Origin of the sequence: Streptomyces sp. NPDC057854 (assembly GCF_042797055.1) — a bacterium.
Classification (GTDB): Bacteria; Actinomycetota; Actinomycetes; order Streptomycetales; family Streptomycetaceae; genus Streptomyces.
Genome location: NZ_JBHVMF010000021.1, coordinates 53,271 through 108,126 on the forward strand (window position 1 = coordinate 53,271; position 54,856 = coordinate 108,126).

Consider the following 54,856-nt stretch of genomic DNA (forward strand, 5'->3'; position numbering starts at 1 on the left):
GGTGCGGACCGATCCCGCCTGTGCAGGATGACGGCCGACCTCTACCAGCTCGTCGGCGAGCTCTTCTTCGACGCGAACCGGTACACCGACGCCGCGCAGTGCTACACCCTGGCCGCCCACGCGGCCCACGCCGGTGGCGACCACGACCTGTGGGCCTGCGCCATGACCCGCCACGCGTACGTCGAGCTGTACGCGCGCCGCGCGCACGCCGCCCAGCCCCTGCTCGCGGCAGCTTTCCGCATCGCCCGGAGGGGTGACGGCGCCCTCTCCACCCGTCACTGGGTCGCGGCCGTCCAGGCGCAGGCGTACGCAGCTGTTGGCGACCTCGACGCGTGCAACCGGGCTCTGGACGAAGCCGAGAAGGTGCACGCTCTCGACGGCGCCCCTTCCCACAACGGCGGCTGGCTCCGCTTCGACGGCTCCCGCCTGGCGGAGGAGAGAGGGGCCTGCTACCTCCAGCTGGGCCGCCCCGATCTCGCCGAGGAAGCCCTCACCGAGGCCCTGGCCCGGCCTCTGTCCCTGCGTCGCCGCGCCGCCGTCCTGAGCGACCTCGCCGTGCTCGGTGCGCACCGGCGGGACGTCGACCAGGTCGTGCACTACGCGGAACAGGCACTCGGACTGGCCGACCGGTCGCACTCGGGATTCATCGGCAAGAAGCTGGACGGGCTGCGGGGGCGTCTTGCCCCGCTCATGGCAGATGACCGAGTCTCGGCTCTTGATCACCGAATCGCGGCGCTTCCGCGCACCGCATGACGAGAGGGACACGCGCATGAACGACGGCCGGATCTTCCGCGAGGCGTGGATCGACGGTGTGAACAAGCACTATCCCGGAGAGCCCAAGCCCAGCTACGTCACGCCGTGGGACGAGACGCCCGAGTGGGAGCGCGAAGCAGCCACCGCCGTGTACGGGCAGGTGCGCGACTTCATCGAGGTCAGCGGCGGGCACGCGGCCAGGCTCACCCGCGAGCAGAAGGGCCGGTTCGTCGCCATCTGCTGGACCGCCCAGATGTTCCGGCACTTCGACGACCCGAAGCCCGGTTACGTCGCCGACTGGTCCGACCTGCCGCTCTGGCAGCGGGAGACGGACGCGGACATCTTCGAGCGCATCGAGCAGACCGTCTGACCCGGGAGCGCCGCGCGGTCCCGCGTGACCGCTCCAACCAAGGGCCCCTCACGGGGCCCTTCGTCGTGTGGCGGGGAGCGCCGGCGTCAGGACAGGAGCTCCAGGGTCCAGTGGGGGGTGCGGTCGTCGGTGCGGGTGACGATGGGGCGGGGGGTGGGGGTGGGGGGTTCGAAGAGGTCGCGGCCGAGGGGGAAGCCGTGCTGGGTGATCACGTAGGTGCCGGTGCGGAGGGCGGCGGCCGTGGTGATCGTGGTGACGCCCTCCGGGGTGACGCGCTGGAGGCGCCAGACCGACGCCGGGCCGGTGTCCGGGCGGACCAGGACCGGGGCGCGGTCGGTGCCGGCTGCGGTGACGGTGTCTTCGGTGCCCTTGACGGTGAGGCGGAAGCCGCCGTCCGTCTCGCCGACCGCCCACTCCGCGGTGCGGTGGTCGTCGGCGGGGAAGCCGACCAGCCTTCCCTCGTGGACCCCGACCGGGGCCCCCTTCGCGTACAGCCTGACGATCCGGTCCTGCTCCGACATCGCGTTCCTCCAGCGGGGACGGGGGGATGGGCCCCTCGATACTGCCCGCGACCGCCGCCGCGCCCCGGGAGGCTGCCGCGGGGCTCGCCCGACTGGCCCACGCGCGGGCGGGCGCGCGCCGCCGTCGCGCGACCGCGCCCTGGACACGGCCCTCGTGTGGCTGGAGAACCACGGCCACTCCCGCAAGCTGCACCGCACCCTGCGGTCGCTGCTCACCATGGCGGGCTTGAGCGAGGAGCAGACCGGGCGCCAGCTTCGTCCTGGAGCCCCGGCTGGTCCGCGCGAACGTGCCGCTGGCGCAGCGCGCCCGGACGATCTCGTGGTCGCTGGCGTGGCTGGACCACCACATGCCGGCCTGGCGCGCCCGCTTCCTGCTGCGGTCGCTGCTGGCGGCGCCGGGCCTGTCGGCGGCGGAGGCGCGGCGCGTCGTGGAGTGGTCGCTGCGGTGGCTGGAACAGCACGGCGACGGCACCGCCGAGACCTTCGCGCTGCACGGCGCCGACGCGGTCCTCGGCCCGCTCCGCGCCCACCCGCTGGACGAGGAGCAGCGGCGCCGGCTCGACGCCGTGCTGCCGCCGGAGGCGGGCGCGCCGGCCGCCGCGGTGCCGCCGGCCCGGACGCCGGACGCCCGGGCGGCGGTGCGGCCCGCGCCCTGACCCGCCGCCCGGCGGCCGTCAGCCGCGGCCGATGTAGGGCATCGCGGTGGCCATGACGGTGGCGAACTGCACGTTCGCCTCCAGCGGCAGGGACGCCATGTGGACGACGGTCGCGGCGACGTCCGCGGCGTCCATCACCGGTTCCGGCGCCAGCTCGCCGTTGGCCTGGAGGATGCCGTCCCGCATGCGGGCCGTCATGTCGGTGGCGGCGTTGCCGATGTCGATCTGCCCGCAGGCGATCCGGTACGGGCGGCCGTCCAGCGACAGCGACTTGGTGAGGCCCGTCACGGCGTGCTTGGTGGCCGTGTACGCGATCGAGTGCGGGCGCGGCACGTGCGCGGAGATCGAGCCGTTGTTGATGATCCGGCCGCCCTGCGGGGACTGCTCCTTCATCGCCCGGAACGCCGCCTGGGCGCAGAGGAAGGCGCCCGTCAGATTGACGTCGACGACCGCGCGCCAGGTGTCGTGCGCCAGGTCCTCGACGGGGGTGCCGCCGCCGGCGAACGTCCCCGCGTTGTTGAAGAGCAGGTCGACGCGGCCGAAGCGGTCGCGCACCGCCGCGAAGAGGTCCGCCACCTCCTCCGGCGACGTCACGTCCGTCGGGGCGAGGAGCGTCCGCGCCCCGTCCAGGCCGGCGGCCGTCTCCTCCAGGGGGCCGGGCCGCCGGCCCGCCAGGGCCACCGACCAGCCCGCCGCCGCGAGCGCCCGGGCCACCTCCCGGCCGATGCCCGAACCCGCTCCCGTCACCACCGCGACGCCCATGCCGAACCGCCTTTCCGCCTCGTGTCGCTCCCGGCCGGGCAGCGTACGCGAGACGCGTGCCCCATGAACTCATCCGTCCGACACGTGGATGACCTGTTCCCGACAAGGGAATGTCGCCCCGCCCCCCTCGAATACCTGCGGACACCACACGTCAGGGGAGGGGCACATGACACCCGTACCGCAGCACAGCGGGGAACTCCGCGCCGCCGCACGCCACTTCGGCCGCCGCCGGTTCCTCACCGCGACCGGAGCCGCCGCCGCGCTGGCCTTCGCCACCCAGCTCCCGGCCGCCGGCACGGCCGCCGCCGCCGAACTGGACGGCCGCCGCATCACCGAGGAGCCGTTCACCCTGGGCGTGGCCTCCGGCGACCCGCAGCCCGGCTCCGTGCTGCTGTGGACCCGGCTCGCGCCGCGCCCCTTCGAGCCCGGCGGCGGCCTGCCCGCCGAACGCGTCTCCGTCCACTGGGAGCTCGCCCGCGACGAGCGCTTCGCCCGGCCCGTGCGGCGCGGACGGGCCACCGCCCACCCGGAGTTCAGCCACACCGTGCACGTGGAGGTCGAGCACCTGGAGCCCGGCCGGGAGTACTTCTACCGGTTCCGCGCCGGGCAGTGGACCAGCCCGGTCGGCCGGACCAGGACCGCGCCCGCGCCCTGGGCGCGGCCGGCGGAGCTGCGGCTCGGCGCCGTCTCCTGCCAGGCGTACCACGACGGCTACTTCACCGCGTACCGCCACCTCGCCGACGAGGACCTGGACGTCGTGTTCCACCTCGGCGACTACCTGTACGAGTACGCCGTCAACGCCACCGGCGGCGCCCGCGCCTACACCGACCGCACCCTCCCGGCCGTCTTCAACCGCGAGACGGTCACCCTGGAGGACTACCGGCTGCGCTACGGCCTCTACAAGACGGACCCGGACCTGCGGGCCGCGCACGCCGCGCACCCCTTCGTCGTCACCTGGGACGACCACGAGACCGAGAACAACTACGCGGGCGGCGTCCCCGAGAACTCCGTCCCGCCGGAGGAGTTCCTGCTCCGCCGCGCCGCCGCCTACCGCGCCTACTGGGAGCACCAGCCGCTGCGCGCGCCCCAGCTGCCCGAGGGCCCGGACATGCGGCTGTACCGGCGGCTGACCTTCGGCCGGCTCGCCCAGTTCGACATCCTCGACACCCGCCAGTACCGCTCCGACCAAGCGTACGGCGACGGCTGGCAGGTCCCGGGCCCGCTGTCCGAGGACCCGGCCCGCACCATGACCGGCGCCGCCCAGGAGCGCTGGCTCCTGGACGGCTGGCGCGCCTCGCGCGCCCGCTGGAACGTGCTGCCGCAGCAGGTCGTCTTCGCCGAGCGGCGGGACCGGCCCACCGCCGACTTCAAGCTGTCCATGGACTCCTGGGACGGCTACCCGGCGTCCCGCGCGCGGATCCTCGCGGGCGCCGAGTCCGCCGGGGTGGAGAACCTGATGGTGCTCACCGGCGACGTGCACGTCGGCTACGGCTTCGACCTCAAGGCCGACTACCGCGACCCCGGCTCCCGGACCGTCGGCACCGAGATCGTCGCGACCTCGATCGCCAGCGGCAAGGACGGCGCCGACCGCCCGTCGAACTACGACCGGCTGACGCAGGCCAACCCGCACCTGAGGTTCTTCAACGGGCGGCGCGGCTACGTCACGGTGACGCTCGCGGAGGAGCGCGCCCGCGCCGACTTCCGCACGGTCCCGTACGTGACGACGCCGGGCGCGCCGGTCACCACCGCCGGCTCCTTCGTGACGGAGGCGGGCAACCCCGGTCTCACACCGGCGTAGCGGCCAGTTCGGAGGGGTAGCGGACGCCGACGCGGTCGCGCACCGCGTCGAGCGTCCGCATCACGGCGAGGGTGCCGTCCAGCGGCACCAGCGGCGACTCCGTCGCGCCGGCGCGCAGGCAGCGGGTCACCTCGGCGGCCTCGTGCCGCAGCGAGTGCGGGTCGTCGGTGTGGGTGAACTCCTCCGGCTCGGCGCCGTTCCGGGTGAGGGTGAACCGCTCCGGGGCGAAGAAGCCGCGCGGCACGTCGATCCGGCCCTCGGTGCCGGTCACCGTGGCGGTCAGCGGGGTGTCGGCCTCGATCGAGCAGGACAGCAGCGCGGTGGCGCCCCGGTCCGACCAGCCGAGCAGCATGCCGGTGCTGAGGTCGACGCCCTCCGGCGAGAGCCGCGCGTGCGCCTGCACCGAGTCCGGCTCGCCGAGCAGCAGCTGCGCGAACGCCACCGGGTAGACGCCGAGGTCCAGCAGGGCGCCGCCGCCGACGGCCGGGTCGCGCAGCCGGTGGCCGGCGTCGAAGGGGCCCGCGAGGCCGAAGTCGGCCTGCACGGTCCGCACCTCGCCGACCGCGCCGTCCCGGACCAGCTCGGCGAGCCGCCGGATCAGCGGGTTGCAGTACATCCACATGGCCTCCATGAGGAAGAGGCCGCGGTCCCGGGCGAGGCCGACCAGCTCCGCGGCCTCCTGGGCGTTCAGCGTGAACGCCTTCTCGCAGAGGACCGCCTTGCCCGCCTCCAGGGCCCGGCCCGCGGCCTCCCGGTGCGCGTGGTGCGGGGTCGCCACGTACACCACGTCCACCTCGGGGTCGGCGAAGAGGCCGTCCCAGCCGCCGTACGCCCGCGCGATCCCGAACCGGTCCGCGAAGGCCCGCGCCGACGCCTCCGAACGGGACGCCACCGCCACCGCCTCGGCGCCGTCCACCCCCGCCAGGTCCGTCACGAAACGCTCGGCTATCCCGCCCGTCGCGAGAACGCCCCACCGCACCACGTCGCCCATATGCCCGTCCACCCCAAGGGTCTCGATCCGATCGCCCCGCCGAGCTGAGAGCATAGGCAAGGATTCAACGAAACGGAGCAGTGATGCCGGAGAGCGGCCAGACCACCACCCCAGGACACATAACCGGAACGGCGCCCGCCGTGCCCGCCGCCCGGCGGGCCGGACTCCTCGTCACCCTCGTGCTCGGCGGCCTCACCGCCCTCCCGCCGCTGTCCATGGACATGTACCTGCCGGCGCTGCCGGAGGTCACCCGCTCGCTGACCGCCCCCGCCGCCACCGTCCAGCTGACCCTCACCGCCTGCCTCGCCGGCATGGCCCTCGGCCAGCTCGTCGTCGGCCCCATGAGCGACAGGTGGGGCCGCCGCCGGCCGCTCCTCGCCGGCATGGTCGTCTACGTCCTCGCCACCGCGGTCTGCGCCTTCGCGCCCACCGCCGAACTCCTCATCGCCTTCCGGCTCCTCCAGGGGCTCGCCGGAGCGGCCGGCATCGTCATCGCCCGGGCCGTCGTCCGCGACCTGTACGACGGCGTCGAGATGGCCCGGTTCTTCTCCACCCTGATGCTGATCTCCGGCGTCGCGCCGGTCATCGCGCCGCTCATCGGCGGGCAGATCCTGCGGATCACCGACTGGCGGGGCGTCTTCCACGTCCTCGCCGTCATCGGCGTCCTCCTCACCGTCGTCGTCTGGCGCTTCCTGCACGAGACGCTGCCGCCGGAGCGGCGCCACGAGGGCGGCGTCGGGGACGCCCTGCGCACCATGCGCGGACTGCTCGCCGACCGCGTCTTCACCGGCTACATGCTGGCCGGCGGCCTCGCCTTCGCGGCGCTCTTCGCCTACATCTCGGCGTCGCCGTTCGTCGTCCAGGAGATCTACGGCGCCTCCCCGCAGACCTTCAGCCTCCTCTTCGGGCTCAACTCCATCGGCCTCGTCGCCGTCGGCCAGATCAACGGCAAGCTGCTCGTCGGACGCGTCAGCCTCGACAAGGCCCTCGGCTGGGGCCTCACCGTCATCCTGCTCGCCTCGGTGGCGCTGCTGCTGATGACGTCCGGCGTCTTCGGGGAGGTCGGCCTCGTGCCGGTCGCGGCGGGCCTGTTCGTCCTCATGTCCGCGATGGGCCTCGCGATGCCGAACACCAACGCGCAGGCGCTGATGCGGACGCCGCACGCGGCGGGGTCGGCGTCCGCGCTGCTCGGGACCTCGTCGTTCCTGATCGGGGCGGTGGCCTCGCCGCTGGTCGGCATCGCGGGCGAGCGGACGGCCGTCCCGATGGCCGTCGTCCAGCTGGTCTGCGCCGCCGCCGCGCTCGCCTGCCACCTCCTCCTCTGCCGCCCCCGGCGCACGGCCGCCTGAACCCGGCCGCGGCCCGCCTAGACTGGCTCGGTGGAGAGAAACGCCGCTTCTGCCGAATCCCTGCGCGCCGCCCTCGCCGGGCGGCTCGACGGACTGCCCGCCGCGCAGGCGGCCAAGGCCGTGGAGCGGCTGATCGCGCACTACCGGGGCACGACCCCGACCGACGCGCCCGTGCTGCGGGACCGCTCCGACGTGGTCGCGTACGCGGCGTACCGGATGCCCGCGACCTTCGAGGCCGCCCGGGGCGCGCTGGCGGCGCTGCGGGACGCCGCCCCGGCATGGGTGCCGGAGCGCCACACGGACATCGGCGGCGGGACCGGCGCCGCGACCTGGGCGGTCGCCGAGGCGTGGGACGGGGCCCCGCCGCGCACCACCGTCCTGGACTGGGCCGAGCCCGCGCTCGCCCTCGGCCGCGAGCTGGCCGCCGGGGTGCTGGACGCCGAGTGGCGGCGCGAGCGCGTCGGCACCGCGCTGCGGCTCGACGAGACGGACCTGGTCACCGTCTCGTACGTGCTGAAGGAGCTGACCGAGGCCGACCGGGCGGCGCTCGTCGCCGAGGCGGCCCGGGCCGCCCGCGGCGCCGTCGTGATCGTCGAGCCGGGTACGCCGGACGGCTACGAGCGGATCATCGCCGCCCGGTCCGTGCTGGTCGAGGCCGGTTTCACGGTCGCCGCGCCCTGCCCGCACAGCGGCGCCTGCCCGATCGTGCCGGGCACCGACTGGTGCCACTTCGCGGCCCGGGTCAGCCGCTCCTCGCTGCACCGCAAGGTGAAGGGCGGCTCGCTGCCGTACGAGGACGAGAAGTACGCGTACGTGGCCGCCGTCCGGTTCCCGGTGACCCCGGCGCCCGCCCGCGTCACCCGCAGGCCGCAGATCCGCAAGGGCCTGGTGCTGCTGGACCTCTGCGCCCCCGCGGGCCTGGAGCGGGCGACCGTCACCAAGCGCCACGGACCCCTGTACAAGCGGGCCCGTGACGTCGAGTGGGGCGACTCCTGGCCCCCGGCCGACGAGACCCCCGGCGAGGGCTAGGGGCGCAGCTCCTGGGTGCAGCACTTCACGCTGCCGCCGCCCTTGAGGAGTTCGCCGAGGTCCATCCCGATCGGCTCGAAGCCGCGCTCGCGGAGCGGGCCGAAGAGGCCGGTGGCGGTCTGCGGCAGCAGGACGTGCCGGCCGTCGCTGACCGCGTTCAGCCCGAGCGCCGCCGCGTCCTCTGCGGTCGCCCTCAGCGCGCCGGGGAAGAGCCGGGCGAGGACGGCCCGGCTGCCGGGGGAGAAGGCGTCGGGGAAGTACATGATCTCGTCGGCCGCGTCGTCGAGGACGCACAGCGCCGTGTCCAGGTGGTAGTAGCGCGGGTCCACCAGCTCCAGTCCGATCACCGGCCGGCCGAAGAACTCCTGCGCCTCGCCCTGCGCGAGCGGGCTGGAGCGGAAGCCGCTGCCGGCCAGGATCCAGGAGGCGGTGACGGCGAAGTCGCCCTCGCCCTCGTTGACGTGCCGCGGCACGCACAGGTCCTCCTCTGCCCAGCCGTTGCGGCGGAACCAGTCGAGGTGCGCGTCGGCCTCCGCGGCCCGCTCGGGGTAGGCGAAGCGGGCGCCGAGGACCCGCCCGCCGACGACGGTCGCGCCGTTCGCGGCGAACACCATGTCGGGCAGGACCGGATCGGGGGTGAGGAGTTCCACGGTGTGCCCGAGGGCCCGGTAGCGGTCCCGGAGGTCCTCCCACTGGGCGACGGCGAGCGGCAGGTCGACGGGCTTCGCCGGGTCCATCCACGGGTTGATGGAGTACGTCACCGAGAAGTGCGCGGGTGGGCACATCAGGTAGCGGCGGGGCGAGGACTCGCGCGGAGTGGGGCGCAATGGGGCCTCCTCACGGACGGCGGCCCGCGGGGCGGGCCGTGGATCGGTGGAGCCATGGTCCGCTCTCGGCGGCCCGCGCGCAGTGGACCGTTCGGGTGGTTCGTCCCCCGCACACCCGGTCGAGTCCCGGCGCCGGAGGAGGCGAGACGGGGCGTCTCGCGCGGTGGTAGCGTAGCCGCCATGCCCGAGTCCAAGGCCCCCGACGCCTCCCGCCGCAGCGAGCGCTCCCGCCGCGCCATCTTCGACGCCGCCCTCGCCCTCGTCACCGAGCACGGCTACGCGAAGACCACCATCGAGGGCATCGCCGCCCGCGCCGGCGTCGGCAAGCAGACCATCTACCGCTGGTGGCCGTCGAAGGCGGCCGTCCTCCTCGACGCCCACCTCGACCTCGCCGCCCGCGCCGCCGAGGCCGCCGGCGCCGAACCCGGACAGACGGAGCTCCCCGACACCGGCGACCTCGCCGCCGACCTCCGGCTCGTCCTGCGCGCCACCGTCGACGAGCTGAACGACCCCCGCTACGACGCCCCCACCCGCGCGCTCGCCGCCGAGGGCTCCACCGACCCCGAGCTCGGCGCCCGCCTCACCGCCGCCCTGCTCGAACCCCAGCTCGCCGTCTTCGCCCGCCGCGTCGAGGCCGCCCAGGCCGCCGGCCAGGCGGACCCGGCCGTCGACCCGCGGCTCGCCACCGAACTGCTCGTCGGCCCGCTCCACCACCGCTGGCTGCACCGCACCGGCCCCCTCACCCACGCCTACGCCGACGCCCTCGTCGACGCCGCCCTCCGCGGCCTCGCCCCCCGCCCCCGGGAAGCGTGAGCGTCGTCACCGACCCCGGGTTCCCCACTCCGGTCACCCGGGGAGCAGGATGGTGGGACCATGGGCAGAGCCGACCGGGCGAGCATGAGGTGTGAGGGGATAGATGGGCGACGGGATCGGCCGCTACCGCGGCACGGAGGGCAAACTCGCACAGTGGCTGCGCAGGCGTCCGAAACGGACCGCGGCCGACGACGGCAACACCCGCGAGACCCTGCTCCTGGCCGTCGCCGCCGCCGGACTGCCCCTGGCCCCCGCCGCGTACCCCGTCGGCTACAGCTGCTCCTGTGAGCGGATCGGCTGTCCCACCCCGGGCCGGCACCCGGTCTCCTTCGCCTGGCAGACCCAGTCGACCACCGACCGCGCGCAGATCGAGCGCTGGGCGCGGAACGAGCCCCGGGCCAACTTCGTCACCGCCACCGGCATGGTCCACGACGTCCTCGACGTGCCGCTGGCCGCCGGCCGCGCCGCCCTGGAGCGGCTGCTCGCCGAGGGCGTCGACGTCGGACCGGTCGCCGAGTCCCCGGACAGCACCGGCGACGGCGGCCGGATGCTCTTCTTCACCGCCACCCGCGGCACCCCCGAGGACGAGGACGAGTGGTGGCCCTGCGAGCTGGACTGCCATCCCGAGACCATGGACGAGCATCCCGGCCTGCGCTGGCACTGCCGCGGCAGCTACGTCCTCGTCCCGCCCGCCCGGCTCCCCGGTGACGAGGACGACCACCCCGTCGTCGGCTGGGTCCGCGGCCCCGAACACGCCCTGCCCGACCCGCTGAACCTGCTGGAAGCCCTCACCGACGCCTGCGCCCGGCACGCCGCCGAGCGGGACGGCGGGGACGGGCACGGGGCCCACGAGATCGCCTGGCCCCTCACCCGCTGACCCGCCGCCCGGGGGTCACGAGCCCTCGACGGCCACCACGCCCTGGAGCCGGCCCGCGAAGGTGACCGCGTCGCGTTCCGCGCCCGCCGGCTTCACCAGGACGACCTGGCTGGACACCCACTCCTTGGTCACCGTGTTCACGATCTCGCCCTTCATCAGGGCCCGCAGATCCGGGCCCAGCTTGGGCCGGTAGCCGGGCGAGGTGGTCTGCCGCTCGAAGTGGCGGCTGGCGAAGAAGACCAGCGCCCCGCCGTCCTGGGTGCCGAGCGCCAGCGGCGTGAAGTCGCCCCCGTCGGCGGCCCGGTCGAGGAACTGGGTCGCCAGCCCCGGCCGCCGGGCGGTACGGGCCCGCTCCTCGCGCCACCCGGTGGTGTGCGCGCCGGCCGCGAACGGGCTCTCGCCGCCGTCCTTCAGATACGCGGCGTACCGCTCGCTCAGCTCGCCGGGGGCGACCGCCAGCGCGTCCGAGCCGGTGTCCACCGCCACCAGGCCGCCGTCCGCCTCGGCGAACTCGGGCACCTCGTCCCGGCCGAGGATCACCAGATGGGCGGCCTTCCAGTCCTGGTCCGGGCCGTTGCGGACGAAGGCGACCAGCCAGCGGTTGTCCGCCCCGTGCGTGCCGTCGTCCCGGTTGGAGTCGGTGTCGGCGACGAACCAGCGCGGCCAGCCCGCCTTCCGGGGGACCAGGAAGCGGGGGTCGCGCAGCTCCAGCGGCGTGTGGTCCGGATTGCCCTCCGGCTGGGTCACCGACTTCGACTTCAGCCCGGCCTGGTTGATCGCCCCGAGCGGGCCGGTCACCTGCGCGGCGTCCAGCTTCGGGTCGTTGGCCTTGTCGGCCCGGTTGAACGCGGTGACGAAACCGGCCAGCGCCGCCGACGCCTCCTCGGCGGTCGCGCCCGGCACCACCGCCGTCTCGCCGTGGACGGTCACACAGCCGCTCGCCGTCAGCGCCAGCACGGTCGCCGCGGCGGCGGACGCCAGGGCCCCCGCGGGCCGCCGCCCCCGCCGTACCCCGGACCGCCGGGTCTGCCGCTCCAGCCTCAGCCTTCTCATCGGTCGCCTTCTGCTTCTCCACGCGCACGGACGGACCCGACCCTATCGGGGCGGGCGGGACGGCGGGCGCCGGGACCGGATACAGCGCCCACACCGTGACCTGAGGGACCGTCGGGCCGCGGCGTACGGGCCGGGGCGAGGGCCGGCCGGGACGCGGCGGACAGGTCAGGCGGGGGTCTCGGGGCCGGGTCCCGCGGGTGCGGCGTCCCGGCGCGGGACGACCTGCGGGACGCCGGTCCGCGGGTGCGGGAAGACCTCCACCGGCTGCCGGTAGACCCGGCTCAGCAGCTCCTCGCCGAACACCTCGGCGGGCGGCCCTTCGGCGGCCACCCCGCCCCCGTGCACGATCCCCACCCGGTCCGCGTGCGCCGCCGCGAGCCCCAGGTCGTGCAGGACGACCACCACCGCGTCCCCGGCCGCCGCCCGCTCCCGGCAGACCCGCAGCACCAGTTGCTGGTGGCGCAGGTCGAGCGCGGCCGTCGGCTCGTCGAGCAGCAGCAGCCCGGTCCGCTGGGCGAGCACCCGGGCGAGCGCCACCCGGGCCCGCTCCCCGCCGGAGAGCGCGGAGAACGGGCGGGCGGCGAACTCCGTCACCTCGGTCGCGGCCATCGCCTCCGCGACCGCCGCGCCGTCCTCCGCCTCCCGCGCGGTCCCCGCCCACGGGGCCCGGCCCATCCGGACCACCTCCGCCACCGGGAACGGGAAGGACAGCTCGGCCGTCTGCGGCAGGACCGCCCGGCGCAGCGCCAGTTCGGGCGCGGTCCACTCGGCGGCGGTCCGGCCCCCGATCCGTACCGTCCCCGCCGCGGGCGCCAGGTCGCCGGCGAGCACGGACAGCAGGGTCGACTTCCCGGCCCCGTTGGGCCCCACCAGGGCCAGCACCTCGCCGGCGCGCACCCCGATCCGGGCCCCGTCGAGGACGGCCCACCGCCCCCGCGCCACCGTCACGCCGTCGGCCTCGGCGGCGAGCCCGCCGGGCGCCACGGGCGCGGGCAGCGCGCGCGGACGCCTCCGGAACACACCGGTCACCCCGCTCATGCCCAACCACCTTGCCTGCGACGGGTCCTGCGCAGCAGCCAGAAGAAGAACGGGCTGCCGACGAGGGCGGTGAGGACGCCCAGGGGGAGTTCGGCGGGTGCCGCGACGGTGCGGGCCGCCAGGTCGCCGGCAGTGAGCGCGACCGCCCCGCCGAGCGCGCTGCCGGGGACGAGGAAGCGGTGTCCGGGGCCGTTCGCCATCCGCAGCACGTGCGGGACGACCAGGCCGACGAAGGCCACGATGCCGGAGACCGCGACCGCCGCCGCCGTCAGCAGCGCCACCACGAGGATGAGCGCGATCCGCAGCCGCTCCACGTCCACGCCCAGGTGCCGGGCGGGCCGCTCGCCGAGCGCGAGCAGGTCGAGCCGGCGGGCGTACAGCGGGGCGACGGCCAGGCCGAGCAGCGCGCACGGCAGCACGGCGAGCACCTTCGGCCAGGTGGCCTGCGCCAGCGAGCCCAGCTGCCAGAAGGTGATCTGGCTGATCTGGGCGTTGTCCGCGAAGAAGACGAGGAGCCCGATGAGGGCGCCCGCGAAGGCGGTGACCGCGATGCCGGTGAGGATCAGGGTGACGACCTCGGTCCGGCCGCCCGAGCGGGACATCGCGTACACGAGCACCACGGTGACGAGCCCGCCCGCGAAGGCGAAGACGCTGACCGTCCAGGTGCCGAGGAAGCCGGCGCCGAGCACGATGGCGCCGACCGCGCCGACGGCGGCGCCGGACGAGACGCCGATGACGCCGGGTTCGGCCAGCGGGTTGCCGAAGACGCCCTGCATCAGGGCGCCCGCGCAGCCGAGGGACGCGCCGACGAGGACGGCGAGCACCACCCGGGGCAGCCGGATGTTCCAGAGCACGCTCTCGGCGGTCCGGTCGAGCGCGTGCCCGCCGAGGCCGAGCCGGTGCTGGACGGAGGCGAGGACGTCGCCGAGCGGGATGCCGTACGCGCCGACGCCGGCCGACAGCAGGGCGAGCAGCAGGAGCGCGGCGAGCAGCCCGCCGGTGAGCAGCGCGGCCCGGCCCCGGCGGGGGGCGGCGGCCCGAGGGTCCGGGAGGACGGCCCGTTCCTGGAGCGCCGTCACCGGCCGGTCCCGTACAGCTGGGCGACGAGCGAGGCGAGCACCTGGTCGGTGCGGGGCCCGTAGGTGAGCAGCACGCCGTCGTCGACGGAGACGATCCGGCGGTCGGCGCCGGCCGGGGTCTCGGCGACGCCGGGGATCTTCACCAGTCCGTCGACGCCGCCGACCGACTGGAGCCCTTTGGTCATGACGAGGAGGGCGTCCGGCGCCGCCGCGGCGAGCGCCTCGCTGGTGACGGGGGTGAAGTCCTTCGTCAGACCGGACTCCTTGCCCGCGTCGACGGCCCCGGCGGCCTCCAGGAGCGAACTCGCCCCGGACGCGGCGCCGCCGAGCAGGTAGACGGCGGCGGAGCCGCGCAGGTAGAGGAAGGCGACGCGCGGCCGGTCCGCGTGGGCCGGGATCTTCTTCCGTACGGCGTCGAGCCTCCGGTCGGTCCGCTCGCGCAGTTCGGTGCCGGCGGCGGGCACGCCGAGCGCGGCGGCGACGTCGTCGATGCGGGGGCCGATGTCGCCGAGGTCCTGCGCGGGCGGGACGACGACCAGCGGGACGCCCGCGTCGCGGATCTGGGCGACGGCCTCGGCGGGGCCGGTGGTCGACTCGGCGAGCACGAGGGTGGGCCGCAGGGAGAGGACGCTCTCGGCGGAGACGTCGTGGGCGCGGGTCACCACCGGGAGGTCCGCGGCCTGTTCGAAGGTGGCGGTGACGTCGCGGGCCACCACGCGGTCGCCGAGGCCGAGGGTGAAGACGATCTCGCTGAGCGAGCCGCTGAGCGGCACGATCCGGTCGGCGGAGCCGACGGTGACCTTGCGGCCGTCGGCGGAGGCCACGGTGACGGGGAGCCGGGGGGAGGCGGGGGAGGGGAGCGGTTCGACCCGGTCGGCCGGCGCGGCGGCCGTGGTGCCGGCCGCGGGGGCGGACCGGGCGCCGGAGGTGCTCGCGCCTCCGCACCCGGTCGCCGTGAGGGCGAGGGCGATCACTGCTGTCAGCGCTCCCGCGAGGCGAGTTCTGCGCACCGGACACCGTCCTGTCGTTCCGCTTCGAGGGTCGTCGCCCGGTGTCCGGCGGGAAGGGTTCCGCCCCGGGCTGGATGTAGCTTAGGTTAGCCTTACCTAAGTCGCCAGCCCTCGGAGGGGTGCTCCATGCCGCTGTCCCGACCCTGCCGCGCACGGGTCCCGGCCCTCGTCGCCACGCTCCTCGCCGCGCTGCTCGCCGCCCTTGTGCCGGCCGTCGCCGCGCAGGCGGAGAGCAGCCCGGTGCGCGGCGGCCGGCTCGACTGGGGCATCAAGTCCTCCTTCCAGAGCTACGTCACCGGGCCCATCGCCCAGGGCAGCTGGAACCTCACCGGCGGCGCCGCCACGGTCGGCGCCCAGTACCGCTTCCACTCCGCCCAGGGCGCGTACGACCCCGCCACCGGCGCCTTCGAGGCCGCCTTCGGCGGCGGCGTCCGCTTCACCGGACACCGCAAGGCCGACGGCACGAACGAACTCGACCTCACCCTCGGCAGCCCCCGCGTCCGCGTCCGGAACGGCACCGGCACCCTCTACGCCGACATGACGAGCAAGGCCAAGGGCACCGGACGCACGACCGTCCGGACCCAGGTGCCGCTCGCCACCCTGGACCTCGGCGGCCTCGACATGCGCGGCGGCACCGGCTCCGTCTCCCTCGCGAACGTCCCCGCCACCCTCACCGCCCAGGGCGCCGCCGCCTTCGCCGGCTACTACCCGGCCGGCACCGCGCTCGACCCGATCAGCCTCACCGTCGACGTACCGGCCGCACCCACCGCCAAGTCGCCCTCCACCACCCCCGGTTCGCGGCCAAAGCCCAAGGCGTTCGCCACCGCCGCCCCCGCCCTGAGGACCGCCGCCGTCGACTGGGGCGTCCGCCGCACCTTCCGCGAGTACGTCACCGGCACCGTCGCCCGGGGGAAGTGGACGCTCTCCGGCGGCGCCCAGGACGGCGGAGCGCTCTTCCGCTTCCCGTCCGGCACCGGCGCGTACGACCCCCGGACCGGCACCCTCGACGCCGCCTTCACCGGGAGCGTCCGCTTCACCGGCAGCCACCTGGACCTCACCCTCGCCGGCGTCACCGTGAAGGTGGCCGGCGGCACGGGCACCCTCGTCGCCGACGTCACCAGCGCCGGGAGGACCGAACGGGACGTGCCCCTCGTGACCTTCGCCGCGCGCGGCCTCGTCCCGGAGAACGGACTCGCCGCCGTCACCGAGGCGCCCGCCGTCCTCACCGAGCAAGGCGCCCGCGCCTTCGGCGGGATGTACCGGGCGGGCACCGCGATGGACCCGGTCTCCCTCGCCGTCTCTGTCGACCCGGCCGCCGCGCTCCCCGCCCTCCCCGACCTCGGCAGCGCCCCCACCGCCGCGCCCACCCCGTCCGCGCCCGCCACCCCGCCGGCCTCCGCCGCGCCCGTGGCGGCGCCCGCGGACTCCGGCACGTCCGCCGGCGTCTACGCCGCCGCCGGCGCGGGCCTCCTGGCCGCCGCCGTCGCCGCGTACGCCCTCCTGCGCCGCCGCCGCGCCGCCCGCGCGGCCGGCCCCACCGACTGATCACCCGACCGGTCCTTCCGGCCGGTCACCCCGACCGGTCCGTCCGACGGACCCACCGCAAGTGCCCCTGCGCCACCCCCCGTTCCCGCCGAGGAGAGACCCCCGACATGGCCATCCGCATGCGCCGCCCCGTCACGCTGGCCGCCGCCGTCACCACGGCCGCCGCCCTGGGCGCCGGCGCCCTGACCCTCGCGCTGCCCGCAGCCGCCGCCGACACCCCCGCCCCGCCGGTCCCGCTCGTGGACGGCACCCTGGACTGGGGCGTCAAGCAGTCCTTCCGCTCGTACCTCGCGCAGCCCTTCGCCAAGGGGAGGACCACCCTGGAGGGCGGCGCGACCCAGGCCCCCGGCAACGGCGTCTTCACCTTCCCCGGCGGCACCGGCAGTTACGACACGGCGACCCACGCCACCGCCACCGCCTTCCAGGGCGGCGTCCGCTTCGAGGCCCACGACGGCGCGCTCGACATCCGGATCTCCGACGTGCGGCTCCGCACCGCCGGCTCCGCCGCGCCCACCGGCGAGATCACCGCCGACGTCGTCACCAAGGAGAAGGACGGCTCCGTCACCACCCGCGACGACGTCTCCTTCGCCGCGCTCGACATGACCGGCGTCCGCCCCGGCCAGGGCGCGGGCGGCGCGATGGTCTTCAAGGACATACCGGCCCGGCTCACCGAGGACGGCGCCGCCGCCTTCGCCGGCTTCTACAAGAAGGGCGACGCCCTCGACCCCGCCACCCTCACCGTGAAGGCCGGCGCCCGTCCGACCACTCCGCCCACGACCCCGCCGACCACACCCCCGACCACCCCGCCCACGACCCCTCCCACCACGGCGCCCACGACCGCACCCACCACCGCACCCACGACCCCCGCGCCGACCACCACCGCCCCGTCCCCGACCACCACCGCCACCACGGCCCCGACCACCGCGCCTCCCGCCACGGCCCCCGCGACCGCCCCCGCCGAGGACCCGGCCGGCGTCGTCGCCGGGCGGCTGACCTGGGGCGTCCTGGAGCGCTGGCGGGAGTACGTGGACGAGCGCTGCGGCGGCACCGTCACCCCGGCCGCCGGAGCGACGGCCGCCGGCTCCGCGTACGCCTTCCCGGTGGACGAGGCCGTGCTCGACGCCGACGCCCGCACCCTCACCGCCTCCTTCACCGGCCGCGTCGACTTCGTCTGCGCCGCGCACGGCATCGACTGGCGGATCAGCGGCCTGAAGCTCACCGCCGACGGCACCGCCGGCACCCTCACCGCCGACGTCACCACCGCCTCCGGCACGCGGAAGGGCGTGCGGTTCGCCGCGCTCGACCTGGCGAAGGCCGACTGGACCGCGAAGGACGAGGTCGTCACCCTCGCCGCCCTCCCGGCGAAGCTGACGGCCGAGGGCGCCGCCCTCTTCTCCGCCCCCGGCGGCGCCTCGTACTACGACGCGGGCCTCGCCCTCGACCCGGTGACCGTCTCCCTCGCCCTCGCCCTCGGCGCGGACGCCACCCTCCCGCCGGCCACCCCCGGTACGGCCGCGTCCGCCGGCACCGGCGCGACCGGCACCGGCACGACGGGCTCCGGCACCACGGGCGGCTCGGACGGCGCGGGCACGGGCTCGACCGGTGCCGGCACCGTCGGAGGCGCGGGCGCGGTCAGCGGGGCCGGGAGCGTCGGCGGCGGGGCAGGCGCGCTCGCCGCCACTGGCTCCTCCGCCCCGACCGGCGTGCTCGCGGGCGCCGCCGCGCTGATCGTCGCCGCCGGAGGTGCCGTCGTCGTCGCGGCCCGCCGCCGTACCGGAGCCGCAGAGAGCTGACCCGCGGCGCCGGCCGCCCCCACGGACCGCCACCCCCCACCCCGACAGGGCCGCACCCCCGGAAACGGAGGCGCGGCCCTGTCGCCTGCCCCCGGATGGTTCAATTCCGCCATGAACACGACTGGCGCGACCGGCACCGAGATCGACGTCCTGCGGGTCTTCTGCGCGGGCGACGGCCGCCACGGCAACGCCCTCGGGGTCGTGCGCGACGGGCGCACCCACCCGGACGAGGCGTCCCGGCAGGCGCTCGCGAAGGAACTCGGCTTCAGCGAGACCGTGTTCGTCGACGACCCGGAGCGCGGCGTCGTCGACATCTACACGCCCGGAGTGCGCCTGCCCTTCGCCGGGCACCCGCTCGTCGGCGCCGCCTGGCTGCTCGACCTGGAGGTCGTCCACCCGCCCGCCGGCGAGGTGTGGGTGCGCGGCGACGGCGAGTTCACCTGGATCGAGGCCCGCGCCGAATGGGCGCCGCCGCGCACCCTGCGCCAGTACGGCTCCGCCGCCGAGGTGGAGGCGCTGGAGGTGCCGCCGCCGGGGGAGTGGGTCTACGCGTGGGCGTGGGAGGAGGAGGCGGCCGGGCGGATCCGGGCGCGCGCCTTCCCCGGCCGGGGCGACGGCATCGACGAGGACGAGGCCACCGGCGCGGCGGCGCTGCTGCTGACGGCCGGACTGGGCCGGGCCCTGAACATCACGCAGGGCCGGGGGTCGCAGCTGCTGACCGCCCCCGGCCCCGGTGGCATCGTGGAGCTGGGCGGACGGGTCCGCCTGGAAGGGACGCTGCTGCGCTGAGCGGCGGCCCCGAGAAGGATCAGGTGACCGGAGCCTCCGGCGGGGTCACGCGCTGAGCGGGAACTCGCCGCCCAGCTCGCGGAAGACGGCCGTGTTGAAGGCGAAGGCCCGCTTGCACTCGTCGACGATCCGCTGCTTCTCCAGGTCGTCCGCGTTCACCCCGTCGAGGAGTTCGCGGTAGGCCCGCTTGAACGCGGCCGGGTTGCCGATCGCGTCGAAGACGTAGAACCGCACGCCGTCGCCCTTGCGGGCGAAGCCCCAGGTCCGCTCGGCCTTGTCGCGGATGATCTGACCGCCCGACAGGTCGCCCAGGTAGCGGGTGTAGTGGTGGGCGACGTACCCGGCGGGCCAGTCGCGGGCGCACTCGGCGACCCGCGCCGCGTACGCCTCGGTGGCCGGCAGCGCCGTCGCGCCGGCGCGCCACTCCGGGCCGCGCAGATGGGCGAGGTCCGCCTCCAGGGCGGCCGTGCGGAAGAGCTCGGGCCGGATGAACGGCCCGGCGACCGGGTCCTCGCGCAGCGCCTCCGCACCGTCCTCCAGTGCCCGGTACACGAACCACAGCTGCTCGGTGTAGCGGGCGTACGCGTCGACGCCGAGCCGCCCGCCGAGGAGGTCGCTCATGAAGGACGAGGTCTCCGCCTCCGTGTGCTGCTCGTGCGAGGCCGTGCGGATGACGGTGGAGAAGGGGGTGTCCAAGGCGTGCCTCCGGGACCGATGGGGCGGGAACCAGCAGACCGATCGTGCCAAGTTAGGCTTACCTAAGTCAACTGGTTCCCGACGACCTGTCGGTAAAGATGTACCCCCTGGACCGTCGGCGGAACGTAAGCCCGGCGAGGTCCGGGAAACGCCGGGGAGGCGTCAGGGAGGCGTCAGGGAAGCGTGAGGATGTCCGCCCCCGTCTCGGTCACCACCAGCGTGTGCTCGAACTGCGCGGTCCGCTTGCGGTCCTTCGTCACCACGGTCCAGCCGTCCTCCCACATGTCGTACTCGTGGGTGCCCAGCGTCAGCATCGGCTCGATCGTGAAGGTCATGCCGGGCTGGATGACGGTGGTGTGGTGGGGCGAGTCGTAGTGCGGCACGATCAGGCCGGAGTGGAACGACGTGTTGATGCCGTGCCCGGTGAAGTCCCGCACGACGCCGTACCCGAAGCGCTTGGCGTACGACTCGATGACCCGGCCGATGATGTTGATCTGCCGGCCCGGCTTCACCGCCTTGATCGCCCGGTTCAACGCCTCCCGGGTGCGCTCCACGAGCAGCCGCGACTCCTCGTCGACGTCGCCGCACAGGTAGGTGGCGTTGTTGTCGCCGTGGACGCCGCCGATGTACGCCGTCACGTCCAGGTTCACGATGTCGCCGTCGCGCAGGACGGTCGAGTCCGGGATGCCGTGGCAGATGACCTCGTTGACCGAGGCGCACAGGGACTTCGGGAAGCCGCGGTAGCCCAGCGTGGACGGATAGGCGCCGTGGTCGCACATGAACTCGTGCGCGACCCGGTCGAGCTGGTCGGTGGTGACACCCGGGGCGATGTGCTTGGCGGCCTCCTCCATCGCCTGCGCGGCGATGCGGCCGGCGATCCGCATCCGTTCGATCGTGTCGGAATCCTGCACCTCCGGCCCCGTGTACGGGGCGGGTGCGGGCTTCCCGACGTACTCGGGGCGGCGGATCGAGCCGGGGACGGAGCGGGCGGGGGAGAGCTCCCCCGGAACGAGAAGCGACTGGCCAGACATGCCAGCGAGTCTAACGACCGCGTCTGGGGCAGCATGGTCCCGAAGGAAGGAGCCGACGACCATGGCCCTGTTCAAGAAGCGCCCGGCCGCCAAGGCGGGGGAGTGGTACTACTGCCTGGAGCACAAGAAGGTCGAGGAAGGGCCGGAATGCCCGGCGAAGAACCGATTCGGCCCCTACGCCACCCGTGAGGAGGCGGCCCACGCCATGGAGACCGCCCGGGAGCGCAACCTGGAGTGGGAGACCGACCCCCGCTGGCACGACGCGCCCCGCCCGGAGGACGGCAGGGACTGACGGCCGGCACCACCCCGCGCGGCCGGGACCGCTCAGGCGCTCCCGGCCGCCGCCGCCTCCTGCTGCGCCTTGCGGCGCAGCGCGTCCTCGTCCGTGGCGGAGTCGTACCGCAGCAGCTTCGGCAGCGCCACGCACAGCAGCCCCACCGACGCCACACAGGCCGCGCCGCCCGCCCACACGGCGGTGCGGGTCCCCGTCCAGCCGGCCATCACCCCGGCCCGCACCTGCCCCAGCTGCGGCCCCACGCTGTAAGACAGCACCTCGATGCCCGCCAGCCGGCCCCGCAGCTCCTCCGGGATCGTCTGGTTCCAGATCGTCGCGCGCCCCAGCCCGCTCAGCATGTCGCCCGCGCCCGCCACCGCCAGGCACAGCAGCACCAGCCACACGTTCCCGGACCAGCCCGCGCCCGCGATCGCCAGGCCCCAGCCCGCCGCGCCGCCCGCCACCAGCAGCCCGTGCCGCCGCACCCGCGACGTCCAGCCGCTGGTCAGCCCCAGCACCAGCGACCCCACCGAACCCGCCGCGTACATCAGCCCCAGCGACCACTCCGCGTCCAGCTCGTCCGCCAGGAACGGGAACACCGCGTTCGGGAACGCGAAGAACATCGCCGCCAGATCGACCGCGTACGTGCCCAGCAGCACCGGCCGAGACCACGCGTACCGCGCGCCCTGCGCGATCGACCGCAGCGACGGCTTCTCCGCGTCGCGCGCCGGCGGCGCCGGCGACAGCCGCCGGCACATCAGCACCGACACCGCGAACCCGGCCAGCGTCAGCGCGTACGCCGGGCCGTGCCCCGCGTACGCCACCACCAGACCGCCCACCGCCGGACCGGCGATCGACCCCAGCTGCCAGCGCAGCGAGTTCAGCGCCGCCGCCGCGGTCTGCTGCGCGTGCGGCACGATCCGGGCCAGCAGCGAGTCCAGCGCCGGCCGCTGGAGCCCCGCCAGCGCCGACACCCCCGCCGCGACCACGTACAGCGGCCACAGCAGCGGCTCGTCGAGCAGCGCGTTCACCAGCAGCAGCAGCGCCAGCAGACCCAGCCCCGCCTCCGTCGCGACGATCACCCGCCGCCGGTCCACCGCGTCCGCCAGCGCCCCGCCGTACAGCCCGAAGACCACCAGCGGCACCAGCTCCACCGCGCCCATCGCGCCCACCGCGAGCGGCGAGTCCGTCAGCTCCTTGATCTGGAGCGGCAGCGCCACCATCGCCATGGCGCTCGCGAAGTACGTCACCAGCCCCTGCCCCCACAGCAGCCGGAAGTCCCGCGAGGAGCGCCACGGAGCGGTGTCGGGAAGCACGGCCGCGAGCCGCGCGCGCCAGGAGGAGGAAGCCACGAGGCCCCATGCTCCGCACGCCCCCGCCGCCCGGCAACCGAATTCCGCGCCGCCCGCCCGGCGCTACCAGCGGGCCGGCGGCGGCGACGTCAGCCGGTCCGCCAGCACCGACAGCCGGTCCCGGAACCGGCGGCCCCGCGGCTCCGGCAGCCGGTTCTCCCCCGCCGCCGCGCTCACCAGGTGCTGGACCGTGTCGAGGTCCACCCCCGCCTCCGCCGCCACCGACAGCGTCTCGTGCGCCAGCCCCCGCACCTCCGCGTCACCCGCGTCCAGCGACAGCACCGTCGCCCCCGCCCGCCGCGCGTCGTGCACCCGCTGGAGCACCCCCGCCTCCGGCCGCTCCGGCGCGACCACGAGCAGCGTCGCCCCCCGCCCCGCCGCCTCCAGCCGCCCCAGACCCACCGCCAGGTGCGCCGGATCGCCCGGCCGCACCCGGTGCCGCACCAGCGTCGGCGCCAGCTCCGGCAGCCCCGACCAGGCCGCCTCGTCCACCAGGTGCGCCGCCAGGTGCCAGGGCTCGTACGCCTCCGTGCCCACCAGCAGCAGCCCGCCCCGGCGCGGCACCACCGACGCCCGCAGCGTCCCGGCGAAGCGGCGGGCGGCCGCCGGCCACTCCGTCCCGGCGAGCACTTCCCGCAGCAGCGCGACCCGTACGGCATCCATGGCGCCGCATTCTGCCCCAGCCGGCGCCCGCCCGGAGGCCGCTCGCCGCGGATCCACCCGAACGGGGCCGCACCGGTGGGTAGGGTCGGGCCCATGACTTCCTCGACTCCCGCCACCGGACCCGCCGAACCGCCCAAGAAGGCCCCCAAGGACCCCTGGGACCTCCCCGACGTCTCCGGGCTCGTCGTCGGCGTCCTCGGCGGCACCGGCGACCAGGGCCGCGGCCTCGCCTACCGCCTCGCCGCCGCCGGCCAGCAGGTGATCATCGGCTCCCGCGCCGCCGACCGCGCCGAGGCCGTCGCCGCCGAGATCGGCCACGGCGTCCGCGGCGCCGACAACGCCGCGTGCGCCCGCGACAGCGACATCGTCATCGTCGCCGTCCCCTGGGACGGCCACGCCAAGACCCTGGAGTCGCTGCGCGAGGAACTGGCCGGCAAGCTCGTCGTCGACTGCGTCAACCCGCTCGGCTTCGACAAGAAGGGCGCCTACGCCCTCAAGCCCGAGGAGGGCTCCGCCGCCGAGCAGGCCGCCGCGCTGCTCCCGGACTCCCGGGTCACCGCCGCCTTCCACCACCTCTCCGCCGTCCTCCTCAAGGACACCTCGATCGCCGAGATCGACACCGACGTCATGGTGCTCGGCGAGGAGCGCGCCGACGTCGAGATCGTCCAGGCGCTGGCCGGCCGCATCCCCGGCATGCGCGGCGTCTTCGCCGGCCGGCTCCGCAACGCCCACCAGGTCGAGTCCCTGGTCGCCAACCTGATCTCGGTGAACCGCCGCTACAAGGCCCACGCCGGCCTGCGCGTCACCGACGTCTGACCGCCCCCGCCGCCCGCCGGGGCGGAGCCGGAGAACGGACGCTTCGGGGCATGGGGGACACTGGTCGGGCACCGCAAGCCGTACCCGACAGGAGCCGACCCCCATGCCCCGTCTCGCCCTCTACGCCCTCGTGGTCTGCGCCCTGGCCGTCGCCGCGGCCGTGATCTCCTTCGTGAACGGCAGCTTCGTCGGCATCGTCTGGGTCCTCCTCGCCGGCCTCTCCTCCAACATGGCCTGGTACTACGTCCGCCGCGCCAGGGCCGAGAAGGAAGCCGCCGCCTCCGCGTAGCCTCCCCTGCCGTCGTCCCGGCCGTCCCCGCCGGCCCGCCGTCGCCCCCCGCCGCCCGGCGCGCGCCGGTCCCTCGCGGAGAATGGGGCCGTGCGCTACTGCCTCCTGGGACCGACCCGAGTGCTGACCGCCGACGGCGACGAACTGCCCGTCGGCGGCCCGCGCGTCCGCGCCCTGCTCACCACGCTCGCCCTGCGGCCCGGCCGGACGCTGCCCGCGACCGTGCTCGCCGACGAGGTCTGGGCCGGCGACGAGCCGCCCGCCGACGCCGCGGGCGCCCTCCAGGCCCTGGTCGGACGGCTCCGCAAGGCGCTCGGCCGGGACCAAGTCCACTCCGCCGACGGCGGCTACCGGCTGGTCGCGGACCGCGAGGACGTCGACCTGTACCGGTTCGAGCGGCTGGTCGCGGAAGGGTCGGCGGCGCTGGTCGCGGGGGACGCGGGGCGGGCGGTGGTGCTGCTGGAGGAGGCGCTGGGGCTGTGGACGGGGCCGGTGCTGGCGGACCTTCCCGACCGGCAAGCGGAGGCGGCGCGGTGGGAGGCACGGCGGCTGGAGGCGCGGCGGTGGCGGCTGGACGCGCTGCTGGGGCTGGGCCGGGCGGGTGAGGTGCTGGCGGAGGCGGCGGCGCTGTGCGCGGACCGGCCGCTGGACGAGCCGTTGCAGGTGCTGCGGATCCGGGCGCTGCGGGACTCGGGGCGGACGGCGGAGGCGCTGGCCGCGTACGAGGAGGTGCGCCGGATGCTCGCCGACGCCCTCGGCACCGACCCCGGACCCGCACTCCGCACCCTCCACGAGCGGCTGCTCGCCCCGGACACGCCCCCCGCGCCGGCCCCGGCCCCCGCGCCCGGCAACCTGCGGGCCCGGCTGACCTCCTTCGTCGGCCGCGAGGACGACATCGCCGCCCTGCTCCAGGACCTGGAGGCCGCCCGGCTCGTGACCCTCCTCGGACCCGGCGGCGCCGGCAAGACCCGGCTCTCCCAGGAAGCCGCCGAACGGGCCGCGCCCGCCTGGCCGCACGGCGTCTGGGTCGCCGAACTCGCCCCCGTCCGCGACCCGGAAGCCGTCCCCGAGGCCGTCCTCGCCGCCCTCGGCGCCCGCGAGACCGTGCTCCGCGGCGCCGGCGCCGAGGAACTGCGCACGGCCGCCGACCCCCTGACCCGCCTGGTGGAGCACTGCGCCGGGCGGCGGATGCTGCTGCTCCTGGACAACTGTGAGCATGTGGTGGGGGCGGTGGCGCGGCTGGCGGAGGTGGTGCTGGCGCGGTGTGCGGGGGTGCGGGTGCTGGCGACGAGCCGGGAGCCTCTGGGGGTGCCGGGGGAGCGGTTGCGGCCGGTGGGGCCGTTGCCGGAGGGGATGGCGCTGCGGTTGCTGGGGGAGCGGGGTGCGGCGGCGCGGCCGGGGTTCGTGGTGGAGGAGGATGCGGGGGCGGCGCGGGAGGTGGTGCGGCGGCTGGACGGGCTGCCGCTGGCGATCGAGCTGGCGGCGGCGCGGTTGCGGGTGTTGTCGGTGGGGCAGGTGGCGGCGCGGCTGGACGATCGTTTCCGGTTGTTGTCGTCGGGGGCGCGGACGGTGCTGCCGCGGCAGCAGACGCTGCGGGCGGTGGTGGACTGGTCGTGGGAGCTGCTGGAGGGGCCGGAGCGGGCGGTGCTGCGGCGGCTGGCGGTGTTCACGGGCGGGTGTGATCTGGAGGCGGCGGAGGCGGTGTGCGCGGGGCCGGAGGGGCTGGATGTCCTGGGGGTGCTGGGTGCGCTGGTGGACAAGTCGCTGGTGGTGGCGGCGCCGGAGGAGCGGGGGATGCGGTTCCGGCTGCTGGAGACGGTGGCGGAGTACGCGGCGGAACGGCTGGACGAGGCCGGTGAGCGGGCGGCGGCGGAACGGGCCCACCTCACGTACTACCGCGAACTCGCCCGCACCACCGACCCCGAGCTCCGCGGCTCCGGGCAGCTCGCCGCCATGGTCCGGCTCGACGCCGAGTACGGCAACGTCCGCACCGCGCTCGCCCGGGCCGTCGCCGGCCGCGACGAGGACGAGGCGCTGGTCCTCGTGCACGCCCTGCTCTGGTACTGGCAGCTGCGCGACCTGCGCTCCGACGCCCTCCAGTCGGTCCGGGCCGTCGCCGCGCTGGGCCCCGACCCGTTCACCCCGCCGGCCGCGCCGGTCGTCCCGCTGCACGAGCCGTGCACGGCCGCCCCGCCGCCGCTGCCGGAGGAGCAGCGCTGGGAGGCCCGGCGCGGGGTGCGGCTCGTCGAGCTGATCAACATGGACCACGAGACGGCCCGCTGGACCAGCCCCGAGGGCCAGGACCGGCTCCGCGAGATCACCGCCGTCTACCGGCCCGGGCTGCCGCAGACCTGCCGGCTCCCCGGATCCTTCGCGGTCTTCGCGGTGCTCATCATGGGCGAGCCGGAGCGGCTGCACGAACTCCTCGACGTCACCGTGGAGGCGTGCCGCCGGCACGGCTACGACTGGGAGCTCGCCCACATCCTGCAGATGCGGGCCAACATGCGGGCCAACCGCGGCGCGTGGGCCGACCTGGCGATCGCGGACGCCGACGAGAGCCTGGCCCTGTTCGAACGGCTCGGGGACGCCTGGGGCGCCGCCGAGGCGCTGTCCGCCCGCGGCGAGGCGCACGAGCGGCAGCTCGCGTACGACGCGGCCTCCCGCGACTTCGCCGCCGCCATCGGCTACGCGGAGAAGATCGGGGCGCCGTCGCAGCAGGAGCTGCTGCGGGCCCGGTACGCCGACACCCTCATCGAGGCGGGCCGGTTCGAGGAGGGCGAGGCGATCCTGCGGAAGATCCTGGCCGACCACGCCACCGGCCACGAAGCGCAGCTCGGCGCCCGCCTGTTCCTGGCGATCGCCCTGGGCAGGACCGGCCGGACCGCCGAGGCCCGGGAGCACCTGACCGTCCTCATGGAGGAGTTCAGCAGCGAGACCCTGTCCGTCTTCGAGGGCTTCACGCTCGGCGTCCTGGCCTGGCTCGACGTCCTGGAGGAGCGGTACGCGGACGCGCTCGTCCGGGTCTCCCAGGCGTACGACCGCTCCCTGGGGCCGCTGTCGCTGATGGTGGTGCCGCAGATGCCGGGGGTCCACCTGGTCGTCGGCGCGTGGGCGCTCGCCGGGCTCGGCGGGGCGTCGGCCCGGACGGCGGCCCTGCTCCTCGGCGCGCGCGACGCCCTCGTGCCGGACGGGCACCGGGAGCCCGGCATGGAGCGGGAGAACCTGGAGCGGGCGACGGAACTGGCCCGGGCGGCGCTCGGCCCGGACGCCTTCGCCGCCGCGCACGCCGAGGGCGGCGGCCTCTCCGCTGAGGAGGCCGCCGCCCTGCTCGGCCGCGCCGCCGACGCGATCAGTGAGCGCGCCGAGTCCTGACCCCGCGCGTCAGGTCTTCTTGCGGAACTTGGAGACGGCGAGCGGCGCCGTGACGACGGTGATGACCACCGACCAGCCCAGCGTCATCCACACGGAATGGGCGACCGCGCCGCCGTTGATCAGGTTCCGGGCCGCGTCGGCGAGGTTGGACAGCGGGTTGTAGTCCGTGAAGGTCTCCAGCCAGCCGGGCATCGTCGTCGTCGGCGCGAAGATCGAGGAGCCGAACTGGAGCGGCATCAGGACCAGCATCGCCATGCCCTGGACCGCCTGCGCGGTCTTCATCGTCAGACCGAGCAGGATGAAGATCCACATCAGCGAGGCGCCGAAGACCATCGACAGGCCGATGGCGGCGAGCAGGTGGAGCATCGAGGTGTGGATCGACAGACCGAGCAGGAAGCTCATGCCGAGCAGGATCGCGGTGGCGATGAGCATCCGGCCGATCTCGACGACGATCTTGGCGATGAGGACCGAGGAGCGGGCGATCGGCATCGTCCGGAAGCGGTCCATCACCCCCTTCTTGAAGTCGTCGTTGATGCCGACGCCGACGGCCATCGCGATGTTCATGCCCATCATCGCCATCAGGCCGGGCGCCACGTAGTTCACGTAGGCGTCGTTGTTGCCCTTGCCGGCGATGGCGCCGCCGAAGACGTACACGAAGAGCAGGATGAAGATGATCGGCATGAGCACGGCGTCGAACATCGACTCCGGGTCCTGCTTGATCTGGAGCGCGTTGCGCCGGGCCAGCGCGCCGATGTGCCGCAGGTTGGCGCGCAGGCCGATGCGGCCCTCGGCGGCGGCGCGGACCGGCCGCGCGGGCGCCGGACCCGCGGTGCCGGCGGGGGACTTGGTGACCGTGGTCGTGCTCACGCGGCGACCTCCTCGGTGATCTCGTCGGACCCGGCGGTCTTCTGGCCGGTGATGGCCAGGAACACCTCGTCCAGGCTGGGCAGATGGGTGCCGATGTGGGCGATGCCGAAGCCGCGCGCGCCGAGCAGCGAGACGACGGCGGTCAGCTGCTGGTCGGTGAGGATCGGCACGTACAGCGCGCCCTCGTCGGGCACCACGGTCGCGCCGGCGACGCCGTCGAGACCGGTCTCGCGGAGCGCGGCGGCCATCGCGGGGAGCTGGTCCGGGTCGACCGGGCGGACCTTGAGGGTCCGGCCGCCGACCTTCGCCTTGAGCTCGTCGACCTCGCCGCGGGCGATGACCCGGCCCCGGTCGACGACGGTCAGCTCGCTCGCCAGTTGCTCCGCCTCCTCCATGTACTGGGTGGTGAGGAGGACGGTGACGCCCTCGGACACCATCCGCTTCACCTCGTCCCACACCTCGTTGCGGGTGCGGGGGTCGAGGCCGGTGGTCGGCTCGTCCAGGTAGAGCACGGCGGGCTGCCCGATCATCGAGGCGGCCAGGTCGAGGCGGCGCCGCATGCCGCCGGAGTAGTTCATCGCGGGGCGCTTGGCGGCCTCGGTGAGCGAGAAGCGCTCCAGCATCTCGTCGGCGCGGCGGCGGGCGTCCGCACGGGACAGGTCGAGCAGCCGGCCGATCATGTACAGGTTCTCGAAGCCGGACAGCTTCTCGTCGACGGAGGCGTACTGGCCGGTGAGGCCGATGGTGCGGCGCAGCTGGCGGGGCTGGCGCACCACGTCGTAGCCGGCGACGACGGCGGTCCCGGCGTCCGGGACGAGCAGGGTGGACAGGCAGCGGACGAGGGTGGTCTTCCCGGCGCCGTTGGGCCCGAGGACCCCGAGGACGGTGCCCTCGCGGACGTCCAGGTCGACCCCGTCGAGCGCCCTGGTCTCGCCGAAGTGCTTCACGAGGCCCCGGACCTCGACGGCGTTGGTCTGTGATCGCGTCATGCCCCCATGGAACAGGCCGCCACCGACAGCCCGCCGACAGACGGCCGACAGCCCGCCGACGGGACTGTCGGCGGGCTGTCGGTGGGGTGCGCGAGGGGGCGGGCGCGCCTAGGCCGTCTCTTCCGGATCATGCCGGGCTCGCGACGCCTGGCACGCGCGCTCGCCGCGTTGTCGTCGGTCGCCGATGCTCCGCATGGACTCCCTCCTCCGCCTTGCGATCGCACGCACCAGACGCCGCTCCCTGATCCGGCCTGATCCGAAAGAAACGGCCTAGTGGAAGGTGTGCTCCTCGGCGGGGAAGGCCCCGCCGGCCACGTCCTCGGCGAAGGCGCGGGCGGCGTCGCCGAGCGTCTCGCGGAGGTTCGCGTACTGCTTGCTGAAGCGCGGCACCTTGCCGCCGGTCAGGCCGGCCATGTCGGTCCAGACGAGGACCTGGGCGTCGGTGTCCGGGCCGGCGCCGATGCCGATGACGGGGATGTGCAGCGAGCGGGTGACCTCGGCCGCCAGCTCGGCCGGGACCAGCTCCAGGACGAGCGCGAAGGCGCCCGCGTCCTGGGCGGCCTTGGCGTCGCGCAGCAGCTTGTGCGCGGCCTCGTCGGACCGGCCCTGCACCCGGTAGCCCAGGGTGTGCACGGACTGCGGGGTGAGGCCGAGGTGCGACATGACGGGGATGCCGGCCTGGACCAGCATCTCGGTCTGCGGCAGCGACCGCTCGCCGCCCTCCAGCTTGACCGCCTGCACACCGGCCTCCTTGACGAGGCGGGTCGCGCTGCGCAGGGCCTGGACGGGCCCCTCCTGGTACGAGCCGAAGGGCAGGTCGCCGACGACGAGGGCGCGCCGGGTGCCGCGGACGACGGCCGCCGAGAGGATGGCCATCTCGTCCAGGGTGACGGGCACGGTGGTCTCGTAGCCGAGGTGGCAGTTGCCCATGGAGTCGCCCACGAGGATCACCGGGATGCCGGCCTCGTCGAAGACGGACGCGGTCATGGCGTCGTAGGCGGTGAGCATGGGCCACTTCTCGCCGCGGAGCTTGGCGGCGGCGATGTCGTGGACGGTGAGGCGGCGCGAGCCCTTGCCGCCGTACAGCGTCTTCGTGCCGTCGGCGGGCTGTTTCGAGGCAGCCTGAAGCGTCATGGTGGAACGGCTCCTTCGTCATCTCGAGGCGCCCTGACGGCGTCCCCGGACCACGTCCATGGTGGCACTTCGCCGGGCGGGCGGGGAAGTGGGGCGGCGTGGCGCTCTTCACAGACGTCGGCATCGAGGTCCTCCGGCGCGGCGTCGCCGAGGGCGAGGTGCGGGCCGATCTGGACCTGGAGCTGGTCAACGACCTCTTCGTCGGCCCGCTCCTGCTCCGTACCGTCCTCCAGCCCGACGCCGACCTGTCGCCCGACTTCCCGGCCCGCGTCGCCGACACCGTCCTCGACGGCGTACGGCCCCGGGACTGACCGCGGGGCGACTCGGGACGACCCGGCCGCCCCGGGACGGGCCCCGGGGGCCCGCCCCGCCGGGATCCGTACGAATGTGCGTGTTCTGTCACAGCCGGCCCGTTCCGGCCCGTAACCGGAACCCCGTCACACGCCGCGTCCGTCCTTGGGGGAGTGCGCGGGCCCCGGCATCGCCTAGGGTCGGGTCCGGGTCTCGGAGCACGGACGGCACGACGGCACGGCAAGGCGAGCGAGGGCAGCGATGACGCGGGTGGACATGACGGGAACGGAGCACGGCGGAACGGGAGGCGGGCGTCCCGGACCCTCCGGCCGTTCCGGTGCCGCGCCCGGCCGTCTCGGTCGCCTCGCCCGCCTCCGCCGCGACCCCGGCATCTGGCGGCGCGGCATCCTGCTGGCCGTCTGCGCGGTCGCCCTCACCCTCCTCATGGCCCTCCACGCGCAGATCCCCAACCGGGTCGGCAACCTCGGCAGCCTCACCGAGACCTTCCTGCCCTGGCTCGGCCTTTTCGTCCCGGTCCTGCTGCTCCTCGCGCTGCTGCGCCGCTCCGCCACCGCGCTCATCGCGCTGCTGCTCCCGGCGGTGGTCTGGCTCAACCTCTTCGGCGGGCTCGTCGCCGACAAGTCGTCCGGCGGCGGCGACCTCACCGTCGCCACCCACAACGTCAACGCCGACAACCCCGACCCGGCCGGCACCGCCCGGCAGCTCGCCGGCTCCGGCGCCGACGTCCTCGCGCTGGAGGAGCTGAAGGCCGACATGGTGCCGGTCTACGAGCGGGAGCTCGCCGAGCGGTACCCGTACCACTCCGTCCAGGGCACCGTCGGCCTGTGGAGCCGGCTGCCGCTGCGGGACCCGCGCCCGGTCGACATCCACATGGGCTGGACCCGCGCCATGCAGGCCACCGTCGTCGCCCCCCAGGGCGAGCTGCGGGTGTACGTCGCCCACCTGCCGTCCGTGCGGGTCAACCTCGACGCCGGCTTCACCGCCAGCCAGCGCGACACCAGCGCCGACGCGCTCGGCGCGGCCATCGCGAACGACCGGGCCCAGCGGATCGTCCTCCTCGGCGACCTCAACGGCACCATGAACGACCGCTCCCTCAACGCCGTCACCGCCCAGCTGCGCTCCACCCAGGGCGCGGCCGGCGACGGCTTCGGCTTCTCCTGGCCGGCGTCCTTCCCGATGGCCCGGATCGACCAGATCCTGGTCCGCGGCGTGGAGCCGGTCGCGTCCTGGGCGCTGCCGGAGACGCGCAGCGACCACCTGCCGCTTGCCGCCCGCGTCGCGTTCTGACCCTCCGAAGGACAGGCGAAACCTGTTCTTCATCCCCCCGAAGCCAGGAATACCCGGCCGTCTGCGAGAATTTGTTTTGTAAGGAAACAATCCTCGGATCCGGAAGGGTCTCCCACCCATGCCCGTGGCCCTGCTCGCCCTGGCCATCTCCGCCTTCGGCATCGGCACCACCGAGTTCGTCATGATGGGCCTGCTGCCCAACGTCGCCGGCGACCTCGGCACCACCGTCCCCACCGCGGGCCACCTCGTCTCCGCCTACGCCCTCGGCGTGGTCGCGGGCGCCCCGCTGCTCACCGCCCTCGGCTCGCGCGTCCCCCGCAAGCGGATGCTGCTCCTGCTGATGGCCCTCTTCACCGTCGGCAACCTCGCCTCCGCGCTCGCCCCCGGCTACGGCTGGCTGCTCGCCGGGCGAGTCCTCGCCGGGCTCCCGCACGGCGCCTTCTTCGGCGTCGGCGCCGTCGTCGCCGCCCGGCTGGTCCGTCCGGACCGGCAGGCCCGCGCGGTCGCCACCATGTTCCTGGGCCTGACCGTCGCCAACATCCTCGGCGTGCCCGCGGCCACCCTCCTCGGCCAGCACCTCGGCTGGCGGGCCACCTTCCTGGTGGTCGCCGTCATCGGCCTCGCCTCGCTCGCCGCCCTCGCCCGGCTGGTCCCCGACCTCCCCGTCGACGGACGCCAGGGCCTCGGCCGCGAGCTCCGCGCGCTGGGCCGCCCGCAGGTGCTGCTCGGCCTGCTGACCGCCGTCTTCGGCTTCGCCGGCGTCTTCGCCGTCTACTCGTACCTGGCCTCGATGACCACCGAGGTGATGGGCTTCGGCGAGTCCACCGTCACGGTCGTCCTCGCCCTCTTCGGCATCGGCATGACGGCCGGCGCGCTCGCCGCGGGACCGCTCACCGACCGCGCTCCGCGCCCCACCCTGTACGGCTCGCTCGCCGCGCTCGCCGTCACCCTGGTCGCCTTCCGCTTCACCGTCCACGTGCCCTGGCTCGCCCTGGTCACCGTGGTGGTGCTGGGCGCCGTCGGCTTCATGACGACCACCCCGCTCCAGATGCTCGTCATGGAGAAGGCGAAGGACGCCCCCACCCTCGCCTCCGCCTCCAACCACTCCGCCTTCAACCTCGCCAACGCGGGCGGCGCCTGGGCCGGCGGCGCCGCCATCGCGGCCGGCTGGGGCTGGACCTCCCCGGCCCTGGTCGGCGCCGCCCTCGCCGCCGCCGGCCTGGCGATCGCCGCCGCAGCCGGCCTCCTCGACCGCCGGGAGGACCGTACGGGGAACGCGACGGGGACCTCGCACGTCGTCGCGCGAGGCCCCCGGGCCGGCCGGGAGCCGGTCACGGCGCCGGCGTCTCCCGCCAGCGGTTCGTGATCGGCAGGCGGCGGTCCTTGCCGAAGCCCTTCGCCGAGATCTTGGTGCCCGGCGGGTACTGGCGCCGCTTGTACTCCGCCGCGTCCACCATCCGCAGCGTCCGGGCCACCAGCTCCGGGTCGAAGCCGGCCGCCACGATCGCGTCCGTGCCCTCGTCCCCGTCGACGTACAGGGCGAGGATCCGGTCCAGCACCTCGTAGTCCGGCAGCGAGTCGGTGTCCACCTGGCCCGGGCGCAGCTCGGCGCTGGGCGGCTTGGCGATCGAGTTCTCCGGGATCGGCGGGGTCTGGCCGCGCTCCTCGGCGGCCCGGTTGCGCCAGCGCGCCAGCCGGAAGACGTCCGACTTGTAGACGTCCTTGATCGGCCCGTAGGCGCCGACGGAGTCGCCGTAGAGGGTCGAGTAGCCCACCGCCAGCTCCGACTTGTTGCCGGGGGCGAGGACGAGGTGGCCCTCCTGGTTGGAGATCGCCATCAGGGTGGTGCCGCGCAGCCGGGACTGGAGGTTCTCCTCCGCGAGCCCGGTGAGCGGGAGCGCGGCCATGTACGCGTCGAACATCGGCCCGATCGGCACCGTGCGGTAGTGCAGCCCGGTCCTGCGGGCCAGCTCCGCCGCGTCGTCCTTCGAGTGCTCCGAGGAGTACTTCGACGGCATCGACACCCCGTGCACCCGGTCGGCGCCCAGCGCGTCGCAGGCGATCGCGGCGACCAGGGCCGAGTCGATGCCGCCGGAGAGGCCGACCACCACCGAGCGGAAACCGTTCTTCGCGACGTACGCGCGCAGCCCGATGACGAGCGCCGAGTAGACCTCCTCGTCGTCGTCGAGCCGCTGCGCGTACCCGCCCGTCAGCTCCGCCTCGTACGGCTCCACCGGCTCGCCGGCCTCCCCGGCGAGCACCGCCCGGTCGATCCGCAGCCCGTCGTCCACCACCGTCCCCGGCGCCGGGGCGTCCGGGTCGGCGGCCGGCAGGTCCAGGTCGAGGATCACGCTGCCCTCGGTGAACTGCGGGGCCCGCGCGATCACCTCGCCCGCGGCGTCCACCACGATCGAGTCCCCGTCGAAGACCAGCTCGTCCTGGCCGCCGGTCGACGCCAGGTACGCGGTCGTGCAGCCGGCCTCCTGGGCCCGCTTGCGGACCAGCTCCAGCCGGGTGTCGTCCTTGTTCCGCTCGTACGGCGAGGCGTTCACCGACAGCAGCAGCCCGGCCCGGGCGCTGCGCGCCGCCGGCACCCGGCCGCCCTCCTGCCACAGGTCCTCGCAGATCGCGAGCGCCACGTCGATCCCGCGCACCCGCAGCACCGGCAGGGTGTCGCCCTGCACGAAGTAGCGGAACTCGTCGAAGACGCCGTAGTTCGGCAGGTGGTGCTTGGCGAAGCGGAGCACGGCCCGGCCCCGGTGCAGCACCGCCGCCGCGTTCTCCGGCGAGCCGGCCGGGCGGCCGAGCCGGGGCACCGCGCGCTCGGTGCGGTCCAGGTAGCCGACGACCACCGGCACCTCGCCGAGCCCCTCGTCGGCGAGCCGCCGCGCGAGCGCGGACAGTGCCGCCCGGGAGGCCTCGACGAAGGACGGCCGCAGGGCCAGGTCCTCGACGGGATAGCCGGTCAGCGCCATCTCCGGGAACGCGACGAGGTGCGCGCCCTGTTCGACGGCGTGCCGGGTCCAGTGGACGATCGTCCCGGCGTTCCCGGCGACGTCCCCGACGGTCGAGTCGATCTGATTCAGCGCGAGGCGAAGTCGATGCACACCACCCACTCTAATCGTCAGACCGACGCTATGTCCTGGGAACGGGGCCGGGCGCCCACCGATGAACCGTTTCCCCTCCCTCCGGACCGGCCTCGCCCTCACCCGGTGAACCGTTTCGCCCCGACATGCGAAGGACGCCCGGCGCCATGATCATGACCCCATGACGACCACTGACGACCCGGCGGAACCGGCCCGGCCCGCCACGCCCGAGGACGCGGCGGTCCGCCAGGACGACGGCACCCGGCGCCAGTTCATCTCCTGGCTCACCCTCGCCTTCATGACCACGGCCTCCGTCGCCTCCCTGCGGCCCGCGCCCACCATGGCCCTCTACGGACTCGCCGCGGTCTTCCTCTACCTGCTCCCGGCCCTCGTCTTCCTGCTCCCCACCGCCCTCGTCGGCGCCGAACTCGCCTCCGGCTGGTCCGGCGGCATCTACCGCTGGGTCAGCGAGGCCCTCGGCAAACCGCTCGGCTTCCTCGCCGTCTGGTGCCAGTTCGCCATGACGATCGCCTACTACCCGAGCCTGCTCGCCTACGTCGCCTCGACCTTCGCGTACGTCATCGACCCCTCGCTCGCCGAGAACGGCCTCTACGTCGCGATCGTCATCGTCACCGTCTACTGGTCCGGCGTCTGGATCTCCTCGCGCGGCACCCGCGCCATCGCCGGACTCTCCTCCTTCGGCCTCGTCGTCGGCACCCTCGTCCCCGGCGTCCTCCTCGTCGCCCTCGGCATGGTCTTCCTCGGCCAGGGCAACCCCTCCGCCCAGCCGATGACCGCCGACCACTGGCTGCCGCCCTGGACCGGCCTCGCCAGCCTCGTCCTCATCGTCAACAACTTCCTGTCCTACGCGGGCATGGAGATGAACGGCGTCCACGTCTCCTCGCTGCGCGCACCCCGCCGCGAGTACCCCCGGTCGATGTTCCTGGCCACCGGACTCGTCCTGCTGATCTTCATCCTCCCGGCCCTCGCCATCGCCTGGGTCATGCCGGCCGCACAGCTCAGCCTCACCGCCGGGCTCATGCAGGCCTTCGACGCCTTCTTCGCGCACTTCTCCATCGGCTGGATGACCCGGGTCGTCGGCGTCATGCTGGTCTGCGCCGCCCTCGGCGGCATGCTCACCTGGCTCGCCGGCCCCGCCAAGGGCCTCGTCCTGCTCTCCCGCCAGGAGGGCTACCTCCCGCCCGCCTTCCAGAAGTTCAACAAGGCCGGCTCCCCGACCGCCGTCATGGTCGCCCAGGGCGTCATCACCACCCTGATCGGCGTCCTGTACGCCTTCAGCGACTCCGTCTCCAGCTCGTACTGGATGTTCTCCGTCATCACCGTGCAGATCTACCTGATCGCCTACCTGCTCATGTTCGTCGCCGTCGTCCGGCTCCGCCGCACCCAGCCGGACGTGGAGCGCGGATTCCGCGTCCCCGCCGTCACCTGGGTCGCCTCCGTCGGCTTCGTCGCCTCCGTCCTCGCCCTCGCCATCGGCTTCGTCCCGCCCGACCAGTTCGACGGCGAACCCCTCTGGCGCTACCTGCTGATCGTCGGCGGCGGCCTCCTCGTCCTCGGCCTCCTCATCCCCGCCCTCCTCCTCCGGTACCGCAAACCCGAGTGGGTCCACCCCGACCACCGGGAACCTTCCGGCACTCCCTGACGTCTGACCCCGTATGCCCGGAAAGGTCACGCGCACGTCCGCCGTCCTGCTGCTCCTGGGGGCGCTCGCGTACACCGCCTGGGTCCTCGAAGCCGTCGTGCGGACCGGTCTCGACCCGGTCCACACGTACGTCTCCGAACTCGCCGCCGCCGACCAGCCTTACGGCGGCTTCTTCCGCGCCGCCGACCTCGCCGCCGGACTCCTCGTCCTCGCCGGCGCCCTCCTCGGCCTGCGCGCCGCCCGCACCCCCGCCCCGGCCGACCCCGGCGTCCCCCGCTGGGCCCGCCCCGGCCCGGCCGGCCGCCGCCCCTGGCTCCTCGCCGGCTGGGCCGCCCTCGCCTTCTTCGGCGCCGCCACCGCCGCCGACTCCCGCCTCCCGCTGAGCTGCGCCGCCACCGCCGACCCCGCGTGCGCCGCCCGCGAGGCCGCCGGACTCGTCCCCGTCACCCACACCGCCCACGCCGTCAGCTCCGCCCTCGCCATGACCGGCGCCCTGATCGCCATGGTCGCCCTCACCGCCGCCGCCCGCCGGTACGGCCTCCTGCCCCTGCTGGCCCGCACCGGACCCGTCCTCGTCGCCCTCGAACTCGCCGCCACTGCCTGGACGCTCGCCGCCCTCACCGCCTTCGAGTCCGGCCACGACGGCTGGGCCCTCGGCATCGCCCAGCGCCTCCAGGTGCTGATCGTCGCCGTCTGGACCGCCGTCCTCGCCGCCTCGGTCGCCCGGGAAAGGACCCGCGCATGACCCTCGTACGGATCGGCGGCCTCGTCCATCACGTCGCCGTCGACGGGCGCGGGCCGGTCTGTGTGCTCTCCGCCGGGCTCGGGCTCGGCTGGTTCGACTGGGACCCGGTCGTCCCGCTGCTCGCCCCCCACCGCACCGTCGTCCGCTTCGACCGCCCCGGCCACGGCCTCTCCCAGGCCGGCACCGCACCCCCCACCCTGGCCGGCGAGGCCGCCCGGATCGCCGCCGTCCTCGACGCGCTGCGGCTCCCCGGGCCCGTCACCGTCGTCGGCCACTCGATCGCCGGGTTCCACGCCGAGGGCTTCGCCCGCCTCCACCCGGGCCGCACCGCCGCCCTCGTCCTCGTCGACTCGTCCGTCGAGGACCACCCCCGTCCCGGCCGCCTCGGCTGGACCGTCCCCGCCGGGACCGCACTCACCGCCCTCGGCCTCCCCGCCGCCCTCGGCCCCGCCCTCCGGCGCCTCGCCGTCCGCCCCGACCCCGCCCCGCCCGCCGAGGTCCGCCGCGTCTACCGCAGCTCACGCGTCTGGCGCGGCGTCCTGCGCGAGAACGCCCGCTACGGCGCCGTCGCCACCGAACTCGACGCCCTCCGCCGCACCCGCCCGCTGCCCCCCGGCCTCCCCGTCACCGTCCTCGCCGCCCCAGACGGCTCCGCCCGCTGGGAACGCCGCCAGCGCGCACTGGCCCGGCGGCTCGGCGCCCGCTACGAGGCGGCCGTGCCGTCGGGCCATCTGGTCATGCGGGACGCCCCGGACACGGTCGCCCGGGTCGTCCTGGAGACGGGTCAGGACGCGGCGTAGACGCTCGCGCAGAACGCCTTCAGCTGCTCGTCCGACAGCTGCTGGGCCAGATCGGCCTCGCTGATCATGCCCACCAGACGCTTGTTCTCGATCACCGGCAGCCGGCGGATCTGGTGGCTCCGCATCTCCTCCAGCACCGCGCCCACGTCGGCGCCCGCGTCGATCCAGCGCGGGGTGCCCTGGGCGAGCGACCCGCAGGTCACCTTCGCCGGGTCGTGACCCATCGCCACACAGCGGACCACGATGTCGCGGTCGGTCACGATGCCGCAGAGCCGTTCGTTCTCGTCGGCGACGGGGAGCGCCCCCACGTTCAGTTCGCGCATCAGCTGCGCCGCGCGGTCGAGCGTCTCGTGTTCCGGGATCCAGCGGGCTCCCGGGTGCATGATGTCCTTCGCCGTGGTCATGGGCCGCGTACCTTTCGTCGGCTTCGTTGCGCGTACGAGTCCCCGAGCGCCTCTCATTCTGCGGGCACGCGACGGCCCCCGCGACCGCAGCGGGTCACGGGGGCCGGGGGTGCGCAGGGGCCGGGCTCAGGCGGTCGCGCCGCGCTTGCGGAGCATGTCCGCCATCAGCGCGATCTCCGACTCCTGGGCGTCGACCATGCCCTGGGCGAGGTTCCGCTCGACGCCCGGCGAGCACTTCTGCACACAGCCCTGCGCCATGTGCACACCGCCCTTGTGGTGGGCGGTCATCAGCCGCAGGTAGAGGATCTCGGCCTCCTTGCCGGACGCCTTCCGCAGCGCGTCCAGCTGCGTGCGGGTCGCCATGCCGGGCATCAGCGCGCCGTCGCGGGAGGCGGCGTCGCCGGTGACCGGCATGCCCATCCAGGTCATCGGCGCGGTACCGGACTCGACCGTGGGCAGGCCCCACAGGTCCAGCCAGCCGAGCATCATCCCGCGCTGGTTGGCCTGGGTGTTGGCGATGTCGTACGCGAGCCGGCGCACCGACTCGTCCCGCGTCCGGTCGCGGACGATGAAGGACATCTCGACGGCCTGCTGGTGGTGGACCGCCATGTCCCGGGCGAAGCCGGCGTCCGCCGAGGCGGAGTCCGGGGTACGGGGCCCCTCCTCGCGCTCGGCCGAGGCGACCGTGACGGCGCCCGCGGCGAACAGCACCGACAGGGCGACCGCGGTGACCGCCGCGTACCGGGTGCGGCGGCCGGTCACTGGCCCATCCCCGCGCCGCCCATGCCGTCGGCGCCGACGCCGCCGGTGCAGGCGGCGCCCCGCTCGGGCGTCTGCGGGCCCTGCACGTACTTGGTGAAGAAGGCGTCGACCCGCGGGTCGCTCGCGCTGTCCACGGTGACCTGCTTGCCCCACGCGGAGAGCATGATCGCGCCGGCCTGGTCGTCGACCGGGCTCATCAGCGTGTACGGGGTGTCGGAGACCTTGTCCTTCAGCTTCTTCACGTCGGCCTCGGCGGCCTTCTTGTTGTACGTCACCCAGACGGCGCCGTGCTCCAGCGAGTGCACGGCGTGCACCTCGGGGACGGCCTTGTCGTAGACGTCGCCGTCGCAGTTCAGCCAGACCGGGTGGTGGTCGCCGCCGACCGGCGGCTTGGCGTCGTACTTCACGGCCGTCTCGACGTGGTTGCGGCCCAGCTTCGCCGCGTCCCAGGACTTCTCGCCGGCGATGGGCGCCTTGGCGGCGGCCTCCTTGGCGTCCTCCTCGTCGGCCTTCTTCATCAGCACGAAGGTGCCGAAGCCGACGAGGCTCAGCACGACGACGGCGGAGACGCCGATGGTGAGGAAGCGGTTGCGGCGCTCGCGGGCCTGCTCGGCCCGGCGCATCTCCTCTATTCGGGCACGGCGGTCGGCGTTGGAGGAACGGTTGGCGGCCATGGTGGTGTCGTCCTTCTGGGAAAGCTTCTGGGAAACAGAAGAAAAAAGAGGGGGGTGTTCGTGCGCTGGGGGCGGCCGGAGGGCCGGGCCGCCTAGGTCCGGAGAACCTGAAGGACGTGCAGGTCCGGGGCGCGCGGCCGGACCCCCGGCGCCCCCGCCGCACCGTCGCCGGCCAGCGCGTCCACGCGCGGCAGCCGGTCCTCCGCGTGCAGCGGCGGGTCGAGGGGCGGGGCGCTGAGCACCGCCGGGGAGAGCGACGGGAAGAGGGAGCAGTCGCCCCGGTCGTACGGGCAGACGTATGCGGACCGCCCCGGCCCGGGGACGGGGGTGGCCGCGGGGCCCGGGGAGGCGGCGACGGCCGGCCGGGCGGACGCGGCGGCGGCCCCGCCGTGCCCCGGATGGGCGTCGGGCCCGCCCGGACCGCTCCCCAGACAGACGAAGAGCGCGGCGAGGAGCGTCGCCACGGCACTCACCAGTGCCATGGGACGCGCGTGCCGGTACGGGCGTTCGAGCCGCAGGGCTCCCATGGGCGCAGATCGTAGTGGGCGAGCGGGCTCCGTGGGCCGAACGGGGTACGACTTCCCGAGGTCCTCGGTTACCTCTGTCACACCCGGGCGGGCAGTATGGGTGTGCAACGTGCGCGAAACCATGTGGTGGGATGCTCAGGTGCCCCCCGATGTACCCGAGGCGGTGGGAGCAGGCGGCCTGACCAGCGAGGATGGGTGTGGAAATGGACAAGCAGCAGGAATTTGTGCTCCGTACGCTCGAAGAGCGCGACATCCGCTTCGTGCGTCTGTGGTTCACCGACGTGCTCGGCTTCCTGAAGTCGGTCGCCGTCGCCCCCGCCGAGCTTGAGCAGGCGTTCGACGAGGGCATCGGCTTCGACGGCTCGGCGATCGAGGGCTTCGCCCGGGTCTACGAGTCCGACATGATCGCCAAGCCGGACCCGGGCACCTTCCAGATCCTGCCCTGGCGGGCCGAGGCGCCCGGCACGGCCCGGATGTTCTGCGACATCCTCATGCCGGACGGCTCGCCGTCCTTCGCCGACCCGCGGTTCGTCCTCAAGCGGGCCCTCGCCAAGGCGTCCGACCTCGGCTTCACCTTCTACACCCACCCCGAGATCGAGTTCTTCCTGCTGAAGGACAAGCCGCTCGACGGCTCGCGCCCGACGCCCGCCGACAACTCCGGCTACTTCGACCACACCCCGCAGAACGTGGGCATGGACTTCCGCCGCCAGGCCATCACCATGCTGGAGTCGATGGGCATCTCGGTCGAGTTCTCCCACCACGAGGGCGCCCCGGGCCAGCAGGAGATCGACCTCCGCTACGCCGACGCCCTCTCCACGGCCGACAACATCATGACCTTCCGCCTGGTCATGAAGCAGGTGGCGCTGGAGCAGGGCGTGCAGGCCACCTTCATGCCGAAGCCGTTCTCGGAGTACCCCGGCTCGGGCATGCACACCCACCTCTCCCTCTTCGAGGGCGACCGGAACGCCTTCTACGAGTCGGGCGCCGAGTACCAGCTGTCCAAGGTCGGCCGCTCCTTCATCGCGGGCCTCCTCAAGCACGCGGGCGAGATCTCCGCCGTCACGAACCAGTGGGTCAACTCGTACAAGCGCATCTGGGGCGGCTCCTCCCGCACGGCCGGCTCCGGCGGCGAGGCCCCCTCGTACATCTGCTGGGGCCACAACAACCGCTCGGCCCTCATCCGCGTCCCCATGTACAAGCCCGGCAAGACCGGCTCGTCGCGCGTCGAGGTCCGCTCCATCGACTCCGGCGCCAACCCGTACCTGACCTACGCGGTCCTCCTCGCCGCCGGCCTCAAGGGCATCGAGGAGGGCTACGAACTCCCCGCCGGCGCCGACGACGACGTCTGGGCCCTCTCCGACGCCGAACGCCGCGCGATGGGCATCGAACCCCTCCCGCAGAACCTCGGCGAGGCGATCTCCCTCATGGAACGCAGCGAACTGGTCGCCGAAACCCTCGGCGAACACGTCTTCGACTTCTTCCTGAGGAACAAGAAGCAGGAGTGGGAGGAGTACCGCTCCGAGGTCACGGCCTTCGAGCTGCGGAAGAACCTGCCGGTGCTGTAGGTCCTGGCGATCCGACAGGTGGCGGCGGCAAGGGAATTCCCTTGCCGCCGTTCGGTTTCCGGGTTCAGACTGCGGCGGGTGAAGATCGAGAACGTTGCCACCGCGCGGCTGCTGCTGTGTCCGCTGACCGTTGCCGAGGGGGAGCGGGTGGTGGCGCGGGCGCCGTTGCCGGGGGAGCGGTGGGCCGGCGGGTATCCGGGGGTGGGGGACCTGGCCTCCGTCGGCGCGTTTCTGCGGCGGTGCGCGGAGGACGGGGACCCGGGGGTCTACCGGACGTACCAGGTGCGGCTGCGGGACGGGCTCGTCGTCGGCGGGATCGGGTTCCACGGGCCGCCGGGGGCGGACGGGGGCGTGACCGTGGGGTACGGGATCGTGCCGGGGGAACGGGGGAAGGGGTACGCCTCCGAGGCGCTCGCCGCGGTGATCGGCATCGCCCGGGACGCGGGTGCGGCCGTGCTGCGGGGCGACGCCGATCCGGCCAACGTCCCCTCCCACCGGGTGATGGAGCGCGCCGGGATGCGGCGTGCAGGGGAGGGGGACGGGGGTGGTGGGCTCGTGCGCTTTCTGGTGGAGCTGGGGGAGCCGGGGGCGTGACAGGCGTCAGCGTTCGGTGAGTTCGGACGGGGCCTCCTGGACGATCCAGCCGTTGCCGTCGGGGTCCTCGAAGGAGAGGAAGGAGTTCCAGGTCTCGCCCTTGCCCTCCTCCCAGCCGTTCGGGCCGACGTGCAGGACGGGCGAGACGTCGACGCCGGTCTCGACGAGCGCGTCCCGGGCCGCCTCGATGTCGGTGACGCACAGCTGGAGGCCGTGCAGGCTGCCGGGGGCCATTCTCTTCGTGCCGGGCATCGGCGGCATGCCGGAGAGCAGGGCGACGGAGCAGCGCGAGCCCGGCGGGGTCAGCTGGATGATCCGCATGCCGGGGGCGACCTCGTCGTCGACGTCGACGGCGAAGCCGCAGCGCTCGGCGTAGAACTCCTTCGCCCGGTCGAGGTCGGTGACGGGGACGGGGACGACTTCCAGGGTCCAGTTCATGCCACCACCGTCCCGCACCCGGCCGCCGGCGCATCGCGCCGACACCCCGTCGACCTGACGGAAATTCCTCTTCCCTCCGCCCAAATGACCTGATCGTGTCGTTCGGAGAACGAGAGAGATCGGCATCGACCGTTCCTACGTCACACAACCTCCCTATAGTGACCACGCGTTGGCCGCGACGGCCGTGCCGACGCCAGGTACGCCACAGGAGAGACGGGACTGATGACGCGCACCTCCCCCGCCGGATCCGCACCCGGTCCGGCGGCACCCCCGTCCGGCTGCCCCGCCGCCGTCCCGCTCTCCGGCCCCGGCTTCCAGACCGACCCGCAGGCCGTCTACCGGGCCATGCGCCGCGACCACGGCCCCGTCGTCCCGGTGGAACTCCCCGGCGGCCTCCCCGCCTGGCTGGTCGTCGGCTACCGCGAGGTCCACCAGGTCACCAGCGACCCCGAGCTCTTCCCCCGGGACGTCTCGCTGTGGAACCAGTGGCCGCACGTCCCCGCCGACTGGCCGCTGCTGCCCATGGTCGGCAGCCCCGTGCCCTCCATCTACTTCACCGCCGGCGAGGAACACCGCCGGCACGTCCGGATGGTGGTGCCGGCCCTGGAGGCCGTCGACCCCTTCGACGTCCGCGGCCACTGCGAGCAGCTGGCCGACCGGCTGATCGACGCGTTCTGCGGGCGCGGCACCGCCGACCTCGTCGCCGCCTTCTGCGAACCCTTCCCCGTCCTCGTCCTGGCCCGCCTCATCGGCTTCCCCGACGACGAGGGCGCCGACATCGCCCGGGTGCTGAAGGACCTCGCCGACGGCGGGCCGGAGGCGCAGGCCGCCCACCAGAGGTTCGGCGCGCACATGGCCCGGCTGGTCGCCGCCAAGCGCGCCGAGCCCGGCGACGACGTGACCAGCCGGATGCTGGCGTACGCCGACGAGGAGTTCACCGACGAGGAGTACATGCTCGACCTGATGGCCGTCACGGCCGCCGGGCACCTCACCACCGCCGACTGGATCGGCAGCTCCGTCCGCCTCATGCTCACCGAGGACGCGTTCGCCGACTCCCTGGCGCGCGGCCGCCGCAGCGTCCCCGACGCCATGACCGAGGTCCTCTGGGAGGAGGGCCCGACGCAGATCCTGGCCGGCCGCTGGCCCGTCCGCGACACCCGCCTCGGCGACCGCCTGGTCAAGGCCGGCGACCTGCTGCTGCTCGGCCTCGGCGCCGCCAACACCGACCCGCTGATCCGCCAGGGCGCGCCCGGCGGAGACCCGTCCCGGCGCGGCGGCAGCGGCGCCCACCTCGCGTTCAGCCACGGCGAGTACCGCTGCCCGTTCCCCGCCCAGGAGATCGCCGAGATCATCGCCAGGACCGGCATCGAGGTGCTGCTCGACCGGCTGCCCGACCTCGAACTCGCCGTCCCCGCGGAGGAACTGGTCCGCCGCCCGTCCGCCTTCCTGCGCGGCACCACCGCCCTGCCCGTCCGGTTCACCCCCGTCCCCACGACAGGAGACCCCTCGTGACCTGCCCGCACGCCGCCGCCGGTGCCCCCGTCGTCATCGACCCCATGGTCCGGGACCTGGACGGCGAGACCGCCCGGATCCGCGAGGCGGGCCCGCTGGCCCGCATCGACCTGCTCGGCGTGCCCGCCTGGGCCGTCACCCGGCACGCCGACGCCCGGCGCCTCCTCGTCGACTCCCGGCTGGTCAAGGACCTGAACGCCTGGAGCCTCTGGACGAACGGCACCGTCACCCACGCCTGGCCGCTCATCGGCATGATCGACGCCGGCCGCTCCATGTTCACCGTCGACGGCGACGAGCACCGCCGGCTCCGCGCCAAGACGTCCCAGGCCCTCACCCCGCGCCGCCTGGAGGCGATCCGCCCCGACATCGAGAAGTTCACCGCGGAACTCCTCGACGCCCTGGAGGAGGCCGGCCGGGACGGCGCCGTCGTCGACCTCAAGACCGTCTTCGCGCAGCCGCTGCCGATGCGGGTGGTCGGCATGCTGATGGGCGTCGACCCCGAGGCGAACGCGATGCTCACCCGCCAGTACAAGAAGTTCTTCTCGATGCTCACCCCGCAGGAGGAGCGGCTCGCCCTCCTCGCCGAGCTCGACGTCTTCTACACGGAGCTGGTCCGCGCCAAGACCGCCCTGCCGACCGACGACCTGACCTCCGCGCTGATCCTCGCCGAGGAGGGCGGCGAACCGCTCACCGAGGAGGAGGTCGTCGGCAACCTCAAGGCCATGGTCGCCGCCGGCCACGAGACCACCATCGGCCTCGTCCTCAACGCCGTGCGCGCCCTCCTCGCCCACCCCGACCAGCTCCGCATGGTCCTCGCCGGCGAGGTCTCGTGGGACGCCGTGATCGAGGAGACCCTCCGGTACGACACCCCCACCACCCACCTGCTGATGCGCTTCGCCACCGAGGACGTCCAGGTCGGCGACGCGGTGATCCCGAAGGGCGACGGCGTGGTGATCTCGTACCGGGCCATCGGCCGCGACCCCGAGCAGCACGGCCCGGACGCGGACGCCTTCGACGTCACCCGCCCGGCGCCGGTCCGGCACATGACCTTCGGCCACGGCCCGCACATCTGCCCCGGCGCCGCGCTCTCCCGCGTCGAGGCCGGCATCGCGCTCCCGGCGCTCTTCGCCCGCTTCCCGCGCCTCCGGCTCGCCGTCCCCGACGAGGAGCTGCGGAACCTCCCGGTGATGACCCAGAACGACCTGGAGTCCTTCCCGGTCCTCCTGGACGCCTGACCCGCGGGCCGGTCCGCCGGGTCAGGTCCGCGGGTCCGGGGCGAAACCGGCCGTCCAGTGCAGCCGGCCGTCCTGGCCGATCGCGGCCACCCCGCCCGGGCCCGCCGCCGGCGCGCCCGCCAGCGGGAAGTCGGACAGGCGCCAGCTGCCGCCGCCCGGCAGCGGCGCCACCGCCAGCCGGCCGGTCCGGGACCGCAGCGCGACCAGCCCGTCCGCCGCGCTCACCGGGCCGAAGCCCGCGATGCCGCCGGCCGGTGGGGCGACCGGGGCCAGCCGGGCGGTGCCCGTGAAGTCCGCCGCCCGCGGCTCGCCGGTGGCCGGCACCCGCGACCACAGCCGGATGCCGTCGCCGGTCGGCGCCGGGCCCGCGCTCAGCGCCAGCGTCGTCGGCGGCAGCCCGGTCGGCAGCGGCCCGGCCACCGGCCCGCCGTCCGACGCGCCGGTCCACATCAGGACCGACCGCGGGGTGCCCGCGAAGACGTAGGTACGGCCCCGGGCGTCGGTCGCCGCCACCGGGTCGCCGTGCAGGTCCGTGCCGCCCAGGGCCCGCCACGGACCCCACGCGCCGCCGGCCGTCCGCTCGCGCCCCGCGAGCCGGTGGTCGCCGTCGCGCAGGAAGAGGGAGACCCGCCCGGTGCCGTCCACGGTCACCGCGGGCGCGCTGATGTCCGGCGTCCGGTCGGCCTCGTCCCGCAGCCCCGGCGTGCCCAGCGACCGCCACGGGCCGTACGCGCCGCCCGGCGCCTGCTGCTCCACCGTCACGACCTCGCGCCGGTAGCCGGCCGCGCCCGTGAAGGAGGTGCGGGTGCCGTAGACCGCGAGCCGCCCGTCCGGCAGCCGCACCGAGGCGACCCCGCCGTCCAGACCGCCGCCCGGCAGCAGCTGCGGCCCCCGCCAGGCGCCGCCCGGCGCCCGGTGCCAGACCGCGAGCCGCCCGTCCTGGACGCCGAAGGCCGTCAGCCCGCCGTCCGCGGCCGGCTGCAGCCAGCCGGTCGACGAGCCGCGCGCGTACCGCACGGTCCCCGTCCAGCCGCGCCCGCTGGGCCGGCCCGACGCCTTCAGGTCGCCGCACCCGGCCGGGCTGCCGCAGTCCGCGCCGTCCAGCCACGCGTACGTCTTCAGGCTGCGCAGCTTCTCCTCGGCGGTCCGGCTGTCGAGCGCGCGCGGCAGGTCGGTGTTCGGGTAGCCCATGTAGCTCTGCACGCCGAAGCGCGGACGGCCGGGCCGCTCCGCGTACCGCGCCAGCGCCGCCTGCACGAACCGCGCCCCGTAGGCGTGGTCCTGGTGGTCCCGCAGCTTGCCGGTGTGCGCGTCGGTGCCCGGCGTCGGGTCCAGGGTGCGGACGAACGTCGGCCGGAAGCGGTCGAGCAGCCCCGTCAGCGTCGCGACGACCTGCTCCTTGGAGTACGCGAAGTCGGCGGCGACCGGCGTCCCCGAGGAGAGCTGCGACCCGAGCGCCGGGATCCGGCCGTGCCACAGGCCCCGCAGGCTCACCGGACGGTCCGCGGAGGTGGAGCCCGCCTCGCGCAGCTGCATCCAGACCAGCCGCACCTCGGGCCGGGCCCGCAGGGTGTCCAGCTCGGCCGCGCCGCCGCCGGCGGTGGGGATCACCGACCGCTCCCAGGGGCTGGTGCGGTCGCCGGTGGCCATCTCGGCGTACGCCGCCCGGATGCCGTTCTGCCGGGCCTCGGCGAACGCGGGCCTGTCCGGCGCGGTCACCGCCGCGGCCTTCCCGGAGCGGGCGTTGACGCCGTTCGACTCGCCGGCCGTCAGGTACACGGTGGTCAGCGGGGCGCGGTCGGCCAGCGACTGCGCGGTGTCCGGGTTCATGAAGTACAGGTCGTCGTCGGGGTGCGAGACGAACTGGACGACGGAGAGCGGCGCGGCGGTACGGGCCTCCCGGGCGGTGCCGCGCACCGGGTCGGCGGCGGGCTTCCGCACCGGGGCGGGCGCCTGGGTGGACACCTCCGGCAGGGCGGTGGCGGCGTGGGCCGGCGCCTGCTCGCCGGAGCTCGTCGCCAGCACGCCCACGAGGGTGCCGCCGGTCAGCACGGCGACGGTCGCCGCGGCCATGACGGAACGGCGGTGACGGAAGGGGCGTATGAGGCGGGAGTGACGGCGGACGGGCATGGCGGGAGCGGGCTTTCTACCTGGGCGACGGGGGCGCGTCGGCGGAGCGACGGGCAGTTCGCGACGGCGGCGGCGACGGGACGAACGACTCACATGGGTACAGGGCCGGAGCGGTCGAAGGGTTCCGAAAACGGCCCGATGTGCCTGACGTCACGTGTGATCCGTGCCGGATCCGGGCAGGTGACCAAAGTTTTCGGCCACCCCCACGGGCCCCCTCCCAGCCACCCCCACGGGCCCCACCCGGCCACCTGTGCAGGCCCCACCCGGCACCCCCTCCCGGCACCCCCACCCGCCGTCCGCCCCCGGCCCCGTCCCGCACGCCCGCTCCCCCCGCTCCCGATAGGCTCGATCCGTCGGGCGTGCGGCGGAGAGGGAGCGGCGGAGATGACGGTGCCGGGGCGCAGGAGCAGTACGTTCTCACGGCTGCTGCGGCACGGGTTCACCGATCCGTCCGGCGCCGAGCGGCTGCTCGACCTGCCTGCGCTGGCCGCCCTCCGCGGCGACCCGGTCCTCCTCGACGCGCTCGGCGCCACCGCCGACCCCGACCTCGCCCTGCGCGGCCTGGTCCGGCTGGTCGAGGCGCAGCCGGAGGACGGGCGGGCGACCCTCACCACCACGCTGCTCTCCGCCAAGCCGTTCCGGGACCGGCTGCTCGGGGTCCTCGGCGCCTCCGAGGCGCTCGCCGACCACCTGGCCCGGCACCCGAGGGACTGGGAGACCCTGGTCACCTACGAGGCGGCCGACCTGCACCCCGGGCTCGCCGAGTTCGAGCGCGGGCTGGCCGAGGCGACCGACCCGGTGTCGCTGCGGGTCGCCTACCGCCGCTGCCTCCTCGGGATAGCGGCCCGGGACGTCTGCGGCACCACCGACGTCGCCCAGACCGCCGCCGAGCTGGCCGACCTGGCCACCGCCACCCTGCGGGCCGCCCTCGGCCTCGCCCGGGCCGCCGCCCCCGACGACGCGGCCCTGTGCCGGCTCGCCGTGATCGCCATGGGCAAGTGCGGCGGCCACGAGCTGAACTACGTCTCCGACGTCGACGTGATCTTCGTCGGGGAGCCGGCCAAGGAGGCCGGCGACCGGGACGTGGACGAGGCGAAGGCCCTCCAGGCCGCCACCCGGCTCGCCTCCCACCTCATGCGGATCTGCTCCGAGACCACCGTCGAGGGCACCATCTGGCCGGTCGACGCCAACCTCCGCCCCGAGGGCCGCAACGGCCCGCTCGTCCGCACCCTCTCCTCCCACCTCGCCTACTACCAGCGCTGGGCGAAGACCTGGGAGTTCCAGGCGCTCCTCAAGGCGCGGCCGGTGGCCGGCGACGCCGAGCTGGGCGCCGCGTACCTCGACGCCGTCTCCCCGCTGGTCTGGCAGGCCGCCGAGCGCGAGAACTTCGTCACCGACGTGCAGGCCATGCGCCGCCGGGTCGTCGCCACCATCCCCGTCGACCGGGTCGACCGCGAGCTGAAGCTCGGCCCCGGCGGCCTCCGGGACGTCGAGTTCGCCGTCCAGCTCCTCCAGCTGGTGCACGGCCGCAGCGACGCCACCCTGCGCGTCGGCTCCACCCTGGACGCGCTGGCCGCCCTCGCCGCCGGCGGCTACGTCGGCCGCGCCGACGCGGCCCAGCTCGACGAGGCGTACCGCTTCCTGCGCGCGATGGAGCACCGCATCCAGCTGTACCGGCTGCGCCGCACCCACCTCGTCCCCGAGGACGACGAGGACCTGCGCCGCCTCGGCCGCTCGCTCGGCCTGCGCACCGACCCGGTCGCCGCGCTGACCAAGGAGTGGCGCCGGCACGCCTCCGTCGTCCGCCGGCTGCACGAGAAGATCTTCTACCGGCCGCTGCTCGACGCCGTCGCCCAGCTCGCCCCCGGCGAGACCCGGCTCAGCCCCAAGGCGGCCGGCCAGCGCCTGGAAGCCCTCGGGTACGCCGACCCCGTCGCCGCCCTGCGCCACCTGGAGGCGCTGGCCTCCGGCGTCAGCCGCAAGGCGGCGATCCAGCGGACCCTGCTGCCGGTGCTGCTGGGCTGGTTCGCCGACTCCGCCGACCCGGACGCCGGACTGCTCGGCTTCCGGAAGGTGTCCGACGCCCTCGGCAAGACCCCCTGGTACCTGCGGCTGCTGCGCGACGAGGGCGCCGCCGCCGAGAACCTCGCCCGGGTCCTGTCGGCCGGCCGGCTCGCCCCCGACCTGCTGCTCCGCGCCCCCGAGGCGGTCGCCATACTCGGCGACCCGGAGGGACTGAAGCCGCGCGGCCGGGACCACCTGGAGCAGGAGGTGCTGGCCGCCGTGGGCCGCGCGGACGACGCCGAGCAGGCCGTCGCCGCCGCGCGCGGGGTGCGCCGCCGCGAGCTGTTCCGCACCGCCGCCGCCGACCTCATCGACGCGTACGGCACCGAGGACAGCCCCCGCACCACCGACCCGGGCGCCCTGGTCGACCGGGTCGGCGAGGCGGTCACCGACCTCAACGCCGCCACGATCGCCGGCGCCCTGCGGGCCGCCGTCCGCGCCGAGTGGGGCGACGAACTCCCCACCCGCTTCGCGGTCATCGGCATGGGCCGCTTCGGCGGCCACGAGCTCGGCTACGGCTCCGACGCCGACGTCCTCTTCGTGCACGAACCGCGCGAGGGCGTCGACGACCAGGAGGCCGCCCGGGCCGCCAACCGGGTCGTCGCCGAGATGCGCCGGCTCCTCCAGCTGCCCACCACCGACCCGCCGCTGCTGATCGACGCCGACCTGCGCCCGGAGGGCCGGAGCGGCCCCATGGTCCGCACCCTCGCCTCCTACGCGGCGTACTACCGCCGCTGGTCGCTGGTGTGGGAGGCGCAGGCCCTGCTCCGCGCCGCCCCCATGGCCGGCGACGCCGACCTCGGGCGGCGGTTCACCGAGCTGGTCGACCCGCTCCGCTACCCGGCGGGCGGACTCGGCGAGGACGCGGTCCGCGAGATCCGCCGCCTCAAGGCCCGGATGGAGTCCGAGCGGCTGCCGCGCGGCGCCGACCCCACCCTGCACGCCAAGCTCGGCCGCGGTGGCCTCAGCGACGTCGAATGGACCGTGCAGCTGCTCCAGATGCGGCACGGCCACGCCGAACCGGGCCTGCGCACCACCCGCACCCGGGCAGCGCTCGCCGCCGCGCACGCCGCCGGGCTGATCGGGGCGGAGGAGACGCAGACCCTCGACGAGGCGTGGGTGCTCGCCACCCAGGTGCGCAACGCGGTCATGCTGGTCCGCGGCCGGCCCGGCGACACCTTCCCCACCGAGCCGCGCGAACTCGCCGCCGTCGGCCGCTATCTGGGGTACGGCCCCGGCCACGCCGGCGAGATGGTCGACGACTACCGCCGGGTCACCCGGCGGGCCCGCGCGGTCGTCGACGAACTCTTCTACGGCGCCTGAGTGTTGCGGCCGGCCGGGGCGCCCCGCCCCGGCCGCGCCCGCTAGGCTCGTGGCATGGCCCTGCTCATGAGTGACGTGGACCGGTTCGAGAAGGCGCGGCCCCGCCTGGAGGCCATCGCCTACCGGATGCTCGGCTCGTCGGCGGAGGCCGAGGACGCCGTGCAGGAGACCTATCTGCGCTGGCAGGCCGCCGACACCGGGCGCGTCGAGGTGCCCGAGGCGTGGCTCACCAAGGTCCTCACCCACTACTGCCTCAACCAGCTCGGCTCGGCCCGCGCCCGCCGCGAGACCTACGTCGGGCAGTGGCTCCCCGAACCGCTGCTGGCCGGCGACCCGATGCTCGGCCCGGCCGACACCGCCGAGCAGCGCGAGTCCGTCTCGTACGCGGTCCTCGTGCTGCTGGAGCGGCTGACGCCGGCCGAGCGGGCGGTGTACGTGCTGCGCGAGGCGTTCGGCTACCCGCACAAGGAGATCGCCGAGATCCTCGACATCGGCGAGGCCGCCAGCCAGCAGATCCTGCACCGTGCCCGCAAGCACGTCGCCGCCGGCCGGGCCCGCGCCGAGATCGACGAGGCCGCCGCCCGGAAGGTCGTGGAGGAGTTCCTGGCCGCCGCCGCCAGCGGCCGTACCGAACCGCTCATCCGGCTGCTCACCCACGACGCCGTCGCGGCCGGCGACGGCGGCGGCAAGGTCCCCGCCCGGGCGAGCGGCTTCGTGGGCGCGAAGGCGGTCGCGGCGTTCCTGCGCGGCCTGTTCAAGCCGACCCCGGCCAAGCGGGCCCTGGTCGGCGGCGTCCCCGACCTGTACGCGGGGACCGCGAACGGCGAGCCGGCGGTCATCGTGGTCGTGGAGGGACGGGTCGTCGGGATCTCCTGCCTGGAGGTCACCCCGGACGGCATCGTCGCCGTCCGCAGCCAGGTGAACCCGGACAAGCTGCACCGGGCCACCGAGCGCTGGGCCGCCGGGGAGCACGGGGCCCCGCTGTACACGCTCTGACACCTTTCCTTTCCGTGTGACGCAGGTCACACGGGGATGCTGTCAGGGATCGCGGGGCTGTCCGGTTCAAGGGGCGAGACCGCGCCGGAGGGCGCGGCCCGACCGGACAGGAGCCAGTCATGCAGCAGCACCGCATCGTCGTCCTCGGCGCCGGCTACACCGGGGCCGTCGCCGCCGGCCGCCTCGCCCGCCGGCTGCACCGCGCGGACGTGCGCATCACCCTCGTCAACCCCGAGCCCGACTTCGTCGAGCGCGTCCGGCTGCACCAGCTCGCGGCCGGCCAGGACCTCACCCCCCGCCCCTTCGCCGAGATGTTCGCCGGCACCGGCGTCGAGCTGGAGCTCGCCCGGGTCGCCGCCGTCGACGCCGACCGCAAGGCGGTCACCCTGGAGACCGCCGCCGGACGCCGGGAGCTGGCGTACGACTCCCTGGTCTACGCGCTCGGCAGCGGCTGGGACGACGGGGGAGTGCCCGGCGTCGCCGACCACGCCCACGAGGTGGCGAGCCGCCCCGGCGCCCTGCGCCTCCGGGCCCGGCTGGCCGCGCTGGAGGCCGGCGGGACGGTGGCGGTGGTCGGCGGCGGCCTGACCGGCCTGGAGGCCGCCACCGAGATCGCCGAGAGCCGCCCCGACCTCCGGGTGTCCCTGGTCGCCCGCGGCGACCTCGGCGACTGGCTCTCCGCGAAGGGCCGCGCCCACCTGCGGAAGGTCGTCGCCGGGCTCGGCATCACCGTCCACGAGCACGGGTCGGTCGCCGCCGTGGCCGCGGACCGGCTGACCACCGCCGACGGCACCGTCGTCCCGGCCGACGTCACCGTCTGGACCACCGGCTTCGCCGTCCACCCGATCGCCGCCGGCAGCGGCCTGGAGCTGGCCGCCGACGGGCGGATCGTCGTCGACGCCACCATGCGCTCGGTCTCCCACCCCGACGTCTACGCGGTCGGTGACGCGGCCCAGGCCCTCGGTCCCGGCGACAAGCCGCTGCGGATGTCCTGCGCCTCGGGCGTGCCGATGGCCTGGCAGGCCGCCGACGCCCTCGCCGCCCGGCTCGCCGGCGTCAAGGTCCCCCGGGTTCCCATCCGTTACGCCCAGCAGTGCGTCTCGCTGGGCCGCAGGGAGGGCCTGATCCAGTTGGTCACCGCGGACGACCAGGCCAAGGACACGGCCCTCACCGGCCGTCTCGCCGCCCGCTACAAGGAGTTCGTCTGCAAGGGCGCCGCCTGGGGCGTCGCCCACCCGACCCTCGGCCTCCCGGCCCGCCGCCGGCGCGTGACCGCCGGGGTCGCGGGCGCCGCGGACGCCGCCGCGCCGGAGCCGGCCGCCACCTACCCGTCCGCCTGAGGGTCCGTCAGCAGGCTGCGCGCGTGCGCCAGATAGCCCGCGAGGGCGAGTTCGAAGGCGTGGTCGGCGCGGCCCTCCGGGGCCGCGCCGAGGGCGGCGGCCAGGCGCGGGGTGGCCGTCTCGTCGGCCACCTCCCACATCGCCTCCGGCGCGGCGAGGTCCAGCGCCGAACCGAGCACCAGGTTCTCCAGGCCGATGATCACCGGCATGACGTCCGGCAGCGCGAACCCCGCGTCGAGGAGCAGCGTCACCGCCCGCTCGTAGTGGTCGAGCACCTCGGGCGCCCGCACCGGTGAGGCCATGAGCAGCGGGATCGTCCGGGGGTGGGCGGCGAAGGCGGCCCGGTAGGAGCGGGCCCAGGCGGCCAGGGCGGCGTCCCAGGGGGCGCCGGCCAGCGTCTGCGGGTCGATGGCGGAGACCACCCGTTCGCGCAGCAGCTCGATGATCCCGTCCCGCCCGTCCACGTGGTGGTAGACGGAGGCGGTCTGCACGCCGAGCCGCCGGGCGATCTGCGGCACGCTGAGGTCGCCCAGCTCGTCGACGACCGCGAGCGCCGTGGTGGTGATCCGCTCCCGGTCGAGGAGGGGTCTGCGCGGCCGGCCCATGGAGGTCACTTCCCGTTCGTCTGCCCGCCGGGTCTTCCCCCGCGGTCCGAGGCGAGGTTACATTGCGGCAACCGAAAGCCTTTAGGTTTCCGTCTCCCCGCGGAACCCCCTGCCACGGAAGGGCTTCCTCCCGCATGCCCGGAACCACCCCCGAACAGCCGCCGGGACTCCGCACCGGCACCCTCACCACCAGCGACATCACGTTCTTCGTCGTCTCCGCCGCCGCCCCGCTGACCGTCATGGCCGGCGTCGCCCCCG

52 protein-coding genes (2 of these 52 only partly in view) are annotated in these 54,856 nt (G+C 74.9%); 29 read left to right on the forward strand and 23 right to left on the reverse strand.

Translation table 11 applies throughout. From position 1 onward, the window contains the following. Positions 1-753, forward strand: partial view of a transcriptional regulator gene (locus tag ACFVQZ_RS27070; RefSeq protein WP_383626992.1) — the 3' portion only. 234 nt of this gene lie to the left of the window's left edge; 753 of the gene's 987 nt are visible here — the last part of the coding sequence; its start codon lies off the left edge, out of view; its stop codon occupies positions 751-753. 16 nt (positions 754-769) lie between these two features. Then, positions 770-1,123, forward strand: a complete 354-nt coding sequence (locus tag ACFVQZ_RS27075) for a hypothetical protein (RefSeq protein WP_383626850.1) — start codon at positions 770-772, stop codon at positions 1,121-1,123. Between the two features lie 86 nt (positions 1,124-1,209). Here the strand turns inward: ACFVQZ_RS27075 and ACFVQZ_RS27080 are convergent, their stop codons facing one another. Beyond that, positions 1,210-1,644: a hypothetical protein gene (locus tag ACFVQZ_RS27080; protein WP_383626853.1), complete on the reverse strand. Its 435-nt coding sequence runs from the start codon at positions 1,642-1,644 to the stop codon at positions 1,210-1,212. Positions 1,645-1,931: 287 nt separating this feature from the next. Here ACFVQZ_RS27080 and ACFVQZ_RS27085 point away from each other — a divergent pair, with 287 nt between their 5' ends. Next, positions 1,932-2,300, forward strand: coding sequence for a hypothetical protein (locus ACFVQZ_RS27085; RefSeq protein WP_383626856.1), 369 nt, complete (start codon positions 1,932-1,934; stop codon positions 2,298-2,300). Positions 2,301-2,318: 18 nt separating this feature from the next. Here the strand turns inward: ACFVQZ_RS27085 and ACFVQZ_RS27090 are convergent, their stop codons facing one another. Beyond that, positions 2,319-3,062: an SDR family oxidoreductase gene (locus ACFVQZ_RS27090; RefSeq protein WP_030498127.1), complete on the reverse strand. Its 744-nt coding sequence runs from the start codon at positions 3,060-3,062 to the stop codon at positions 2,319-2,321. A gap of 166 nt (positions 3,063-3,228) precedes the next feature. Here ACFVQZ_RS27090 and ACFVQZ_RS27095 point away from each other — a divergent pair, with 166 nt between their 5' ends. After that, positions 3,229-4,860 (forward strand): alkaline phosphatase D family protein, encoded by a 1,632-nt coding sequence (locus ACFVQZ_RS27095; RefSeq protein ID WP_030498126.1) that lies wholly within the window; start codon positions 3,229-3,231, stop codon positions 4,858-4,860. Here ACFVQZ_RS27095 and ACFVQZ_RS27100 read toward each other — a convergent pair. After that, on the reverse strand, positions 4,847-5,851 hold the full coding sequence (locus ACFVQZ_RS27100) for a Gfo/Idh/MocA family protein (RefSeq protein ID WP_383626859.1): 1,005 nt from the start codon (positions 5,849-5,851) through the stop codon (positions 4,847-4,849). The two genes, ACFVQZ_RS27095 and ACFVQZ_RS27100, sit on opposite strands and share 14 nt — an antisense overlap. A gap of 83 nt (positions 5,852-5,934) precedes the next feature. Between ACFVQZ_RS27100 and ACFVQZ_RS27105 the strand changes: the two genes are divergently transcribed. After that, entirely contained in the window at positions 5,935-7,200 is a 1,266-nt protein-coding gene (locus tag ACFVQZ_RS27105) for a Bcr/CflA family multidrug efflux MFS transporter (RefSeq protein WP_383626862.1), read from the forward strand. A 30-nt stretch (positions 7,201-7,230) separates the two neighbouring features. Next, the gene (locus ACFVQZ_RS27110) at positions 7,231-8,229 is read left to right on the forward strand and encodes a small ribosomal subunit Rsm22 family protein (protein ID WP_383626865.1); all 999 of its coding nucleotides are present in this window, start codon (positions 7,231-7,233) and stop codon (positions 8,227-8,229) included. Here ACFVQZ_RS27110 and ddaH read toward each other — a convergent pair. Continuing rightward, a complete protein-coding gene (gene ddaH / locus ACFVQZ_RS27115; RefSeq protein ID WP_383626867.1) occupies positions 8,226-9,056 on the reverse strand; it encodes a dimethylargininase in 831 nt (276 codons plus the stop codon). The two genes, ACFVQZ_RS27110 and ddaH, sit on opposite strands and share 4 nt — an antisense overlap. A 180-nt stretch (positions 9,057-9,236) precedes the next feature. Here ddaH and ACFVQZ_RS27120 point away from each other — a divergent pair, with 180 nt between their 5' ends. Continuing rightward, positions 9,237-9,869: a TetR/AcrR family transcriptional regulator gene (locus ACFVQZ_RS27120; RefSeq protein ID WP_383626870.1), complete on the forward strand. Its 633-nt coding sequence runs from the start codon at positions 9,237-9,239 to the stop codon at positions 9,867-9,869. Between the two features lie 103 nt (positions 9,870-9,972). Beyond that, a complete protein-coding gene (locus tag ACFVQZ_RS27125; protein WP_030498120.1) occupies positions 9,973-10,746 on the forward strand; it encodes a bifunctional DNA primase/polymerase in 774 nt (257 codons plus the stop codon). A 15-nt stretch (positions 10,747-10,761) separates the two neighbouring features. Here the strand turns inward: ACFVQZ_RS27125 and ACFVQZ_RS27130 are convergent, their stop codons facing one another. The 4 genes from ACFVQZ_RS27130 to ACFVQZ_RS27145 form a co-directional block, all read right to left on the reverse strand. Beyond that, a complete protein-coding gene (locus tag ACFVQZ_RS27130; protein WP_383626873.1) occupies positions 10,762-11,799 on the reverse strand; it encodes a hypothetical protein in 1,038 nt (345 codons plus the stop codon). A gap of 165 nt (positions 11,800-11,964) precedes the next feature. Next, complete coding sequence (locus ACFVQZ_RS27135; RefSeq protein WP_383626876.1) at positions 11,965-12,837, reverse strand: heme ABC transporter ATP-binding protein; 873 nt, start codon at positions 12,835-12,837, stop codon at positions 11,965-11,967. Beyond that, on the reverse strand, positions 12,834-13,916 hold the full coding sequence (locus ACFVQZ_RS27140; RefSeq protein ID WP_030498117.1) for an iron ABC transporter permease: 1,083 nt from the start codon (positions 13,914-13,916) through the stop codon (positions 12,834-12,836). Before ACFVQZ_RS27140 ends, ACFVQZ_RS27135 begins: the two co-directional genes overlap by 4 nt. After that, entirely contained in the window at positions 13,913-14,926 is a 1,014-nt protein-coding gene (locus tag ACFVQZ_RS27145) for a hemin ABC transporter substrate-binding protein (protein WP_383626878.1), read from the reverse strand. Before ACFVQZ_RS27145 ends, ACFVQZ_RS27140 begins: the two co-directional genes overlap by 4 nt. A 126-nt stretch (positions 14,927-15,052) precedes the next feature. On the opposite strand from ACFVQZ_RS27145, the gene ACFVQZ_RS27150 reads away from it, so the two are divergent. From ACFVQZ_RS27150 to ACFVQZ_RS27160, 3 genes are all read left to right on the forward strand, one after another. After that, positions 15,053-16,471, forward strand: coding sequence for an HtaA domain-containing protein (locus ACFVQZ_RS27150; protein ID WP_383626881.1), 1,419 nt, complete (start codon positions 15,053-15,055; stop codon positions 16,469-16,471). Between the two features lie 107 nt (positions 16,472-16,578). Beyond that, positions 16,579-18,264 (forward strand): HtaA domain-containing protein, encoded by a 1,686-nt coding sequence (locus ACFVQZ_RS27155; protein WP_383626883.1) that lies wholly within the window; start codon positions 16,579-16,581, stop codon positions 18,262-18,264. Positions 18,265-18,375: 111 nt separating this feature from the next. Next, a complete protein-coding gene (locus ACFVQZ_RS27160; RefSeq protein WP_030498113.1) occupies positions 18,376-19,053 on the forward strand; it encodes a PhzF family phenazine biosynthesis protein in 678 nt (225 codons plus the stop codon). 45 nt (positions 19,054-19,098) lie between these two features. Here ACFVQZ_RS27160 and ACFVQZ_RS27165 read toward each other — a convergent pair whose 3' ends face one another. Both ACFVQZ_RS27165 and map read right to left on the reverse strand, forming a co-directional pair. Continuing rightward, positions 19,099-19,749 carry a heme oxygenase (biliverdin-producing) gene (locus ACFVQZ_RS27165; protein ID WP_383626885.1) on the reverse strand — a complete coding sequence of 217 codons (651 nt, stop codon included), beginning with the start codon at positions 19,747-19,749 and terminating at the stop codon, positions 19,099-19,101. Between the two features lie 173 nt (positions 19,750-19,922). Beyond that, on the reverse strand, positions 19,923-20,780 hold the full coding sequence (gene map / locus ACFVQZ_RS27170; RefSeq protein WP_383626888.1) for a type I methionyl aminopeptidase: 858 nt from the start codon (positions 20,778-20,780) through the stop codon (positions 19,923-19,925). 61 nt (positions 20,781-20,841) lie between these two features. Between map and ACFVQZ_RS27175 the strand changes: the two genes are divergently transcribed. Beyond that, entirely contained in the window at positions 20,842-21,072 is a 231-nt protein-coding gene (locus ACFVQZ_RS27175; RefSeq protein ID WP_030498110.1) for a hypothetical protein, read from the forward strand. A gap of 32 nt (positions 21,073-21,104) precedes the next feature. Here the strand turns inward: ACFVQZ_RS27175 and ACFVQZ_RS27180 are convergent, their stop codons facing one another. Together ACFVQZ_RS27180 and ACFVQZ_RS27185 are read right to left on the reverse strand one after the other, a co-directional pair. Then, the gene (locus tag ACFVQZ_RS27180) at positions 21,105-22,406 is read right to left on the reverse strand and encodes an MFS transporter (RefSeq protein ID WP_030498109.1); all 1,302 of its coding nucleotides are present in this window, start codon (positions 22,404-22,406) and stop codon (positions 21,105-21,107) included. Between the two features lie 63 nt (positions 22,407-22,469). After that, positions 22,470-23,069: a hypothetical protein gene (locus tag ACFVQZ_RS27185; protein WP_030498108.1), complete on the reverse strand. Its 600-nt coding sequence runs from the start codon at positions 23,067-23,069 to the stop codon at positions 22,470-22,472. 93 nt (positions 23,070-23,162) lie between these two features. Between ACFVQZ_RS27185 and npdG the strand changes: the two genes are divergently transcribed. From npdG to ACFVQZ_RS27200, 3 genes are all read left to right on the forward strand, one after another. Further along, entirely contained in the window at positions 23,163-23,885 is a 723-nt protein-coding gene (gene npdG, locus ACFVQZ_RS27190; RefSeq protein ID WP_383626892.1) for an NADPH-dependent F420 reductase, read from the forward strand. Between the two features lie 103 nt (positions 23,886-23,988). Then, positions 23,989-24,174, forward strand: coding sequence for a hypothetical protein (locus ACFVQZ_RS27195; RefSeq protein ID WP_030498106.1), 186 nt, complete (start codon positions 23,989-23,991; stop codon positions 24,172-24,174). 90 nt (positions 24,175-24,264) lie between these two features. Next, entirely contained in the window at positions 24,265-27,546 is a 3,282-nt protein-coding gene (locus ACFVQZ_RS27200) for a BTAD domain-containing putative transcriptional regulator (protein WP_383626895.1), read from the forward strand. Positions 27,547-27,555: 9 nt separating this feature from the next. On the opposite strand, the gene ACFVQZ_RS27205 is transcribed toward ACFVQZ_RS27200, so the two are convergent. The 3 genes from ACFVQZ_RS27205 to panB all read right to left on the reverse strand — a co-directional run bounded on the left by ACFVQZ_RS27205 (position 27,556) and on the right by panB (position 30,536). Then, the gene (locus tag ACFVQZ_RS27205) at positions 27,556-28,413 is read right to left on the reverse strand and encodes an ABC transporter permease (RefSeq protein WP_383626897.1); all 858 of its coding nucleotides are present in this window, start codon (positions 28,411-28,413) and stop codon (positions 27,556-27,558) included. Next, positions 28,410-29,402: an ATP-binding cassette domain-containing protein gene (locus ACFVQZ_RS27210; protein WP_030497298.1), complete on the reverse strand. Its 993-nt coding sequence runs from the start codon at positions 29,400-29,402 to the stop codon at positions 28,410-28,412. The genes ACFVQZ_RS27205 and ACFVQZ_RS27210 overlap by 4 nt, the downstream gene beginning before the upstream one ends. Positions 29,403-29,672: 270 nt before the next feature. Further along, the gene (panB, locus tag ACFVQZ_RS27215; RefSeq protein WP_383626901.1) at positions 29,673-30,536 is read right to left on the reverse strand and encodes a 3-methyl-2-oxobutanoate hydroxymethyltransferase; all 864 of its coding nucleotides are present in this window, start codon (positions 30,534-30,536) and stop codon (positions 29,673-29,675) included. Between the two features lie 98 nt (positions 30,537-30,634). Between panB and ACFVQZ_RS27220 the strand changes: the two genes are divergently transcribed. The 3 genes from ACFVQZ_RS27220 to ACFVQZ_RS27230 all read left to right on the forward strand — a co-directional run bounded on the left by ACFVQZ_RS27220 (position 30,635) and on the right by ACFVQZ_RS27230 (position 33,501). Then, positions 30,635-30,847 carry a TetR-like C-terminal domain-containing protein gene (locus ACFVQZ_RS27220; RefSeq protein ID WP_383626904.1) on the forward strand — a complete coding sequence of 71 codons (213 nt, stop codon included), beginning with the start codon at positions 30,635-30,637 and terminating at the stop codon, positions 30,845-30,847. 256 nt (positions 30,848-31,103) lie between these two features. Beyond that, positions 31,104-32,135 (forward strand): endonuclease/exonuclease/phosphatase family protein, encoded by a 1,032-nt coding sequence (locus ACFVQZ_RS27225; RefSeq protein ID WP_383626907.1) that lies wholly within the window; start codon positions 31,104-31,106, stop codon positions 32,133-32,135. Positions 32,136-32,253: 118 nt separating this feature from the next. Next, positions 32,254-33,501, forward strand: coding sequence for an MFS transporter (locus tag ACFVQZ_RS27230; protein ID WP_383626910.1), 1,248 nt, complete (start codon positions 32,254-32,256; stop codon positions 33,499-33,501). Here the strand turns inward: ACFVQZ_RS27230 and ACFVQZ_RS27235 are convergent. Continuing rightward, entirely contained in the window at positions 33,467-35,242 is a 1,776-nt protein-coding gene (locus ACFVQZ_RS27235; protein WP_030497293.1) for an NAD+ synthase, read from the reverse strand. The genes ACFVQZ_RS27230 and ACFVQZ_RS27235 overlap by 35 nt on opposite strands. A 160-nt stretch (positions 35,243-35,402) precedes the next feature. On the opposite strand from ACFVQZ_RS27235, the gene ACFVQZ_RS27240 reads away from it, so the two are divergent. The 3 genes from ACFVQZ_RS27240 to ACFVQZ_RS27250 are packed head-to-tail and all read left to right on the forward strand — an operon-like array spanning position 35,403 to position 38,429. Continuing rightward, positions 35,403-36,884: an APC family permease gene (locus tag ACFVQZ_RS27240; RefSeq protein WP_383626914.1), complete on the forward strand. Its 1,482-nt coding sequence runs from the start codon at positions 35,403-35,405 to the stop codon at positions 36,882-36,884. Positions 36,885-36,897: 13 nt separating this feature from the next. After that, positions 36,898-37,629: a DUF998 domain-containing protein gene (locus ACFVQZ_RS27245; protein ID WP_383626917.1), complete on the forward strand. Its 732-nt coding sequence runs from the start codon at positions 36,898-36,900 to the stop codon at positions 37,627-37,629. After that, positions 37,626-38,429: an alpha/beta fold hydrolase gene (locus ACFVQZ_RS27250; protein ID WP_383626920.1), complete on the forward strand. Its 804-nt coding sequence runs from the start codon at positions 37,626-37,628 to the stop codon at positions 38,427-38,429. Before ACFVQZ_RS27245 ends, ACFVQZ_RS27250 begins: the two co-directional genes overlap by 4 nt. Here ACFVQZ_RS27250 and ACFVQZ_RS27255 read toward each other — a convergent pair. From ACFVQZ_RS27255 to ACFVQZ_RS27270, 4 genes are all read right to left on the reverse strand, one after another. Further along, positions 38,414-38,833, reverse strand: a complete 420-nt coding sequence (locus ACFVQZ_RS27255; RefSeq protein ID WP_030497289.1) for a CBS domain-containing protein — start codon at positions 38,831-38,833, stop codon at positions 38,414-38,416. The two genes, ACFVQZ_RS27250 and ACFVQZ_RS27255, sit on opposite strands and share 16 nt — an antisense overlap. A 126-nt stretch (positions 38,834-38,959) precedes the next feature. Then, positions 38,960-39,595: a DUF305 domain-containing protein gene (locus ACFVQZ_RS27260; protein WP_383626924.1), complete on the reverse strand. Its 636-nt coding sequence runs from the start codon at positions 39,593-39,595 to the stop codon at positions 38,960-38,962. Beyond that, positions 39,592-40,269, reverse strand: a complete 678-nt coding sequence (locus ACFVQZ_RS27265) for a DUF3105 domain-containing protein (RefSeq protein WP_383626927.1) — start codon at positions 40,267-40,269, stop codon at positions 39,592-39,594. The genes ACFVQZ_RS27260 and ACFVQZ_RS27265 overlap by 4 nt, the downstream gene beginning before the upstream one ends. Positions 40,270-40,361: 92 nt before the next feature. Beyond that, positions 40,362-40,796 carry a hypothetical protein gene (locus ACFVQZ_RS27270; RefSeq protein WP_030497286.1) on the reverse strand — a complete coding sequence of 145 codons (435 nt, stop codon included), beginning with the start codon at positions 40,794-40,796 and terminating at the stop codon, positions 40,362-40,364. A gap of 203 nt (positions 40,797-40,999) precedes the next feature. On the opposite strand from ACFVQZ_RS27270, the gene ACFVQZ_RS27275 reads away from it, so the two are divergent. Together ACFVQZ_RS27275 and ACFVQZ_RS27280 are read left to right on the forward strand one after the other, a co-directional pair. Further along, the gene (locus tag ACFVQZ_RS27275) at positions 41,000-42,361 is read left to right on the forward strand and encodes a glutamine synthetase family protein (protein ID WP_030497285.1); all 1,362 of its coding nucleotides are present in this window, start codon (positions 41,000-41,002) and stop codon (positions 42,359-42,361) included. 78 nt (positions 42,362-42,439) lie between these two features. After that, entirely contained in the window at positions 42,440-42,955 is a 516-nt protein-coding gene (locus ACFVQZ_RS27280) for a GNAT family N-acetyltransferase (protein ID WP_383626931.1), read from the forward strand. Positions 42,956-42,961: 6 nt separating this feature from the next. Here the strand turns inward: ACFVQZ_RS27280 and ACFVQZ_RS27285 are convergent, their stop codons facing one another. Further along, a complete protein-coding gene (locus ACFVQZ_RS27285) occupies positions 42,962-43,393 on the reverse strand; it encodes a VOC family protein (protein WP_030497283.1) in 432 nt (143 codons plus the stop codon). Positions 43,394-43,615: 222 nt separating this feature from the next. Between ACFVQZ_RS27285 and ACFVQZ_RS27290 the strand changes: the two genes are divergently transcribed. Together ACFVQZ_RS27290 and ACFVQZ_RS27295 are read left to right on the forward strand one after the other, a co-directional pair. Further along, positions 43,616-44,905, forward strand: coding sequence for a cytochrome P450 (locus tag ACFVQZ_RS27290; RefSeq protein WP_030497282.1), 1,290 nt, complete (start codon positions 43,616-43,618; stop codon positions 44,903-44,905). Beyond that, positions 44,902-46,140 carry a cytochrome P450 gene (locus tag ACFVQZ_RS27295; RefSeq protein WP_383626935.1) on the forward strand — a complete coding sequence of 413 codons (1,239 nt, stop codon included), beginning with the start codon at positions 44,902-44,904 and terminating at the stop codon, positions 46,138-46,140. The genes ACFVQZ_RS27290 and ACFVQZ_RS27295 overlap by 4 nt, the downstream gene beginning before the upstream one ends. Before the next feature lie 21 nt (positions 46,141-46,161). Here the strand turns inward: ACFVQZ_RS27295 and ACFVQZ_RS27300 are convergent, their stop codons facing one another. Next, positions 46,162-48,213 carry a PIG-L family deacetylase gene (locus tag ACFVQZ_RS27300; protein WP_383626937.1) on the reverse strand — a complete coding sequence of 684 codons (2,052 nt, stop codon included), beginning with the start codon at positions 48,211-48,213 and terminating at the stop codon, positions 46,162-46,164. Between the two features lie 441 nt (positions 48,214-48,654). Between ACFVQZ_RS27300 and ACFVQZ_RS27305 the strand changes: the two genes are divergently transcribed. The 3 genes from ACFVQZ_RS27305 (at position 48,655) to ACFVQZ_RS27315 (ending at position 53,993) form a co-directional block, all read left to right on the forward strand. Continuing rightward, a complete protein-coding gene (locus tag ACFVQZ_RS27305; RefSeq protein WP_383626940.1) occupies positions 48,655-51,657 on the forward strand; it encodes a bifunctional [glutamine synthetase] adenylyltransferase/[glutamine synthetase]-adenylyl-L-tyrosine phosphorylase in 3,003 nt (1,000 codons plus the stop codon). A gap of 54 nt (positions 51,658-51,711) precedes the next feature. Then, a complete protein-coding gene (sigJ, locus tag ACFVQZ_RS27310; protein ID WP_030497278.1) occupies positions 51,712-52,653 on the forward strand; it encodes an RNA polymerase sigma factor SigJ in 942 nt (313 codons plus the stop codon). Positions 52,654-52,772: 119 nt separating this feature from the next. Next, positions 52,773-53,993 carry an NAD(P)/FAD-dependent oxidoreductase gene (locus tag ACFVQZ_RS27315; RefSeq protein ID WP_383626945.1) on the forward strand — a complete coding sequence of 407 codons (1,221 nt, stop codon included), beginning with the start codon at positions 52,773-52,775 and terminating at the stop codon, positions 53,991-53,993. Here the strand turns inward: ACFVQZ_RS27315 and ACFVQZ_RS27320 are convergent. Beyond that, positions 53,978-54,598, reverse strand: coding sequence for a TetR/AcrR family transcriptional regulator (locus ACFVQZ_RS27320; RefSeq protein WP_383626995.1), 621 nt, complete (start codon positions 54,596-54,598; stop codon positions 53,978-53,980). The genes ACFVQZ_RS27315 and ACFVQZ_RS27320 overlap by 16 nt on opposite strands. A 134-nt stretch (positions 54,599-54,732) precedes the next feature. On the opposite strand from ACFVQZ_RS27320, the gene ACFVQZ_RS27325 reads away from it, so the two are divergent. Then, positions 54,733-54,856, forward strand: the 5' end (the start) of a protein-coding gene (locus tag ACFVQZ_RS27325) for an APC family permease (RefSeq protein ID WP_383626948.1). 1,412 nt of this gene lie beyond the right edge of the window; 124 of the gene's 1,536 nt are visible here — the first part of the coding sequence; the start codon lies at positions 54,733-54,735; its stop codon lies off the right edge, out of view.

What these genes read in the sequence shown, in the direction of transcription:
- ACFVQZ_RS27075 (WP_383626850.1), top strand. Translation starts at nt 770, where the DNA reads ATGAACGACGGCCGGATCTTCCGCGAGGCGTGGATCGACGGTGTGAAC.
- ACFVQZ_RS27080 (WP_383626853.1), bottom strand. Translation starts at nt 1,644, where the DNA reads ATGTCGGAGCAGGACCGGATCGTCAGGCTGTACGCGAAGGGGGCCCCG.
- ACFVQZ_RS27090 (WP_030498127.1), bottom strand. Translation starts at nt 3,062, where the DNA reads ATGGGCGTCGCGGTGGTGACGGGAGCGGGTTCGGGCATCGGCCGGGAG.
- ACFVQZ_RS27095 (WP_030498126.1), top strand. Translation starts at nt 3,229, where the DNA reads ATGACACCCGTACCGCAGCACAGCGGGGAACTCCGCGCCGCCGCACGC.
- ACFVQZ_RS27100 (WP_383626859.1), bottom strand. Translation starts at nt 5,851, where the DNA reads ATGGGCGACGTGGTGCGGTGGGGCGTTCTCGCGACGGGCGGGATAGCC.
- ACFVQZ_RS27105 (WP_383626862.1), top strand. Translation starts at nt 5,935, where the DNA reads ATGCCGGAGAGCGGCCAGACCACCACCCCAGGACACATAACCGGAACG.
- ACFVQZ_RS27120 (WP_383626870.1), top strand. Translation starts at nt 9,237, where the DNA reads ATGCCCGAGTCCAAGGCCCCCGACGCCTCCCGCCGCAGCGAGCGCTCC.
- ACFVQZ_RS27125 (WP_030498120.1), top strand. Translation starts at nt 9,973, where the DNA reads ATGGGCGACGGGATCGGCCGCTACCGCGGCACGGAGGGCAAACTCGCA.
- ACFVQZ_RS27130 (WP_383626873.1), bottom strand. Translation starts at nt 11,799, where the DNA reads ATGAGAAGGCTGAGGCTGGAGCGGCAGACCCGGCGGTCCGGGGTACGG.
- ACFVQZ_RS27135 (WP_383626876.1), bottom strand. Translation starts at nt 12,837, where the DNA reads ATGAGCGGGGTGACCGGTGTGTTCCGGAGGCGTCCGCGCGCGCTGCCC.
- ACFVQZ_RS27150 (WP_383626881.1), top strand. Translation starts at nt 15,053, where the DNA reads ATGCCGCTGTCCCGACCCTGCCGCGCACGGGTCCCGGCCCTCGTCGCC.
- ACFVQZ_RS27155 (WP_383626883.1), top strand. Translation starts at nt 16,579, where the DNA reads ATGGCCATCCGCATGCGCCGCCCCGTCACGCTGGCCGCCGCCGTCACC.
- ACFVQZ_RS27160 (WP_030498113.1), top strand. Translation starts at nt 18,376, where the DNA reads ATGAACACGACTGGCGCGACCGGCACCGAGATCGACGTCCTGCGGGTC.
- map (WP_383626888.1), bottom strand. Translation starts at nt 20,780, where the DNA reads ATGTCTGGCCAGTCGCTTCTCGTTCCGGGGGAGCTCTCCCCCGCCCGC.
- ACFVQZ_RS27175 (WP_030498110.1), top strand. Translation starts at nt 20,842, where the DNA reads ATGGCCCTGTTCAAGAAGCGCCCGGCCGCCAAGGCGGGGGAGTGGTAC.
- ACFVQZ_RS27185 (WP_030498108.1), bottom strand. Translation starts at nt 23,069, where the DNA reads ATGGATGCCGTACGGGTCGCGCTGCTGCGGGAAGTGCTCGCCGGGACG.
- npdG (WP_383626892.1), top strand. Translation starts at nt 23,163, where the DNA reads ATGACTTCCTCGACTCCCGCCACCGGACCCGCCGAACCGCCCAAGAAG.
- ACFVQZ_RS27195 (WP_030498106.1), top strand. Translation starts at nt 23,989, where the DNA reads ATGCCCCGTCTCGCCCTCTACGCCCTCGTGGTCTGCGCCCTGGCCGTC.
- ACFVQZ_RS27210 (WP_030497298.1), bottom strand. Translation starts at nt 29,402, where the DNA reads ATGACGCGATCACAGACCAACGCCGTCGAGGTCCGGGGCCTCGTGAAG.
- panB (WP_383626901.1), bottom strand. Translation starts at nt 30,536, where the DNA reads ATGACGCTTCAGGCTGCCTCGAAACAGCCCGCCGACGGCACGAAGACG.
- ACFVQZ_RS27225 (WP_383626907.1), top strand. Translation starts at nt 31,104, where the DNA reads ATGACGGGAACGGAGCACGGCGGAACGGGAGGCGGGCGTCCCGGACCC.
- ACFVQZ_RS27230 (WP_383626910.1), top strand. Translation starts at nt 32,254, where the DNA reads ATGCCCGTGGCCCTGCTCGCCCTGGCCATCTCCGCCTTCGGCATCGGC.
- ACFVQZ_RS27240 (WP_383626914.1), top strand. Translation starts at nt 35,403, where the DNA reads ATGACGACCACTGACGACCCGGCGGAACCGGCCCGGCCCGCCACGCCC.
- ACFVQZ_RS27245 (WP_383626917.1), top strand. Translation starts at nt 36,898, where the DNA reads ATGCCCGGAAAGGTCACGCGCACGTCCGCCGTCCTGCTGCTCCTGGGG.
- ACFVQZ_RS27250 (WP_383626920.1), top strand. Translation starts at nt 37,626, where the DNA reads ATGACCCTCGTACGGATCGGCGGCCTCGTCCATCACGTCGCCGTCGAC.
- ACFVQZ_RS27255 (WP_030497289.1), bottom strand. Translation starts at nt 38,833, where the DNA reads ATGACCACGGCGAAGGACATCATGCACCCGGGAGCCCGCTGGATCCCG.
- ACFVQZ_RS27265 (WP_383626927.1), bottom strand. Translation starts at nt 40,269, where the DNA reads ATGGCCGCCAACCGTTCCTCCAACGCCGACCGCCGTGCCCGAATAGAG.
- ACFVQZ_RS27270 (WP_030497286.1), bottom strand. Translation starts at nt 40,796, where the DNA reads ATGGGAGCCCTGCGGCTCGAACGCCCGTACCGGCACGCGCGTCCCATG.
- ACFVQZ_RS27275 (WP_030497285.1), top strand. Translation starts at nt 41,000, where the DNA reads ATGGACAAGCAGCAGGAATTTGTGCTCCGTACGCTCGAAGAGCGCGAC.
- ACFVQZ_RS27285 (WP_030497283.1), bottom strand. Translation starts at nt 43,393, where the DNA reads ATGAACTGGACCCTGGAAGTCGTCCCCGTCCCCGTCACCGACCTCGAC.
- ACFVQZ_RS27290 (WP_030497282.1), top strand. Translation starts at nt 43,616, where the DNA reads ATGACGCGCACCTCCCCCGCCGGATCCGCACCCGGTCCGGCGGCACCC.
- ACFVQZ_RS27300 (WP_383626937.1), bottom strand. Translation starts at nt 48,213, where the DNA reads ATGGCCGCGGCGACCGTCGCCGTGCTGACCGGCGGCACCCTCGTGGGC.
- ACFVQZ_RS27305 (WP_383626940.1), top strand. Translation starts at nt 48,655, where the DNA reads ATGACGGTGCCGGGGCGCAGGAGCAGTACGTTCTCACGGCTGCTGCGG.
- sigJ (WP_030497278.1), top strand. Translation starts at nt 51,712, where the DNA reads ATGGCCCTGCTCATGAGTGACGTGGACCGGTTCGAGAAGGCGCGGCCC.
- ACFVQZ_RS27315 (WP_383626945.1), top strand. Translation starts at nt 52,773, where the DNA reads ATGCAGCAGCACCGCATCGTCGTCCTCGGCGCCGGCTACACCGGGGCC.
- ACFVQZ_RS27320 (WP_383626995.1), bottom strand. Translation starts at nt 54,598, where the DNA reads ATGGGCCGGCCGCGCAGACCCCTCCTCGACCGGGAGCGGATCACCACC.